Genomic DNA, 57671 nt, shown 5'->3' on the forward strand with positions numbered 1-57671 from the left:
CCGCATCGCTGGTGGGCGTGGTCTGGGACGGGCAGGCCGACCGACGCCGACGGCGAGGGGGAGGTGCCGGGGCCCCGAGCCCACCGAACCTGCACCGGCAGCTTGACAGTCCCCCTCTCATAGATGGGTTCGCTCCGTCGTCGGCACGACCGGGAACGCCGTGACGGCCGCGCCGCCGGAAGCGGCCTCCGATCGGATGCGGTGCGCCGTCCGTCACTCCCCCTCGCGTTCAGGCGGGATCGCCATGACCGATTGGTATTGAATGGGTTATGTCGATCGTCCGAGTCCATCGCGTCGCTCCCCTTGGCTTCGCTCCGTCGTGCTCGTCCCCGGGAAGAGACGTCCAGGCGATTCCCGCTGACCGTCGGAATGCAAGCGTGCATTTGATCGTGCCGCGTGCGTCGGAGTGGGTCGCAAGCCAAGCATGCGTGATTCCAAGGAGCAGTCGGGGCGGAACCGGGAAGGAGGGGAACCGGCCCCTCGGCGATATCATCGGGGGGTGGGGGGCCGGGAGTCAGGGAAGGGAATGCGGCCTGGGGGAAGCTCGATCCTTCGGCGAGGCCGGAGCTGAGGGGGAGGAGTCGCCGACGGGGGAGATGCGGATGCGGACCTCGAGGGGCTGGCAGAGGGCTCGGATGGGGGCCATGAGGTGGTCGTCATCGCCGGGAGGGGGAGGGGAGTCGGCGGGGGCTTCGCCCCGGATGCTGGCGCGCCAGGCCTGGGCCTGGGCGGAGCGAAGCGAAGCGAGGAGGCGAAGGACGTCTCGGGAAGCGGCCACGGTGGGGAAGTCGGGGAGGGAGGTGAGGTCGAGTCCGGCGGAGAGCTCCTCGGCCGAGCAGGTGGCGACGGGCTTCGGGGTGGGATCGACCGTCTCGGAGGCGAGGAGGGTATAGGTGCCGGGAGGGAGACCCGAGACGGTGAGGCGGTAGCGGTTGAGACGGTCGGCAATTTGAGCGACGCGGATGAATTCGGGATCCCAGGAGGGGTCGAGGGGAAGGGGGAGGGGGGAGGTCCAGGTCATTTCCAGCGAGCCGTCGCGCAGGGAAAGGTCGTCGAGGGTGCCCTCCTCGGCCCGGACGGTGCCGGAGTCGGGGTCGACGATGACCCGGGCTTCGGCGACCTCGGCGGGGGCTCCCCAGGCGGTCAGGAGGGCCTGGGCGATGAGCCAGTGACCGGCGGGGTCGGGGTGGACGCCGTCGGGGGAGAGGGAGACGCTCACCCGGTCTTCTCGGCGGAGGCGGAGGTGTTCGGAGATTTCGCCGTGGGGGTCGGCCACGAGCAGGCGGTCGTCGGCGAGGGAGCGGAGCCAATCGCCGAAGCGGGAGAGGACGTCGTCGTAGTCGACCGCGGGGAAGCGGTAGCCGTAGTGCTTGGCATTCGGGTCGCCGACCTGGCGGCGGTAGGGATCGTAGGGGGGAGGGGTCATCAGGTCGATCCGGGCGCCGGCCTCGAGGCGGGCCCGCTCGATGAGGCGGTTGATGCCGGCCTGGTACCGGGCGAAGCGATCGGGCGAGAAGGGGTGATAGATGCCGTCGTTCATGCCGTAGCAGGCGACGACCCGGTCGGGGTGCCAGGCGGTGACGTCTCGCTCGAAGCGGTCGTGGATCCAGGGGCGGGGGAAGGGGTGGTCGGGCTCGCTGGTGCCGGCGGCGGTCTCGCTGCTGAGCCCGTGGTTGATGACGGTGATGGTGCGGTCGGGGAATCGGGTGAGCAGGTAGGCCTCGACGTAGACGACGTAGTGGCCCGCCTGGGTGATGCTGTCGCCGATAAAGAGGACGCGCTCGCCATCCCTGGGCAGGGCGTCGGCGGCCGACGGCGGCGGGGTCGGGAGCAGGAGCAGGGCGGAGAGGGCAAGGGTCGCGATCACGAGGGTTCTCCTGGGCAAGGACGCACCGGATCGGGCCCGCCGATCGGGGCTCGGTTCGGATTGACCGACCCCATTGTTCTCGGTATGCCTCAGCGGATCGACCTCGGAGTGCCGCTCGGGTCGCCGCTCGAATCGCCCGATCGACCCGTCGAAGGGAGTTGACGGTCATGCCCGATCGACCCGAACCGCGCAGGATCCCGGGGAACGCCGATCGGAGGCCGGCGAACCCGGTCCGCGACGCCCCTGGCGCCGGGGAGGCAGAGGGGCCGGTGCTGCTCCAGGCGGCGGAGGCGATCGAGCACACCGTGGAGGATCGGGGGCGTCGGATCCGGGCGCTGGAGGCCCGGCTGGCCGAGCGGGATCGGCTGGGGATGGCCCTTCGGGAGCGGATCACCGAGCGGGCCCTGTACGCGACCTGGCTCGAATCGGAAGTCGCGAGGCGGGAGGACCGGCTCGGCGAGCTGGCCCGGGAGCTGGAAGGCCGCTCCGCCGAACTGGCGAGGTTCCGGGCCGACGTGGCGGCGATGCAGGCATCCCGGACCTGGAAGGCCGTGGCGACCGTCGGCCGGCTGGTCGACCGAGCGCGATCGGCGGCAAGAGCGATGCGGGGGCTGCCCGCCCGGGTCGTGCGAGGGAAGGCGAGGCCGATCGGGGGAACACCGGGAATCGGGGGCGAGCCGAGAGGCGATCGGCTCCCGGAGGCTCCGCTCCGGGACGATCGGCCCCCGGAGGAGGGCCCCCGGCGATCGGCCGTCGAGCCCTCCCGTCCGCGGCGCGATCGCAACGCGATCCTGACGCTCATCCCGCCGAGGGTCGAGCCATATGACGAGTGGTTGCGCAACAATGCGTGGAACGCGGCGAGACGAACCGAGGCGGAGCGCGACCTCGGACGGCTGACGAGCAAGCCGGTGATCTCGGTGGTGGTGGCGGCGGCCGGCGAGACGGTGGCCGAACTGAGGGAGACGCTGGCGTCCATCCGGGAGCAGGTCTACCCGGAGCGGGACGTGATCCTCGTCGGCGGCTCGACGTCGGCGCCGGCCTCGATGGCGGGCAGGGCCCGGGCGAGGGGAGCGGCCGACGGGGATGGATTCGAGGCGCTGAGGGCGGCGGCGAGCGAGGCGACGGGGGAGTACCTCGTCGTGCTCGACGGGAGGACGAGGCTGGCTCCCGACGCCCTGCTGGAGATCGCGAGGGCGGCCACCGTCGGGGACGAGCCGGCGATGCTCGTCTTTGGGGACGAGGACCGGGTCGACGCGGAGGGGAGGCGGTTCGGCCCGAGGTTCCGGCCGGGATGGTCGCCGGAACTGCTGCTGGCGACGCCGGCGATCGGCCGGGTGTTCGCGGTGAGACGGTCGGATTACGAGGCGGTTGGCGGCCTGAGGCCGGAGTTCGGCGAGGCCTGGCCGTATGACCTCGCCCTGAGACTGGCCGAGCGGCCGGGGAGGGTGGCCCGCGTTCCCCGGGTGCTCTGGCACGTGTCGGCCGATCGCGAGGGGCCGGATCCGGTCGAGGCGGCCTCGGCTCGGACGATCGGCCTGGCGGCCCGGGCGGTGTCGGAGGCCCTGGGCCGGCGAGGGATCGAGGCCCGAGTCTGCCAGCCCGGGTGGGCCTCCCGACAGCGGTTCCCGGCCTTCGAGCTGGAGTTCCCCGACCGAGGGCCAAGGGCGGCGGTCCTGATCCCCTCGAAGGATCGGGTGGACCTGCTCCGGCGGTGTGTCGCGTCCGTCCGGGAGCGGACAACCTACCGGGACTTCGAGATCGTCATCCTCGACAACGGAAGCGTCGAGCCGGAGACCCTCGAGTACCTGGACGGGCTCGGGGAGGGTTGCCGGGTGCTCCGGATCGAGAACGAGGGCGGGCGGTTCAACTACGCGAGGCTCCACAACAAGGCAATCACCCTCCTGGGAGACGAATTCGAATTCGTCGTCCTGTTGAACAACGACACGGAGGTGCGGCGGGGCGAGTGGCTCTCGCAGCTGGTCGGCTACGGCGGGATGGAGGGGGTCGGCGCGGTGGGGGCCCGCCTGCTGTACGGGGACGGCCGGATCCAGCACGCGGGGATGCTGACGGACCTGCACGACGGCCTTCCCGGCCACGCCTTCAAGTCGTCGCCGTGGTGGGACGCGGGGGACCAGCGCCTGGCCCGGCTGCCCCGGAACCTGAGCGCGGTGACGGCCGCCTGCATGCTGGTGCGGCGGTCGACCTTCCTGGAGCTCGGCGGGTTCGACGAGCGGCGGTTCGCCGTCGGGTACAACGACGTGGATTTCTGTCTGAGGCTCCTCGAGCGGGGCCTGCGGTGCGTGTACGCGCCGAAGGCGGAGCTGCTGCACTTCGAGGGAGCGACTCGGGGGACGGAGGACGACCCGACGGAGGCCTCCGCGTTCCGGACGGCCTGGGGGCACCGATCGGATCCGTATCACCACCCGGCGCTCAGCCGGGGAGACGAACGGCTGGGGATCAGCACTCGGAGGGCCGGACCGATCGCATGGCCGGGGGGCCGGCCGGCCCGAGTGCTGATCGCGCTGGACCAGCTCGACGCGACCGGGGCCGGGCAGCTCGCCCGGGGGCTAGCCGAGGGGGTCCGGGGCCGGGGGCTGGTGGAGGTCGAGGTGCTGGCCCGGGGGGTCGGGCCGATCGCCGACCGCTTGCGGGACGAGGGGGTGCGGGTGACGATCGCCCGGGACCGCGAGGAGGACCTGCTCGATCGACTCTCTCGGGGGGATCTGGACCTGCTGCACGTCGTCGGCCTGGGAGAGGCCGACGCGATCGAGGCGGCGCGGTCGATCGGGCTGCCGACCATCTGGACAATCCGGGAGGCGGTCGACTTCCGGGACGCCTTCTCGGGGCTGGGAGCGCACGAGGCCAGGGGGGCGATTGGGGCCTTCTCGGCGGCGTACCGGGTGGTGTTTCCGGCCTGGGGAGTCCGGCGGCCATTCCACCCGGTCGAGTCGCGCTGGAACTTCGAGGTCGTGCGCGAGGCGCCGAGACCGATCGCCGACCCGCCGACCCGGTTGGAGGCGAGGCGTCGGCTCGGCCTGGCGGCCGGCTCGGCCGTCGTGGCCTGCGTGCACGAATCGGACGACCGGGGGGCGGAGGACTTCGTGGTCGCGGCCTCGGAACTGATCCGGTCGGGGAGGGAACTCTCGGCGGTCGTGCTGGCGCCGGAGGGGATGCTGCGGTCGCTGGCGAGGGAGGAGGCGGTGCGGTCGATGCCGGACCGGTTCCGCCTGATCTCCGGGGCCGATGACCCGGGAGCGGCGCTGGCGGCCAGCGACCTGCTGGTGATCGCCCAGCGGCGGGATCCGGCCCCGGCGGCGATCGCGCTGGGCCGGGCCTTCGGCGCGCCGATGGCCGTCGCCGAGGTCCCCGGAGTGGAGGAGTTCGTGCGTCCCGGGCGATCGGCCTTGCTGTTCGGGGCGGGGGACGTGGGAGGGATCCGGGGAACCGTCGCGACGCTGCTGGACGACGAGGGGCTCCGGGCCCGCATCTCCCAGGCGAGCCGAGTCCGATCCGGGGAACCCGACGGCTTCGAGGCGATGGTCCGGTCGTACGAGCGGCTGTATCTCGAGGCGGTCGCCGTGGGGACGGGCCGAGGGATGCCCGGCTTCGGCTGGGAGCGCGAGGCGGCCTGAGGAGCGAACCCCCGATCGCCGGGCAGGGCTCAGTCGGTGCGGAGGGCGACGGAGTCCTTGACGCCAAGGTTCTCGTAAATCTGTCGGGTCGCGTCGCTCTTGTTCAGGGTATAGAAGTGGATGCCGCGCACGTGGTTGTCGAGCAGGTCGCGGCATTGCTCGGTGGCCCAGTGGATGCCGACCTTGGCCACCAGCTCGGGCGAATACTCGGGGGCGCAGCGCTCGATGGCGCGGAGCAGCCGGGCGGGGAATCGAGCGCCAAGGGCGAGGTCGGCCATGCGGACCATGCCGGGCTTGCTGGTCACGGGCATGATGCCAGCGATGATGGGCACGGTGATCCCGGCCAGCTCACAGCGCTCGCGGAAGTCGTAGAAGTCCCGGTTGTCGAAGAAGAGCTGAGTGCAGATGTAGTGCGCGCCGGCGTCGACCTTGCGCTTCAGGTAGTCGAGCTCCTGGAGGCGGTTCGGGGTGACGGGGTGTCCCTCCGGGAACCCGGCGACGCCGATGCCGAAGCCCCGGGGATCGGGGCGGTTGGGGTGCTCGGCGATGAAGCGGACGAGCTGCTCGGCGTACTGGAAGGCGTCGTTGGCGCGGTCGTAGCCGGCCGAGTTGCGGGGGGGATCGCCCCGGAGGGCGAGGATGTTCTCGATGCCGGAGGAGGCGTAGCGGTCGAGGATCGCGGAGAGCTCCTCCCGGGAGTGGCAGACGGAGGTCAGGTGCGAGACGGCGGTGAGATTGGTCTCGGTCTGGATCCGGACGATCAGCTCGTGGGTCCGGTCCCGGGTGGTGCCGCCGGCGCCATAGGTGACGGAGACGAACGAGGGCTGCAACTCCTGGAGCTGGCTGATGGTGGCGAACAGGTCTTCGGAGGCCTGGGCCGTCTTGGGAGGGAAGAACTCGAAGCTAAAGGTCGTCTTGTGCTGGGCCAGGATGTCGAGAATGTGCATGGCGGTCGATTCAAGGTTGAAGGAGGGCCGCCCCCCGGCCCGGTTCCCGAGGCGTCCGGCCGTTAGGTTACTCGCTTGGGATCGGCGGGCCAAGGGCGATTGAGCCTGGCGAGGAACCCGGGACGCTCTCCCCCGGAGTCGAAGCGATCGGGGAGGCGGAGGGGGTCGAGTTCCCCGGGCGGTCCTGCCGATCTTGTTCGCACCATACAACCTCCGGCCGATCGGGGGGCGAGGAGCCGGGCCCGGGGAACGCGAGGGAGGTCCAGGAGGAGACCATGATTCGATTCACGGTCCGGTCGCTGTCGATGAATCGGGTCTCGAGGATGCCCGAGGACCGGGTGGCCGCCCTCCAGCGGCGTCGGCTCCGGGCCCTGGTGGGGCATGCAATCCAGCACTCGGCGTTCTACCGGGAGCGGTACCGAGGGATCGACCCGGATCGGTTCGAGCTGGAGGACCTGGCCCCGACGTCGAAGGGGGAGCTGATGGCCCACTTCGACCGGGTGGTGACCGACCCGGAGATCCGCCGGGCCGACCTGGAGCGGTTCCTGGACGACCCGAACAACGAGGGGACGCTGTTCCGGGGCAAGTACATCGCCAGCCACACCTCCGGAAGCCAGGGGCAGCCGATGCTGATCGTGCAGGACCGGGGCCTCTCGGAGCTGATGTTCGGGCTCCAGATGACGAGGGGGAACGCGAGGAAGCCGACGCCGCTCGAGGCGGCCCGCCGGCTCTGCTCCCCGGCGAGGCTGGCGGTCGTGACGCTGAAGCGCGGGTTTTACCCGTCGGCCACGGTCTTCCAGGCGATCCCGGCGGCGGCCCGGCCGTTCCTGAGGCTGCTCTGGCTCTCGCAGACCGATCCCGACGTGATCGACCGGCTGAACGCCTTTCGGCCGACGGCGCTGACCGGCTACGCCGGGGTGCTGGAGGAGCTCGCCCTGGAGGCCGAGTCGGGCCGGTTGCGGCTGTCCCCCGAGTTGCAGCAGGTGGTCAGCAACAGCGAGGTGCTCACCGATCGCGCCCGGGCCCGAATCCAGGCCGCCTTCGGCCTGCACGTGATGAACAACTACGCCACGGGAGAGTGCACCTTCTTGAGCAACGGCTGCCGAACCGACCCGGGAGCGCACGTGAACGCCGACTGGGCGATCCTGGAGGTCGTCGACGCCGACAACCGGCCCGTCCCCGTCGGGACCCCGGGGGCGAAGGTGCTGATCACCAACCTGGCGAACCGGACCTTGCCGTTCATCCGGTACGAGGTCGGGGACGTGGTGACGATGGCGACCTCGCCGTGCCGCTGCGGAAGCCGCCTGCCGAGGATCGAGCGGATCGACGGCCGGACCGCGGACACGTTCTGGATCGAGGAGGGCGGGCGATATCGTCAGCTGATCTCCAGCGTCTTCAAGAACGCGTTCGATTACGCCCGGGAGGTCCGGGAGTGGCAGGCGGTGCAGGTGGAGCGGAACCGGTTCTCGGTGCGGGTCGAGGTGCTCCCCGGGCAGGAGCTCGACCGGGAGCACCTGCGCCGGGCCCTGGATCGGCAACTGGAGCTGTACCGCTTCCAGGGGCTGGTGTCGGTGGAGGTCGAGCGGGTGGATCGCCTGGGTCCGGACCCGGAGACGGGGAAGTTCCGGAGAATCGTCAGCCCGATCGGGCCGCCGAAGGACCTGGAGCAGCGGCTCCGGGTCGACCCGGCGCACCCGGGGCCGATCCCGTCGGGAGTCACCAGCCGAGGACCTCGCCGAGCCGGCTCACCAGGACGGTGATGGTGATCGCGGCGGAGGTCATCGAGGCGAACAGCAGGCCGCCCGCGGCGATCTCCCGGGCGGTCTTCGCCAGCGGGTCGGCCGGGTCGGCGACGGCGTCGAGGGCGGCACAGAGAGCGCAGCGGAAGGTCTCGGCGACGAGCACCAGGGCGGCCGAGACGATCAGGAGGCACCAGCCGCCGGCGGAGAGGCCCAGGAGGGCCGCCGAGATGGCGATCAGCAGCCCTCGGTAGGCGTGGGCGAAATAGCTCGACTCGGCCCGGATGGCGAGCTTGATGCCTCGGGCCCCCTCCGCCAGCTTCGATCGCGTCGTGGCGCCGCGACGGCTCGGGGCCGTCGGCTCCTGCAAGACCGGAGGGACCGGCAGTGCGACGAGCTCGGCGTCGCTCGGCGGGTCGACCTCCGCGCCGTCGGGGGGAGCGGCGGGGAGGTCGGGCCGGGGCTCCGAGCCGGGGCCTCCTCGGCCCCGGCTCGGATGCGAGAAGAAGTGCGGGGCGCTCATTGGATCGGGGCGAACCGGAGGTCGGGGCGGAACGGCACGGCGGCGGCGGCCCCCAGTCGGGTCCGGGGGCTGAAGCGGGGGACCAGCTCGAAGACGAAGGACCAGTTCTCCTGCAAGGGGGTGTAGCTGATGCCGACGGTCGTGAGGAAGTCGGCGCCGATGCGGGTGAAGGAGAAGGCGGTGCTCAGGAGCATTCCCTCGCCGAAGTCGTAGAGCCCGCCGAAGGTGGTGTACCACTTCGGGCTGAGCCAGTAGCCGTAGCTGGCGTTGAGGGCCGAGGTGTTGATCGGGCCGGTGTCGATGATCGAGTAGGCCAGGTACATCGACCCCCGAGGCGGCCGGCTGATGTTCACGCCGGCGGTGATGATGCTGATCCCGTCGTTCTTGCCGGCCTGGTTGCGGGGATCGCCGACGATGTCAAAATAGTCGAACCAGCCGGAGGAGACGAAGCTGGTGCGGTCGCCCAGGTACCATTCGTACTGGTACTGGGTCTGGCCGAAGGGGACGCCGAAGTTGTCCCGGCTGGCCTCGGGGTAGTAGAAGCTCCAGACGTCGAGGGCCATGAAGTCGATGATCCGGCGGTCGTCGATCGGGCCGCGCTTGGTCTGCAGCCGCTGGCTGGTGCCGATGCGGAGCGTCTCGATGGTGTCCTGCACGTCGGTCGTGCCGGTGATCGGAGAGGAGGCGCGGCGGAGGGTCAGCAGCAGGGGGTTGTACTGCGCCGGCAGGACGCCGCTGCCGTAGTCGTTCAGGGCGAAGTAGCGGCGGACGAACTCGTAGGTGTTGTCGTCGAGGCCGTCCTGCACGCCCAGCCGGTTGAGGGAGAGGGTGGAGTAGGCGTCTCGGTAGTCGGCGTAGAGGACCGACTTGTGCATCAGGCCGTGGACGTTGAATAGCTCGCTCTCAACACCTGGGAAGGGGCGGTAGAAGGCGATATCGGCCCGGACGCCGTAGGCCCCCCAGGCCCGGCCGATCCGGGAGCCCTGGGGGCCCCGGATGTAGTCCTGGGAGATCAGCCCGGGGACGTAGCCGAGGGACGGGAGCGGCTGGGTGTACTGGTTGTCCCAGCCCATGAGCTGCCCCTGGACGTAGGGGACCACCCGAAGGGCCCGGAGCTTCAGGGGGAGATCCAGCTCGTGGTTGGTGTACAAGCGGCCGGTGCGGAATGGGCCGCTGGTCAGCGAGGTGGGGTCGTAGGGCAGGAACCCGAAGAAGATGCCGGGGTCGTTCACCTCGACGGCGGTGTGGGTGTTGGCGTAGCTGACACCGGTGTGGTGGTAATAGGAGAAGAACCGGCCGAGGCCCAGTGGGGCGTCGCCGAGGCGATAATAGTCGAGCTTCGGGAACCACTGGGACTGGGTGTACCAGTCCATGGGCGTTACCTCGGCGGTGGCGGTGAAGGCGCGGTCGCCCCACTGCCGGATGGCGTAGATGCGGGTGCGCTGATCGAGGCCGGAGTCGTTGAGCCGCTTGAAGTACTGCTCCAGGAAGTGGCGGTCGGAGATGTAAGCGGCCTCGAGCTGGAGGCGGAAGTCGTCCAGGGGATCGGCGTCGTCGGGCAGGAATGACTGCATGTGCCGGTACAGGAGCCGGCCGCGGAAGTCCTGAAAGGGAGGGACGGAATTGCGGAAGGCGACGGTCAGCGGGGGGCCGTTGGTGATGATGGCTGGGCCGCCGCCGAGGTTGTCGAAGCCGTGGTCGTTGATCCCCCAGAGGTCGAAGTAGCCGAAGTAGTTCGAGGTGACGCCGGGCAGAAGGTCGCGGCCGAACAGCTCGCTGGAGAGGTCGTCACCGAAGTACCCGAACTCGCTGCCGGCGGCGAAGCCACGGTCGCTCAGGTAGTCGATGTCGATGTTCCAGTTGTCGACCCACTTCGGCTTCCGCAGGCCGAGCAGCTTGAAGCCGTCCCAGTCGGTGAGGATCATCTGGCCGAACAGGTTGTTGGTGCGGAAGGAGATCTGGCTAAGCGGGGGGTTGATGTCCTCGGTCGTGGTCAGGAATCGGGGCCAGTAGAAGAAGGGAACCGGCCCGAGGAAGAAGGTGTTGTTGCGGGCGTCGACGAAGTAGACGTCCTCCGACGACGGGCCGCCGACCGGGTTGAGCAGGCGACGGCGGAGGCCTCCCCGCCGCTCGCCGGGGGCGAGCTTGAACAGGTCGACCACGCTGGAATTCATCCGGTAGCCGGGGCTGGCGAACGGGCTGCCAGTGGTCATGGAGTTGCGCGCCCGGATCGTCGGCAGGCCGAGCACCGGCACGCCGTCGGGGCCGGGCACCACCTCTCGGTACTGGGCGATCGAGTCGGCCAGGGTGCGCAGCGGTGCGAGCAGGCCGGGGGCGTACTGCTCCAGCTCGGCGTCGAGGGCGTAGAACCGCTCGGTCTTCAGGTCGGCGTAGAACCGAGCGGCGGTGTAGTGGATCTGATCCTCCACGCCAGCCAGCTCGCGCTTGTCCTGGCGAAGCTCGACGTCCCCTTCCAGGTAGACCTCCAGCGGGTCGTCGGTCGACTGGGTCGAGGAGCCGACGGCGAGCCCCGCTCCCAGGGAGCTTCGGGTCCAGATCACCGCGTCCCGGGCGGTGAGGTCGATCGTCCCCCGATCGGGGTCGTCGACAACGATCTGGATGCCGCCGGTGGCGATGTACGTCTCGGTCCCGTCGTCGAGCGGGGCGAGCCGGCGGAACTTGGTGAGCGAGGGATTGAGCGGATAGATGTTCACGACCCGCTGCGTCCCCGGGCGGAAGGGCATGACCGGGCGGACGTCCTCCCCGTCCTCCTCGGGAGCGGGCGGGAGCACCACCGGAGGAAGGCCGAGGTCAGGAGCGTCCGGGTCGTCGTCCGGCAGGGGTTCGATCTCCGGGAGCAGGGGGATCTCGGGCAGGGTCGGCTCGGGGAATTCGGGGACAGTCGGCGCGTCCTCAGGCCGGAACTGCGTTTCGGCCGGGTCGGCGAAGGGGGAGTCGACCCGGGGTCCCGGCGGGGGAGGAGGCACCTCGATGACCGAGGGAACCCGCCTCGGAGCCGGGGCCTGCCCCTCGACGTCGCCGTCCGGCCCGACCTGGAAGAGGTTGACGGGCCGGACGTCGGCGTCTGACGGCGAGTTCGGCTTGGGGGCGGAACCCGAGATCGAGGACGGCTCGGGAACCGGTGGGATCGCGGCCGGGATCTCCTGGCCGACGGAGTTGGCGGCCGTCGAGGCCCCCTTGAATTCGAGGAGAGCCCGGTCGACGACGGGATCTCCCGCCGGGGGCCGGTCGATCGAATCGACGCCGAGGCTGGAGAACGGCGGCCGGATCTGGACCTCGTCCGTCGCCGCGACGCTCCAGCGGCGAGCGGGCTGGGGGGCTTCTCCCGGGGCGTCGAGGAGGGCGTCTCCCTCGGCGTAGACGTCGACCTGGTAGGTCGGGCGCCCGGTGGCCGGCGACAACGGCTGGATCCGAACCAGGGCCTCCCGGGATCGGACGCCGCTGACCCCCTGGAAGACAGCCGCCCTGCCGGAAAGGCGGACCCAGCGGACGCGGCCCTCGTCCCAGGTCGTGATCTGGTCGGCCGCGAGCAGGACCGGGCTCCGGTCGGGGATGCGGGGGCCAATGGGGGCCTCCTGGGCCGGGGCGCGGTCGCTGGCGATCAGGGCCAGGGGCACGATCACGGCCCAGAGCCCGACCCCTCCGCGACCGCAGCTCTGGTGGCGACCCTGCACGGCGACGCTCCTCTCTACCCCGACACCTCGGCCCGATCGCCTCCCGACGGGCCCTCGCCAGCGGCGGCGGGTCACCTCGGGGGAGATCGGCCGGGAGTCCCGGCCCGGCAATGGCTCGCTCGATCCCCTCCAGGGTCGCTCGGCCGAGATCGTCGAGAGGAGGCGGGTCGAAGGTGGTTCGGACGGGCGACGGGAGGCGAGGGGATGCGAGACGGGAAGGTCGGCCGGACGATACTGGCCCCTCCCCCGGGCGTCAAGGCGAACGACGGGAGGGGCGGCCCGAGGGCGGGGTCATCCCAGCGCGAAGCGGCGGTCTCGGGGCTCTCGGAGCGTGCGAAGGTCGCTGGGAAGCAGGCCGTAAGACATCGCCAGCAGCGTGATGGGGTGGACCGATCGCTTGCGGGAGCCCTGCTCCATCTGAAGGCGGCAGGAGGAGCACTCGGAGCAGGACAGGTCCAGGTCGGGATCCCTGAGGCGGTGCCGGAGGGTTCGGCCGGCCCGGAGAGAGTCCCGGAAGTGGGCTCGAGACATGCCGTAGGTCCCCGCCATGCCGGAGCATCCCCGATCGACGTGCTCCACCTCCAGCTCGGGGATCTGGCGGATCAGCTCGAACGCGGGCATGCCCACCGCCAGGGCCTTCAGGTGACACGGCAAGTGGTAGCCGACCCGGGCGTGGATCGGCACCTCGGGGCGGGGGAGCAGCCCCCGGGACCGGAGCCCCTGGAGGTAGTGGCCGACTTCCATCGTGTTGGCCGCGACGAGCTCGGCGTCGAGGTCGTCGGTGAGCCGGAGGTAGTCGTTGCGGATCATCAGGGCGGCGGTCGGCTCGGAGCAGACGACAGTGTGCCCCTCCCTCACGGCGGCGCCGAGGATCCGGAGGTTCGTCAGGGCGGCTTCCCGGGCGGCGTCGAGGTCGCCCGCGACCAGCGCCGGCATACCGCAGCCGCGCTGGCGGCGGGGGACGTAGACGTGGACGCCGCAATGGCGGAGGACGGCAACCACCCCTTCGGCGATCGACTGATCGTAGTAGTTGGCCACCAGGTCGAGAAAGTAGACCACTCGGGGGCCGGGACGGTCGCCGGCCGGCTCGGAGAGGCCGACCCGCTCGGCGCGCCGGACGAACGACAGGGGGCGGGCCCGGGGCAGGTTGCGGTCCTTCGACAGGCCGACCAGCCGCTCGATCGCCCATCGGGCCGTCCGGGAGCCGATCACTCGGTTATACAGCCCCGGGAATCGGGAGGAGAGCCGGGCCCACAACTCGATCCGGGAGAGGAACCACTCCGAGGGGCTCAGGCCGTGGACCTCGGCGTAAGCCGACTTCACCTCGAGCATCATCCCCGAGACGTCGACCCCGGAAGGGCACTCTCGCTCGCAGAGCCGGCAATGGACGCAGTGGTCGGCGAGCCGACGGGCCTCCTCGCTTCCCCAGTGAGAGCGATCGAGCCGGCCGCTGGCGATGTCCCGGACAAGCCCGGCCAGGGCGCGGGGGGTCTGGTCCTCGCTTCGGGAGGCCCGGAAGCTGGGACAGATGCGCACCAGAGGGTCGAACGAGCGGCAGCCGCCGCAGCCGTTGCAGTCCATGGCGGCGTCGATCGGCCCGCGCTCCCCCCAGCGCAGGCGGGGCTCGATCACCGGCAGCGGGGCGGGCAGGGCGTTCGGCACCCTCGCCGGGGCCGATCGGATCGCCAGGGGTTCCCCAGCGCCGGTGCCGGCGTCGAGGACCCCCGGGTTGAGGGCCCCGATCGGGTCGAACAGGAACTTCAGCGAACGGGCCGCCCCGCCGGGTCCGGGCCCTGAGGCGAGGGACCGGAACGAGCGAATCCGAGGACCGACCTCGGGATACGGGCCGCCGCCCACCGACAAGGCGGCCTCGATGATCGCGTCGGCCAGGGGGCCGAGCCGGTCTCGGTCGACGGGATGGCCAAGGTCGAGGAACGGGCGCACGAGGATCGTCCCCGACCCGACGCAGCCGTGCAGGGTCCAGCTCACGTCGAACGCCTTGAAGGCGTTCTGGAGCCGGAGGATCAGGGGCCCCCAGGACTCGGGGGGGGCCACCAGCGCCGGGACCAGGGCGGTCGGCCGGGCTCTTCCCTTCATCGACATCAGGCGGGGCTCGACGCGGCGGCGAAGATCGAGCGCCCGGTCACAGTCGGACCCGCGGGCCATCTCGACCACCGGATTGAGCCGAGAGGGCAGCCGGGCCATCCGCTGGACCAGGGCCCGGGCCCGACTGGCGACCGCCGTCGGTTCGTCGCCGAGGAACTCCACGATCAGGGCGGCCTCGGCCGTCGGAGGCACGATCTTCCCCCAGTACGGGTCCTCCTCCCGGGCGAGCCGGAGCGTCCGCCAGTCGATCAGCTCGCAGCGCGCGGGGCCCTCCAGCAGGCAGGAGGGGATGGCCGAGGCGGCCTCCGAGAGCCGGGAAAAGGGAAGGATCACCACACGCTGACCGGTCGGAATCGGGGCGGTCCGGAGCGTCACCTCGGTCATCAAGGCGAGGGCGCCGAAGGAGCCGTCCAACGCCCGGTGCGGAAGAAATCGCCCGTTGCCCCGGATTGATCGGAACGGGTCGGGCGTCTCGGGACGGCCGCCGAGGCGGTCGTCCCGGGGGGCGTGCCAGTTGACCAGGGTGGCCATCCGGCGCAACAGGTTCCGCTCGAAGGGCTCGTCGCCCGAAGACGATCCCTCGGAGGAGGAGGGGGGACGGACGGGGAAGAGCGCCCCCTCCTCGCCGTTGGAGAAGACGACGCGGACCCCCTCGAGCGCGTCGGACAGCGGCCCGAAGCGGAGCGAGCGAGGCCCCCGGGCGCCGACGGCGATCATGCCTCCGATCGTCCGGCTCCAGGAGCCGGAGGGGTCGGGCCAGATCCGGCGGCCGACCGGAGCGAGCCGGGCATTCACCTCCTCCAGAACGGCCCCCGGCTGGACCGTGACGCGATCCTCCTCGATCCGGAGGATCCGACGCAGGTGGACACTGAAGTCAACGACCAGGCCCCGGCCGATCGCCGAGCCGAACGGGTTGGTCCCGGCCCCTCGGGCGTGGATCGGGATCCCTTCTCCCGAGGCGTACCGGACGACCGAGGCCAGTTCCTCGTGCGTCCTCGGAGCAACGACGCCGAGGGGGTCGGCCTCGAAGAGGCTTCCGTCCCGGCTGTACGGTGAGCGCCGGATCGGCTCGAAGGAGAGGGCCCCCCCGACCAGCCCCCGCAGATCGTCGTAGACCCGGGCTCTCGTCTCGTCCAGCCTGGCCACAGGTGGTGCACGACTCCAATCGGACGCCGAGGCCCGCCCGGTCGCCCCGGAACGGCCCGGGAGCGAGCGGCGAGCACCGTTTCGATCTTGACCGCCCCGGCCTCCCGACGCCAGTCCGAGGGGAGGGAGGGGCGTCTCGGACGGGCCGGATCAGACCGATCGGCTCGCCCCGTGGATGAGGGAGAGGACTTCCATGCGAGTCGCCACGTTCTCCCGGAACGAGCCGCGCATGGCGCTGGTGATGTAGGTGCTTCCCGGCTTCTGCACCCCCCGGACGGTCATGCAGCTGTGGACGCCTTCCATCACGACGGCCACGCCGAGGGCGTCGAGCTGCTCCATGAGCAGGTCGGCGATCTGCTCGGTGAGCCGCTCCTGGACCTGGGGCCGCCGGGAGAGGACGTCGATCACCCGGGGGATCTTGGAGAGACCGACGACCTTGCCGGAAGGCAGATACGCGACGTGGGCCTTGCCGGAGAAGGGGAGCAAGTGGTGCTCGCAGAAGCTGGAGAAGGTGATGTCTCGGATGGTCACCATCTCGTCGTACTTCTGCGTGAAGCGCTTGGCCAGATGCGTGCTGGGGTCCTGGTGGAGGCCGCGGAAGACCTCGGCGTACATGCGGGCGACGCGGTCGGGGGTTTCCAGCAGCCCTTCGCGGTCGGGATCCTCGCCGACGGCCAGCAAGATCTCGCGGACGGCCCGGCGAATGCGGTCGAGGTCGACCGGGTGGGAGCCGTCGGTGGCGCCGGGCCCGGCGCGGTCGTCGGCTGGCTCGCCCAGGGTGTGGGGGTGGCAGGAGAGGGACTCGCTCATCGGTTCGACTCTTCGGGTTCTCCCGACCTCCCCTCGCGCGACGGCATGAACCCCCGAGCCGGGGGGAGCGGCGTCCGCGTTTCGAGGGCCGGGGATCGGCGGTGGTGTGGAGGGAATCGGTGGGGATCAGTTCCTGCTGAAGGGAGGAGGGAAGCCGATTCCCCCGTCCTCGGAGGGGCGGCCGAGGGCCTGAAGGTGCTCCCGTAAGAGCCGGATGAGGCTCCTGGCCCGCCGCTCCACCCGGTACTCGGCGAGGAAGTTCCGCTTCAGCGCCGGAGATAGCTCGAGATAGTGCCCGAGCAAGTCGGTTAACACCCCCGTGGGGACGGGAGCCTCGAGCAGCCGGGCGATCTCGGGTTCGACCCGCCCTTCCCGGTGGCAGGTCTGCCGGAAGAGGGAGATCAGCTCGTCCCGGAGCTCCTCGATCGGCTCGTCGGGATAGACGTCCTCGAGCGGCTCGACGCGGGCCTTGCGGTAAAGACGGTCCGTCTCCAGCTCGCAGATCAGGCGGACGCGCTTCAAGCCGACCAGCAGGAGGTTGTAGCGGCCGTCCTCCAGTCGATGATGATCGAAGATCCTGCCGAGGCATGCAACCGAGTCGATCGGGGGGTCGGCCGTCGCGTTCCCGTCGGCGCCGTCTCGGATCTGGACCATGGCGATCAGGCGGTCGGACGCGAGGGCGTCCTCGGTCATCTGGCGGTATCTCGGCTCGAAGATGTGCAGGGGCAGGACACAGTGGGGGAAGAGGACAACGTCGGGCAGGGGGAAGAGCCGGCAGTCCCCCTCGAACCCCCTCAACTCCAGGTCCAGATCCATTCGGGTCCCTCCTCAGCGGGCGGAGATCGGCCGCTCGGCCGCCGACGGGCGCGAAGGACCGGACCGGGGCCGGGTCGAGCGCCCCGAGATCGGGAGGAAGGGCTTGGGCTTGGACATCGGTCGCACTCGGGCCTCGATCGGAGATCGCCGTTGGAGGTTCTCGCGAGCGAACAGGAGTGATCCGTGGAACGGATTGTATTCCCAGAGGTTATCGCGACAAGGACCCCTCGGCCGATTCTTCCCTGGGCCGGGAGGGATCGGCCCCTCGGGTTGAGCGCTCCGGCCGTCTCGGAGGACGAGAGGTCGAGCCGGGAGGACTCGGCCGGAACTCCGCCCTCGGAGGAGTGTTCGGGAGCGGGTCGCCGGCCCTCGCGCTCCAGGGGAGGGCTCGAGGACGGTCGGGGGGAGGGGCTCAGGAAGGACCGGACGGAGTGCGTCGGATCGCGGTGAACCGCTCGACCTGGGCTCGCAGGGCCCGTTCGGTCGGCAGGCGCTCCATCGAGCTAGCGCCGTAGAAGCCGTCGACGGCCGGGACACGCTCCAGGATCGTTTGGGCGTCGTCGGGGGAGGCGATCGGGCCGCCGTGGCAGAGAACGATTACATCGGGGCGGGCGGATCGGGCGGCCTCGGCGATGGCGGCGACCCGAGGAACGCAGTCCTCCAGGGTCAGGGCCGACTCGGCTCCGATCGTGCCGCCGGTGGTTAGGCCCATGTGCGCGACGACAAGGTCGGCGCCAGCCTCGGCCATCAACCGGCCCTGCTCGGGGTCGAAGGCGTAGGGGGTGGTCAGCATCCCGAGTTCGTGGGCGGCGGCGATGCACTCGATCTCCAGGCCGAAGCCCATGCCGGTCTCCTCCAGGTTCGCACGGAAGGTGCCGTCGATCAGGCCGACGGTGGGGAAGTTCTGGATGCCGGCGAAGCCCAGGTCCTTCAGTTCCCGGAGGAAGCGGTCCCGGATCAGGAACGGGTCGGTGGCGCAGACTCCGGCCAGGACGGGCGTGTGCCGGACGGCGGTGAGGACCTCGAAGGCCATCTCCCGGACGATCTGGTTGGCGTTCCCGTAGGGCATCAGACCGGCCAGGGAGCCTCGGCCGGCCATGCGGAAACGGCCCGAGTTGTAGATGACGATCAGGTCGATGCCACCGGCCTCCTCGCACTTGGCGCTGATGCCCGTGCCGGCCCCTCCCCCGATGATCGGCCGGCCAGCGGCGATCTTCGCCCGGAACCGCTCCAGGATGACGTCTCGAGACTCGGCCACGACTGCTCCCCCTCCGACGCGATGCCTACCCCAATAACCGCGAATTCGGTGCCCGATGCCCCGGACCGTCGGCCCGTCGGGACGCTCCTGGATTGTCACCGGGGGGCGGTCCGTTGTCCAATGGGAGGGACCTGGAGCCGATCGTGCGAGGGGCCTCGGGGTCGGTTCGAGGCCCGGCCCGACAACTCGACGGCGAGGGAGGACCGCGGTTCCACCCGGGCCGCGCCAATCGGCGCGCCCTTGGCCGGATCGAGGCGACGCTCCCAGTCTTCTCACTCCCGTCCGCCCGATCGACGGAGATGATCCGAGATGATCCGACGCCTGCTCCTCGCGATGGCCTTCGGCCTGATGCCCAAGGTGCCGCTCCTCGCCGTCGCGCCGCCGCCAGCGGCCCCATTGAAGGTGCTCTTCCTGGGAGACCGGGGGCATCATCGGCCCTCCGAGCGAGCCGCCCAGCTCATCCCGGTCCTGGCCGGGCGGGGGATCGATGTGACGTACTCGGAGGACGTGGCCGGCTCGCTGACTCCGGAGACGCTGTCGACCTATGACGCCCTGCTCCTCTACGCGAACATCGAGCGGATCGAGCCGGCCCAGGAGCGGGCCCTGCTCGACTACGTGGCCGGCGGCGGGGGCTTCGTGCCCGTCCATTGCGCCTCGTACTGCTTCCTGAACTCGCCGAACTACGTCGAGCTGGTCGGGGCGCAGTTCCTCCGCCACGGCCAGGGGGAGTTCGAAACCGAGGTCGTCGACCCGAACCACCCGATCATGGCCGGGTTCGAGCCGTTCCGGACCTGGGACGAAACCTATGTGCACACCCGGCACAATGAGGACCGGCACCTGCTCCAGGTCCGGGCCGACGGCGAGGGACGGGAGCCGTGGACCTGGGTGCGGTCGGTCGGCCAGGGGAGGGTCTTCTACACCGCCTACGGGCACGACCACCGCACCTGGACCGAGCCCGGATTCCAGGACCTGATCGAGCGCGGCATCCGATGGGCCGCCGGCAAGGGAGCGGTCTTCGACAGCCGCCCCCGAGTGACCGAGGGGCTCCCTCCGTTCCGGTACGCCAGGGCCGGGGCCCCCATCCCCAACTACCTGCCCGGCGAGCGCTGGGGAACGCAGGGCGAGCCGATCACCACGATGCAAGAGCCGCTGGAGCCGTCGGAGTCGATCAAGCACCTCGTCGTGCCCCGTGGCTTCCACCCCGAGCTGTTCGCCGCCGAGCCAGAGATCGCCAAGCCGATCTGCATGAACTGGGACCACCAGGGGCGGCTCTGGATCGTCGAGAGCGTCGACTACCCGAACCTCAAGAACGAGGACAACACCGGCCAGGACCGCATCACCATCTGCGAGGACACCGACGGCGACGGCCGGGCCGATCGGTTCACGGTCTTCGCCGAGGGGCTGAACATCCCGACGAGCCTGACCTTCGCCAACGGCGGCGTCGTAGTTGTGCAGGCCCCCGACACGCTGTTCCTCAAGGACACCGACGGCGACGACAAGGCCGACGTGCGCGAGGTCCTCTTCACCGGCTGGGGAACCGACGACACCCACGCCGGGCCGAGCAACCTGCGGTACGGCCTGGACGGCTGGATCTACGGCATCGTCGGCTACTCGGCCTTCCGGGGCACCGTCGGCGGCGAGCAGCACCGCTTCGGCCAGGGGTTCTTCCGGTTCCGACCGGACGGCTCGGCGCTGGAGTTCCTGCGGTCGACGAACAACAACTCCTGGGGCGTCGGCTTCAGCGAGGAGGGGTTCCTCTTCGGCTCGACGGCCAACGGCTGCCCGAGCGTGTATCTGCCGATCCCGAACCGCTACTACGAGGCGGTGCGCGGCTGGGCGCCGACCGTGCTGCAGAACATCGCCGATTCCAACCGGTTCTTCCCGATCACCGACCGGGTCCGTCAGGTCGACTGGCATGGCGGCTTCACCGCCGCGGCCGGCCACGCGCTTTACACCGCCCGGACCTACCCCGCCCACTACTGGAACAGCACCGCCTTCGTCGCCGAGCCGACCGGCCACCTGGTCGCCACCTTCACGCTGGAGCGTCGGGGAACGGACTTCGCGTCGCACTACGGCTGGAACCTGGCCGCCAGCGACGACGAGTGGACCGCTCCGATCATGGCCGAAGTCGGTCCGGATGGGCACGTCTGGGTGATCGACTGGTATAACTACATCGTCCAGCACAACCCGACGCCCCAGGGCTTCGAGACCGGCCGGGGGAACGCCTACGAGACTCCGCTGCGAGACAAGACCCGAGGGCGGATCTATCGCATCGTCTCCGACGGCGCGCCTCCGATCGAGCCGAGGACGCTCGACCCCGACGACCCGGACCGCCTGGTGGCGGCGCTGACCGACAACACGATGTTCTGGCGGCTGCACGCCCAGCGGCTGATCGTCGAGCGGGGCCGTCGTGACGTGGTGCCGGCACTGGTCGGCCTGGTGGCCGACCGGTCGGTCGACCAGATCGGCCTGAACCCGGGGGCGATTCACGCCTTGTGGGCGCTGAAGGGGCTGGGAGCGCTGGACGGCTCGGCCCCGGAGGCGACAGCGGCGGCGGTCGCCGCCCTGGGGCACCCGTCGGCCGGCGTGCGATTGAACGCCGCCAAGGTGCTGCCGGCCGACGACGACGAGGCGACCCGGGCGATCCTCGGGGCGAACCTGCTGGGAGACGAGGATCCCCAGGTGCGGCTCTCGGCGCTGCTCGCGCTGGCCGAGCGGCCGGAATCCGCCGAGGCGGCCGAGGCGATCGCCGAGGCGCTGGCCTCGGGAGCGTTCGATGGCGATGCCTGGCTCGGCCAGGCGGCCACCGCGGCGGCGGCCGGGCACGCCGGGCCGTTCCTGGAGGCGATCGCCTCCCGGCACTTCGAGCGGCCTCCGGGAGAACTTGTGGCCGAGGTGACCGGCCGGGTGGCCGAGCATTACGCCCGAGGAGGCCCGGCCGACTCGGTCGGGTCGCTGCTGGCGAAGCTCGACGGCGCGGCCCCGGAAGTCTCCCGGGCGATCGTCGCCGGCCTGAGCCAGGGATGGCCGGAGGGCCGGATCGCCAACGTCGGAGACGGGGCGGCCGCCGCGCTCGGCCGGTTGGTCGAGTCGCTGCCGCCGGAGTCCAAGGGGCAGCTCGTCAGCCTGGTGGAACGCTGGGGGGTGCCCGGCTTCGAGGCCTATGCCGCCGAGGTCGCCAGCGCCCTGCTGCAAGCCGCGGCCGACGAGGAGCGTTCCGAGGACGCCCGGCTCGATGCCGCCCGACAGTTCGTGATCTTCAAGGGAGACGACCCGGAAGCGGCCGCCGAGCTGCTCGCCTTGATCACGCCTCAGACCACCCCCTCGATGGCCGTCGGGCTCATTTCGGCGATCTCCCGGAGCGAGGCTCCCGAAGCGGGGGCCGAGCTGGTCGAGGCGTATGCATCACTGACCCCGGCCGTACGCGACGAGGTCCGTCGGGTGCTGCTCCAGCGGGCCGATTGGGCCAGGGCGCTGATGGACGGCATCGAGTCGGGGGAGATCCCGATTGGCCAGCTCGCGCTCGATCAGAAGCGGGCGCTGACCGACCACCCCAACGAGGAGATCGCCGAGCGGGCCCGGGCCCTGATGGCCGAGGGAGGAGGCCTCCCGAACCCCGACCGCCAGCGGGTCATCGACGAACTGGCGCCCGTCGTCCTGGCGGGAGGCGACCCGACCGCAGGCAAGGCCGTGTACCAACAGCTTTGCTCGAAGTGCCATATGCACTCGGGAGAGGGGGGTAAGGTCGGGCCAGACCTGACCGGCATGGCCGCCCACCCTCCCGAGGAGCTGCTGGTGCACATCCTCGACCCGAGCCGGAGCGTCGAGGGGAACTTCGTGCAGTACACCGTCGCCACGACCGACGGCCGCATCCTCAGCGGACTGCTGGCCTCGGAGACGAAGACTTCGCTGGAGCTGATCGACGTGGAGGGGAAGTCGCAGACGATCCTCCGCGAGGACGTCGAGGAATTCATCGCCTCGCAGAAGTCGCTCATGCCCGAGGGCTTCGAGGCCCAGGCGACTCCCCAGCAACTGGCCGATCTGATGGCCTTCCTCACCCGGCCGGGCAAGTACCTGCCCCTCGACCTCCGGAAGGCCGCCACGGTCGTCAGCACCCGGGGGATGTTCTACGACGAGGACTCCCGAGCCGAGCGGATCGTCTTCGACGACTGGTCGACGAAGACCGTCGAGGGCGTGCCCTTCCAGCTCGTCGACCCGCAGGGGGACCGCGTGCCCAACGCCGTCCTGCTCCACAGCCCGCAAGGCCGGAACCCTCCCCGGATGCCCCGGTCGGCCGAGCTGCCGGTCAACGCTCCCGCCGTCCGGATCCACCTGCTCGGCGGCGTCGGCGGCTGGGCGTATCCGTATAGCAGCGAGGAATCGGTCTCCATGATCGTCCGCATTCATTACCAGGACGGCACCACCGAGGACCACGAGCTGCGCAACGGCGTCCACATCGCCGACTACATCCGACGGGTCGACGTGCCCGGCTCGATCCTCGCCTTCGAGCCCCGGGGACGCCAGCTGCGCTACCTCGCCATCCAGCCCGAGCGGCCCGACGATCGGATCGATCGGATCGAACTGGTGAAGGGGGAGGACCAAACGGCGCCGCTGGTGATGGCCGTCACCGTCGAGATCGCCGGAGCCCCATGACCGGCCCCCCCGGCCCGGGACCCTTGGCGTTCCCGGGCCGGGTCGTTTCGGCCGCTGGACGGAGCGGAAGACGGTCACGAGGATTGGGGTGTCCCAATTGTTGAGCGATTGTCAAACCCGTCCGGAATGGGCGAGGAAACCCGCGTGTCCGGTTCGAGTTGGTGACGGCACCGGGGAGGAGGCGAGGGCGTGCGAACCCGAACGCTGTTCCGGGGCGGTGCGGCGATCCTGGGAGGGCTCCTGGCCCTCTCGGGGGGGCCGGTCGGTGGGATGCAGGACGATCGATCGGCGTTCGAGGAAATCGCGGAGGACTTCGAGCGGCTTGCTCGACCCGTGCTCCGGGACTACTGCCTGGAGTGCCACGAGACGGAGATCGCCGAGGGGGAGGTCGACCTCGAGGCGATTGAAGGAATCGACGGGATCAGGGCGGAGATCCGCACCTGGCAGCGCGTGGGAAACGTGCTGGACCTCGGAGAGATGCCCCCCGAGGGGTCGGTCCCGCTTCCCGACGAGGAGCGGGCCCGGCTGTCGGGCTGGATTGACCGCCTGCTGCGGCTCGAGGCCCAGGCCCACGCCGGGGATCCGGGCCCGGTCGTCCTGCGGCGGCTCACCAACGCCCAGTTCGAGCACACGATCCTCGACCTCACCGGTCTGAGCCTCGACCTGACCCGGGAGTTCCCGACCGACGGCGCCGCGGGAGAGGGATTCACCAACTCGGGCAACGCCCTGGTGATGTCCCCCTCGCTGCTGGAGAAGTTCTTCGAGGCCGCCAAGAAGGTGGCCGACCACGCCGTCTTGCTGCCCGACGGGTTCCGCTTCTCCCCCGGGAGCTCGCGACGCGACTGGACGGACGAGGCGGTCGACCGCATCCGATCGTTCTACAGCCGCTTCACCGAGGAGGGAGACGGCACTCAGGTCAACCTGCAAGGGATCGTCTTCGAGACCAACGGCGGCGGCCGGCTTCCTCTGGAACGTTCCCTCGCCGCGCTGCTCGAGGGACGAGACGCGATCCGGGACGGCACCCTCTCGCCGGAACAGCAGGCCGAGGCCCGGGGCCTGAGCCCGAGGTACCTCCGGCTGCTCTGGGAGGCGCTAGAGGGGAATCCGCGGCCTTCGATCGTGATGACCCCCCTCCAGGCCTCCTGGCAAGCCGCTGGAGAGGACGGGGCGGAGGAGATCGCCGATCGCATCCGCCCGTGGCAGGAGACGCTCTGGCGGTTCAACAGCGTGGGCCACATCGGCAAGGTCGGCGGCCCGACTCGCTGGATGGAGCCGATGTCTCCGCTGGTGGAGCGGCAGGAGGTGCGCGTCTCGCTCCCGGAGGATCGGACCGCTCCGGAGGAAGAGGTCCGACTCTTCCTCTCGGTGACGGATGCCGGAGACGGGGCCGAACACGATGTCGCCGTCTGGGAGCGGCCCCGCCTGGTGACGCCGGGTCGTCCGGATCTGCCGCTGAGAAACCTCCGCGCGGTGGCCCGCCACCTCGACGCTCGGAGAGCGGAGGCGTTGGAGCTGGCGGTCGCTTGCCTCGACGCCGCGTCCGAGTCGTTGCGGTCTCCCGGGCCGGTCGACATTGCGGCGACCGCCGATCGGCTGGGGATCCCGGCCGACGTGCTCGGGGCCTGGTTCGGCTATCTCGGGATCGGCGGAGGGGCACCGACCATCCCCCCCGAGGCGATCCTCTCGGCTCCCATCCAATCGGTCGGCGGATACGACTTCGTGGGCGGCTGGGGGTCGCCCGATACCCCGAACGTGATCGCCAATCGCTCGGATGAGCAGGTCCGCGTTCCGGGAACGATGCTTCCGCACTCGGTGGCGATGCATCCGTCTCCGGGGCTCCGGGTCGCGGCCGGGTGGCGGAGCCCGGTCGACGGGACGATTCGGGTTGGCGCCCGGGTCCAGCATGCCCACCCGGAATGCGGGAACGGCGTGACCTGGCTCGTGGAACTCCGGACGGCCGGGACGAGGAGGAGGCTGGCCTCCGGCGGGGTCGGGGAGATCACTCCGGTCGATGTCGGGCCGATCGAGGGCCTGGCGGTGCGCCGAGGGGACCTCGTCGTCCTGAGCATCGGGCCCCGCGACGGCAATCACGCCTGCGACCTGACGACGGTGAACCTGACCCTGTCGGACGGCCGACACTCCTGGGACCTGGCGGGGGACGTCTCGCCCGACATCGCCTCCGGGAACCCTCATGCCGACCGCCTCGGGAACGAGGCGGTCTGGGCCTTCTTCACCGAGCCGGACGACGAGACCTCGACGGACGCGCTCATCCCCTCCGGCTCGTTGCTGGGCCGCTGGCAGGACGCGAGCGACCCCGACGCTCGGCATCGGCTCGCTCGGCAGATCGGCGCCCTGCTGGCCTCCGACCCGCCCTCGGACGAGGAGAGCCCGAATGCGATCCTGCGCCGGCAGCTCTCCGCGCTGCGAGGGCCGCTGCTGTCCCGGCTCGCCTCCTCCGACCGGGCGGACCTCGACTCGGGAGCCAGGGGCCCGGGAGCGGTCGGACTGGATCCGGGGCTCTTCGGTCTCGATCCGGACGGGCGCTCCATCGACCCGCTCGACCTTTGCGTCCGGCCCGGCACGGTTCTCGAGGTCCGCATCCCGGCCGAGCTGGCGGCCGGGTCCAGCTTCGAGGCGACGGGCAGGCTCCTGTCCGGGCCAGGGGAGGAGGGGAGCGTCCAGTTCCTGGCGACGACCTCGCCACCGGACCCCGGAGCCTCCCCGGTCGCCGGGACCCCGATCGTGGTCAACGACGGCAGCCGAGCCCGGTGCCGGATCGCGGCGGACTTCGATGCCTTCCGGAACCTGTTCCCCCCGGCCCTCTGCTACGAGACGATCGTCCCCGTCGACGAGGTGATCACGCTCACGCTGCACTACCGAGAAGACGACCATCTCCGCCGCCTGATGCTCGACGACCGGCAGGCCGAGGAGCTGGACCGGCTCTGGGAGGAGCTGGAGTTCGTGAGCCAGGATGCCCTGACGATGGTCGATGCGTTCCAGCAACTCCTGGAATATGCGTCGCAGGACGCCGACCCGAGCGTCTTCGAGCCGCTCCGGGGGCCGATCGAGGCCGGCGCCGAGGCCTACCGGAGCGCCCTCGAGGCCGCCCAGCCCCGGCAACTCGACGCCGTGATCGACTTCGCATCCCTGGCGTATCGGCGCCCCCTCGAAGCGGGCGAGGAGGAGGAACTGCGCTCCCTTTATCGAGCGCTCCGGGAAGAGCTGGGCAGCCACAACGATGCGATCCGGCTGACCCTCTCCCGGGTCCTGGTCTCTCCCGCGTTCCTCTATCGGGTCGAGCGGCCGGGCCCGGGAACGGAGCCCGTTCCCGTCTCGTCCTGGGAGCTGGCCAGCCGGTTGAGCTACTTCCTGTGGTCGTCGATTCCCGACGAGACCCTCCGAGACCGGGCCGAGTCGGGGGAGCTGCTCGACCCCGACGTGCTGGCGGAGGAGGCCAGGCGGATGTGCTCGGACGACCGGGTCCGTCGGCTGGCCGAGGAATTCGCCTGCCAGTGGCTCCAGGTGTACGACTTCCCGACGCTCGACGAGAAGAGCGAGCGCCACTTCCCCTCGTTCGCCGACCTCCGCCCGGCGATGTACGAGGAGACGATCCGCTTCTTCACCGCCCTGTTCCGGGAGGACCAGCGGATCGAGGCGATCCTCGACGCCGATTACACGTTCTTGAATGAAGACCTGGCCCGCCATTACGGCATCGACGGGATCGCCGGGCCGGAGTGGCGCCGGGTCGACGGAGTGGGACAGTACGGGAGAGGGGGGATCCTTGGCCTGGCGACGACCCTGTCGAAGCAGTCGGGGGCCTCGCGCACGAGCCCGATCCTGCGGGGGAACTGGGTGTCCGAGGTCCTGCTCGGCGAGCGGCTCCCCCGCCCCCCGAAGGACGTGCCGCGGCTCCCGGAGGACGAGGCCGAAACCGACGGCCTGACGGTTCGGGAGCTGGTCGAACGCCACACGCAGGACCCTCGCTGCGCGCGCTGCCATCGCCGGATCGACCCGTTCGGTTTCGCCCTGGAGCGATACGACGCGATCGGCCGGTTCCGCGAGGTCGACCTGGGCAACCGGCCGATCGACACGCTCACCCGGTTGCCCGACGGCGCCGAGATCGACGGCATCGAGGGACTTCGCCGCTACCTGCTCTCGGCCCGTCGCGACGAGTTCACCCGGCAGTTCTGCCGCAAACTGCTCGGCTACGCGCTGGGCCGGGGCGTTCAACTCTCCGACGAACCGCTGCTGGACGAGATGATGCGCCAGCTCGACGAACGGGACGGGCGCGTCTCCGCCGCGATCGAGGCGATCGTCCGGAGCTCGCAGTTCCGCGAGATCCGGGGGCGAGACTTCGCCTCGGCCGGCGTGCCCTGACGTCCGGGAGCCTCCTGCCCACCGGGCTCCCTTCCTCCAGAGTCTCGATCGGAGTCGAATGATGAGCCAGCCGCTCCATTCCCGCCGCACGTTCCTCCGAGGGGTCGGGGTCAGCATGGCGTTGCCCTGGATGGAGTCGGTGCCGTTCTGGGCCGACGATGTGCCTCAGGCGATCGCGTCGGAGGGGCCGCCGACTCGGCTGGCCGTGCTCTTCTCGGGCAATGGCTTTCACAGCCGGGAGTGGTGGGCCCGGGGAGAGGGGGAGTCTCTGGAGCTGGGCGGAGTGCTCCGCCCGCTGGAAGACCTGAAGGGGAAGCTCACCTTTGTCCGAGGCCTCTACAACGAGGAGGCGCTGAAGGGGAACATCCACAGCTCCCAGACCGGCAACCTGCTCTCGGGCGCCCCCCTGGCCTCCGGCGGCGAGATCCGATCGGGGACCAGCGTCGACCAGGTCGTCGCCCGGCACCTGGGCGATCGGACCAAGGTGCCCAGCCTCGTGCTCGGGTGCGAGAAGTCGAACCCGTCAGTTCACAAGAACTATTCGATGCTGTACAGCTCGCACATCTCGTGGAGCTCCCCCACCACGCCGACCCCGCTGGAGCTGTACCCCGCGCTGGCGTTCGACCGCCTGTTCAAGGACGAGCCAAGGGCCGGGGACCGCCGCGTGCTCGACGCGGTCCTGGACGACGCGAAGGATCTGCGGCGATCGATCGGCGCCTCCGACCGTCAGAAGCTCGACGAGTACCTCGACTCGGTGCGCGAGGTTGAGGCCCGGATCACCCAGGCCGGCCGCCGAGGGGAGCTCCAAGGCTGGCGGCCCACCCTCGACGCGCCGGACATCCCCCGGCCCCCCGACGGCATCCCCCAGGACATCGGCGAGCACATGCGGCTGATGGCCGACATCCTCGTCCTCGCCTTCCAGACCGACACGACCCGAGTCTGCTCCCTGAAGCTGAACAACGACCACAGCTCGCTGCGGTTCCCAAACCTGGGTGTGGACTCCATGATCCACCACCTGCTCTCGCACACCGACAGCGAGGACTGGCTGAAGGTCAACCGCTTCTTCCTCGAACAGGTGGCCTACATCGCCCAGCGGCTCGACGCGATCCAGGAGGGCGAGCGCACGCTGCTCGACAACTCGGTTCTCATGTTCTGCTCGAGCATGCTCACCGGCAATCACGATGCGACCCAGTTGCCGGTCATCCTCCTCGGCTCGGGAGGCGGACAGCTCCCGGGAAGGCGAGTCCTGGACTACCTCAACGCCCCGAATCGGAAGATGTGCAGCATGTACCTCAGCATGCTCGACCTCTTCGGCGTGCATCTGCCCGCCTTCGGCGACTCGACCGAGCGCCTGCCGGGGCTCCTCGAGCCCGCGTGATCCCCCCCGTCATCGCTCTCGGAGAGCCAGCCGCGAATGAACGATTCGGCGCTCATCCCAGGGCGATCGGTTCGTCTCCCCTCGTCAGCTCAACCTGACCTGACCTGACCTGGCGGCTCGAATTCCCCCTCACCACTGGCCCTCACGTACTCGGGAGGGTCAGCCTCCCTCGGTACTCAGGACCGTCGAACCGATCGGCTCCGGCTCTCCCCACCACAACTCCCGGAACGGAGGTCGAGAGGCCGCAACGGTCCCATCCCTCGGGGCTCCGAGCCCCCGAGGGCGCGGCGGCCGAGATTTTGAAATTGAGGGGAGAGAAGACTCGCCGAGCGGATCGTCTCCTGGTACAATTCGCTCGATCGCGGGATTGGTTCAATGGTAGAACGACAGCTTCCCAAGCTGTAGACACGGGTTCGATTCCCGTATCCCGCTTCGGTTCCACCCTCCCTGAAGCCCTCGGGATCTTCCCCCGATTCGATCCCCTCGGCTGGGGTCCCCCGGCTCACAACCGACCGTCGGTCGCGGACGGCCTGGCGCCCCCCCCCCGATGGACGCCGGATTCGAGAATCTCGTCCAGGACATCCATCAGGGTTCCGGCCAGCACTCCCTACCCCGATCGACTCTGACTCCTCCTCGCAATTCCCCTTGAAGCGCCGTCTTCTCAATGGTAGAATTGCCTCTCTTCTGGATCGCAACGCGACGATTGCCCTCCTAGCTCAATTGGCAGAGCAGCTGACTCTTAATCAGCGGGTTCCAGGTTCGAGTCCTGGGGGGGGCACTTCCAACATCGACCGGCTCAAACCGACCCGAGGCGACTCAACTCGCCTCGGGTTTCTCTTTGCGCTCGGCGGTCGGGCCTTCCATCGCGGAAGCGATCCCACCCGTATTCGACCATCCACCCGGGAATTCTCCGGGAGACAGCGGCGTTCCCCATCATTGGCCTGCGGCTGCGTTCCTCTTCGAGCGCACCACGCAGTCGGTCGTCCCGAGGAGACGACGCGCGGGGTTTCGGCTGGGAAGGGAGGAGCAGCGTGCGCCGCGGGACGATCCCGGCCAGGGGGTCGGAGACGCGGCCATCGTCTCCGCAACGGTCGTCGAGGACCGGCTCACGGGGGAGCAGGCGCAACTCCGGGATCTCCTGTCGGAGTCGCTCGCTGGCCGTCATGCCGGGCAGGCCAGGCTTCCGGGATGAGAAGCAATGCCACGAGCGACAGGAGCAGGCGTCCGTGTCGGGGACGTCGATCGGCGGGTCGATTCCGAGTGGAGCGCTCCCTCCTGGAGGATGCATCCGCTTCGATCCGATCGGCTTCGGAGACCGCCAGCAGGTTCTTCACCCTCAGCGCGAATTCCGCTCCAGGAGCCGACCTCGCGACCAACCCAGTCGGTCGGCTCCCCTTCGATTCGGAGAAGACAACGACGATGGGGCGGAACGAAAAAGGGCTCACGGCGGTTCGCCGTGAGCCCTTTCGAGGCATGTGCCGGAGACAGGACTTGAACCTGCACGAGCATGGTTAGCTCACTAGCCCCTCAAGCTAGCGCGTCTGCCAATTCCGCCACTCCGGCGAGCAGGTGGAGTTCCAAGATACTCGGCGAGTGGGGGGGAGTCAAGGATGTGGTGGTGGGGCGATCGCGGTCGGCCCTCGAGCGCTCGAATCGAGCGCGTCGGGAGGGCGGGAGGAGGGGTTGGTCGGAGGCTGAGGGGAGGTGATCGCCCAGGAAACGGAACGGAGTCCGAGCGGCCCCCGGGCGGAGAGGCGGAAGACGAGGGGGGCGTTCCGGGAGGATCGGGTGGGCACGGTGAAGGGCTCGGAGACGAGGTCGGAGCCGGCGGGGAGGACCGGTTCCGGGAAGAGGGATCGGACGTCGTCTCCCTCGAGCTGACCGGGGTGCATCTCGACTCGGGAGCGATCGTTCGGGGGGAGGAGCGGCTCCCAGGAGAGGCGATCGATCCGGGTGGGGAGGCCGGCTCGCTCTCGAATCCGGACGACGAAGCGGGTCGAGTCGGCGCAGGCCTCGACGGCACTCACATCGAGCGAGACTCGGGGGAATCGGTCGCGCAGGAGAATGGCCGAAACCCGGGGGGATGAGGACGGGTCGCACTGGAGGTCGACCCGGGTCGGGACGCCGGGCGCGGTCAAGACGCGGAGGAATCGCGTGCCGGTCCCCTCGATCGAGCCGGAGAGGACTGGGGAGGTCGGGTCGATCTCGTCGAACCGGACGCCGCCGAGGGGCCAGTCGCCGAGGCGGTCGAGCAGGTCGGGCCCGCGGTCGAGGAGAGCGATCGGCCCGAGGCTGGCGAGCGCCAGGGCCAGGGTCCAGCGACGGTGGAGCTCGTCGAACGGAAGGCCGGTGGCCTGCTCCAGGTTGGTCCGTCCGGTAGATCGGCCCAGGGCGAGGACCGGCGGCAGGTCCGTTCCGCTCGCGTCGGAGCACCAGCGGAGGAAGAGGTAAGAGGCTCCGCGATCACCGTGGCTGCGGAACCGATCGGGGCGGTGTTCGTCGTCGACCAGCAGGCGGTATCGGGACGGGTCGGAGAGGAAGGCGCTGACCCGATAGTCGACGTTGGCGGTCGATCGCGCGGCGCGGTCCTCGCAGAGGTGGGCCATCGCCTCGTCGAGCCAGGCCTCCTCGGAGACCGGGCCGAGCCGCTCCCGTCTCCTCGAGCAGAGCACGGCGTGCGCGTACTCGTGGGCGAGGATGGTTTCCAGATAGGGTCCCGGGCTCAACTCGGGGCTCAGGTAGATCAGGTCGGCTCGGTTGCTCAGCGGGCGGGGGAGGGCCGGGTCCAGATCGGTCCCTCGAAAGTAGCCGTCCACCCGGCAGCGGCCGGCGTAGGGCAGCGCGATCTTTCCGCTGATGAGCACGGTGAACCGGCCGTCGCCATCGACGTCGATCGGCTCACCGATCCAGCCCGAGAAGGCCGGCTCGATGTGGCGCTCGAACGCCGAGACGATGCCTCGCAGCATGTCATCCCCCACCAGGCGGCCGTCATCCTCATCGACGAACACCTGGATGCGATCGCCGAGGGCCCGGAGCCGGGCATCCACCGTGTCGTATCGGCTCGGGGAGGACGGATCTCCCGGCCGGACCAGGACCGAGAAGCTCCTTCTCAGGGGAGGGGGGCCGAGCGGGGGGCCGCGATCCGGAGCCGGGTCGGGGCCGGGACCGAAGGTCTGGATGATCGGCCGGGCCATCCGCCGGGGAAGGAACTCGCCGAGTTCCCGGCCGAGCGAGCGAACGGCCGGAACGGTGCCGTCGCCGGGAGCCATCGCGCAATCGAATCGGTAGGGACCCGATCGGGCCGCCGCGGTGACAATCAGCAGCAGTTCGCCTCCGGCGTCCTCGGCGGAGACCTCGACGCTCACCCGGCCCTCCGAGACGGGCAAGGCGAAGCAGGTCGCACTCGGCCCGGGAGGAGGCATCGCCTCGACGCCCCGGTCCGAGACAATCACGCCGAGGGCCGGGATCAGCAGCAGGATCGGGATGATGGCTCGGGCCCCCCGGGGGATCGGCCCGAAGGCCGGGACGTCATCCGTCAACGACGACGGGAGCACACCAAGACGGCGGGATGCCTGAGGCATCGACCGGGAGGCTCGGGGGACTTCAATGCTTCTTCCGGGTCGCGACGGTCGTCGCGACGGGGGGATCGCTCCGAGGGCCGGCCCTGGAAATGGGCCGTTCGGGGGAGTATGGTACGATCCGGATCGGGCCTCGGGGCGCCGGGACGCCTCGCGGAGGGCGAGGCCGTCGTCCGGCGCCGGATCGGTCGGCCGGGGCGCCGTTCCCGGCACCATCTCGGGGCCCCTCGGAGACCGGACCGGCCGGAGACGGCCGGAGCGAGGGAGGCTCGACGATGATTCGACCGATCACCCGGATCGCTCTCGCGCTGCTGCTCGGCGCGGCGGCGTTCCCCTCGACCGCCATCGCCTCACAGCAGGGCCAGCGGCCGAACATCGTCTTCATCTTCTCCGACGACCACGCCTACCAGGCCATCTCCTCCTACGGCTCGACCATCAACCGCACCCCGAACATCGACCGCCTGGCCGACGGCGGCATGCTCTTCCGGAACTGCCTGGTCACCAACTCGATCTGCGGCCCGAGCCGGGCGACGATCCTCACCGGCAAGTACAGCCACCTCAACGGCTTCTACCAGAACGGCGACCGCTTCGACGGCGCGCAGACCACCTTCCCGAAGCTGCTCCAGCAGGCCGGCTACCAGACGGCCCTCTTCGGCAAGTGGCACCTGGAAACCGCCCCCACCGGCTTCGACTCCTGGCAGATCCTGCCGGGGCAGGGGGCCTACTACAACCCTCCGATGCTCACCGAGGGCGGCCGAGTCCAGCTCGAAGGGTACACCACCGACCTCATCACCGACCTGACCCTCGACTGGCTCAAAGACGGCCGGGACCCCGACCAGCCCTTCCTCGTCATGTGCCAGCACAAAGCCCCCCACCGCGACTGGCAGCCGGGTCCGAAGTACCTGGACAAGTACAAGGACGGCCCGATCGCCGAGCCCGCCACGCTCTTCGACGACTACCAGGGCCGGGGCACCGCCGCGAAGTCTCAGGAGATGACCATCCGAGACACTTTGACCCCCCAGGACCTGAAGTTCACCACCCCCCGCAACCTCTCCCCCGAGCAGCTCGAGCGGTGGCAGGCCGCCTACGGCCCCGAGAACGAGGAGTTCGCCGAGCTGGGGCTCTCCGGCGACGACCTCGTCCGCTGGAAGTACCAGCGTTACATCAAGGATTACCTGCGCTGCATCGACTCGGTCGACGAGTCCGTCGGCCGCATCCTCGACTACCTCGACGAGGCCGGACTGGCCGACAACACGATCGTCGTCTACTCGTCCGACCAGGGGTTCTACCTCGGCGAGCACGGCTGGTTCGACAAGCGGTGGATGTACGAGGAGTCGCTGCGGACCCCCTTGCTCGTCCGCTGGCCGGGCGTTGTCGAGCCGGGCTCGGAGTCCTCCCGCATGGTCTCCAACCTCGACTTCGCCGAAACCTTCCTCGACGCCGCTGGCGTCCCCATCCCCAACGACATGCAGGGCCGCAGCCTCGTCCCCCTGCTGCGGGGAGAGGAGCCGATCGACTGGCGCTCACGTTTTTATTATCATTATTATGAATATCCGGGCCCTCATTCCGTCCACCGGCATTATGGCGTGCGAACGGATCGCTATAAGCTGATTCGGTTCTACAACCTCGACGAGTGGGAACTGTACGACCTCGCCCGGGACCCGAATGAGCTGCGCAGCTGCTACGACGACCCCCAGTACGCCGACGTCCGAGCGGAGCTGACCGCCGAGCTCTCCCGGCTCCGAGCCGACCTCGCCGTGCCCGAGGACACGCGCCCCATCGACGTCCGGCGCCCGATCAACGGCCAGAACTGACGGCCCTCCCCCAAAGCATCAATACTCATCGAATCGTTCCGAAACGACGCAGGAGCCATCTGGGATGACCATCGGGAATCGCATCGTCGGGCTCGTCGCCTCGCTGGCGGCGGCCGGGGTCCTCGCCTCGGCGGCCGGAGCGAGGGCGCAAGAGGGGGAAGCCGGCGTGCTCCGGGCCGGGCTGATCGGCCTGGACACCTCGCACGTGGTCGCCTTCACCCGGGTCCTGAACGCCGAAGGGAAGGTCGGGCCGCTCGCCCGGGTCAAGGTCGTGGCCGGGTTCCCCGGCGGGAGCCCCGACATCCCCTCCAGCCGAGATCGCGTCGCGGGCTTCACCCAACAGCTCCGCGACGAGTACGGCGTGGAGATCGTCGACTCGATCGACGAGCTGCTGGAGAAGGTCGACGTCGTCTTCCTGGAGAGCGTCGATGGCCGCCCGCACCTGGAGCAAGCCCGGCCGGTGATCGCCGCGGGCAAGCCGCTGTTCGTCGACAAGCCGATGGCCGGCTCGCTCGCCGACGCCATCGAGATTTTCGCCCTGGCCGAGGAAGCCGGCGTCCCCTGCTTCTCCTCCTCGTCCTTGCGGTTCCAGCCCGAGATCGTCGCGGCCCGGCAGCAGTCGATCGTCGGCGCCGCCACCTTCGGCCCCTGCTCCCTGGAGGAGCACCACCCCGACCTCTTCTGGTACGGCGTCCACGGCGTCGAGCTGCTCTACGCCCTGATGGGCCCCGGCTGCGAGTCCGTCAGCCGGGTCCACTCCGAGGGAACCGACGTCGTCACCGGCTCCTGGGCTGACGGCCGGATCGGCACCTACCGAGGCATCCGCGCGGGCAAGTCCGGCTTTGGCGCCGTCGTCTTCGGCGAGAGCCGGATCGACTCCTACACCGTCGGCGGCGGCTACAATGACCTGCTCGTCGAGATCTGCGCGTTCTTCCTCGACGGCGAGCCCCCGGTCTCCCCCAAGGAGACGATCGAGCTGTTCGCCTTCATGGAGGCCGCCGACGAGAGCAAGCGCCTTGGCGGCGCTCCGGTGTCGATCCGGGAGGTCCTCGACCGGGCCCTCGCCGAGGTCGAGGCCCGGCGGTCGGCGGCCGGGACCGGCCGCTGATCAGCCGACGAACCTAGGCCCCCCGGCAGATCCGTTCAACTTGACGACGCCGGGGGGCCGATTGCACTGGTCAGGATGATCGGGGACGTTATGCTGGTTGCCCGATCGGGCCGACCGAGGTGCGCGCCCCGGGACCTTCCGCGGGTCGCCGGGGCGAGTGCGATCGCCAGGAGGGCTCATGGACGGGTCTCGAGGCGCCGTCGGCGTGCGGAGGCGGCAATTCATCGGGGTCGCCCCGGCGATCCTCGGGGCGCTGCTGCTCAGCGGCCGGTCCCGGGCGGCCGAGGGAGAGGACTGGGTCGAGGCCGTCTTCCCCGACCGCAGCCACGACTTCGGCACCGTGGCCCGCGGCTCGATCCTCCGCCACCGGTTCCGAATCACCAACCGGACCAACCGCGAGGTGAACATCACCGGGTACAAGCCCAAGTGCGGCTGCACCGACATTACGGTCGGGGCCCAGACGATCCCCCCCGGCGCCCAGACCACCGTCGAGGCGATCTTCGACACGACCCGGTATCACGGCTTCAAGTCCTCGGGGCTGACCCTCACCATCGACCGGCCCGCGCTGCGGTCCATCGACTACCAGCTCACCGCCTACATTCAGGATGAGCTGGTCGTCGAGCCTGGCGTGATCGACTTCGGCGAGGTCCGCCGAGGCGAGCCGGCGGAACGGGTCGTCACGCTTCGCTACCTCGGCGGCCGGCGAGACTGGCGAGTGACCGACATGAGGCATGAGAACTCCGCCCTCTCGGCCGAGCTGTACGAGGCCTCCCGCACCGACGCCGAGGTCCGCTACCGCCTGGTCGCCGCGCTCGACCCCGATCGTCTGGAGAATGGCCACTACCGCGACGAGATCACCCTGAAGACCAGCGACCCGGAGCGGCCCTCGTTGCCGATCTCCGTGGCCGCCAAGGTCGTCTCCGACATCACCGTCTCCCCCTCGGTGCTCAACCTCGGCACGCTGAAACCCGGACAATCGGCCGAGCGGATCGTCCTGATCAAGGGCTCCCAGCCGTTCCGAATCACCGGCACCCGGGCGGTCGAGGGGAGCATCGCGCCGGCCGGCGCCCCCTCCGATGCCAGCAAGCGGATCCATCAGGTGAAGGTCGCCATCCAGGCGCCGTCCTCGGCCCGGGGCGGGTATCATGCGATCCTCGAGATCACGACGGACCGCCCCGACGAGCCCCCCGCCCGGCTGACGGCGTTCGCGACCGTCGTGCCCTGAGTACCGGCCCCGACCGGCCGGTCCCCCGATCGGGCCGGGGGTGTCCGGGTCGATCGCGGAGCGATCACGGAGGATGCATCAATGACCCTGGTCCGATCGCCCCGGCCGGTCGCCGCGACGCCAACGGAGGGGAGCCGGCTGTCGCTGGTCGTGGCCGACGCGAACTGGTACTCCACCGAGAACCTCTTCCGGGAGCTCGATCGGCCGGGCGTTCACACCCTGCTGCTGCACTGCAGCGACTTCGCCAACGCCTACCACGCCGGAGGGCCGATCGGCCGCTGGTGGGACCGACGGCCCCGCCGGGACGGCCCCGGCCTCTGGAGCCGTCGCCTCGTCCTCCCCCCCGGCTGGATGAAGCGTTATCCTCGCCTCGGCATGCGTCCCATCCGCCGGGCGATCGACCGCTGGCGCCTCCGCTTGGGAGACGACGCTCCGCTCGCCCTCGTGATGACCTACCCCTACTACCGACACCTCCGGGACCTGCTCCGCCCGGATGTCTCCATCTACCTGAACCTCGACGACTACACCCACTACTGGCCCTCCCGAGCGGCCGAGGTCGAGCGTCTGGAGCGTCGGCTCGTCGCCGAGGCCGACCTGACCGCCTGCGTGGCGAAGGTCCGCGCCGACCAGCTCCGGGAGCAGGTCCCGGAGGCGTCGGCTCGCATCCGGCACCTGCCGCACGGCACTCCGGCGGTCTTCCTCGCCGACTCGCCCTCGGGGGAGCCGGCCCCCGCCCCTGCGGACCTCGCCCACTTGCCCCGGCCGCTGCTGGGCTATGTCGGCGGGCTGGAGGGGAGGCTCGACTGGCCCTTGCTCAACCGAGTCGCGGAGCAGTTCCCCGACGCCTCGCTCGTGCTCGTCGGCCGGCTGCCGCGGTCGGGCCGGGGCCGGTGGCTCGACGACGCCCGACGCTGCCTGGCCCGGCCCAACGTGCACGCCGTCGGGTTCCGGCCTCAGGAGCGCCTGGGCTGCTATATCCGGTCGTTCGACGCCTGCCTGATCCCCTACGACGTCACCCACCCCTTCAACCGCTGCTGCTGCCCGACCAAGATCATGGACTACATGGGCAGCGGCCGCCCGATCGTCTCCACCGACCTGCCCGAGTGCCGGCTCTACGACGGCCTGATCGACGTGGCCGCCGACCTCGACGACTTCCTCGGCACCCTCGCCTCCCTCCGCTTCGCCCGCTTCGACGACGGCCGGGGACGCGACCGGCTGGCCCTGGCCCGAGCCAACTCCTGCCGGGCCGTCTCGGATCGGCTCCTCGACGCCGTCGCCCCCGCCCTGGCCGCCCCCGACGCCGATCCCCCCGCGTGAGCCTCCCCCGGGCCGGCCTTCCCGACCCGATCGTCTGGACCGCGAGCGGGGGCCGCCCTGGGCCCTTGACACGGCGGGCGCCGGGCCGGAACTTTGGAGGCCTCCGGTCCGTTCCTCGGCCCGAGACCGCTCACCCCGATCGCTCGCAAATCGGAACGCATTCATGGGATACGACAGCTTCCTGCTCCTTGCCCAGCAGGCCGACGCCGCCGCCGGCCTCTCGCTGAGCAACTTCATCCCCTTCTCGATCCTCCATTTCCTGGAGTTCGCGATCTGGGGGGCCTGGTATGTGGTCCTGGGCAACTATCTCAACGCCCTCGGCTTCAGCCGGCCCTCGATCGGCCGGATTTATGGCACGATGGCCATCGGCGCGATCATCTCGCCGATGATCCTGGGGACGGTGGCCGACAAGTACCTCAACACCGAGGTGGTGATCGGGCTGTCGCACCTGACCGGCGGGATCCTGCTGATCGTCATGTCCCAGATGCGCAAGCCGGGAGCGTTCTTCGCGGCGGCGCTGGCCTACGCGCTGGTCTATTCGCCGACGCTGACCCTGGTCAACTCGATCTACTTCGAGCACGCCAACGCCGACTACTTCCCCTACGTCCGGGTCTTCGGCACCATCGGCTGGATCCTCGCCGGGCTCTCGCTGAAGCTGCTCCTGAAGCCCGATCGGCCGGTCGACAACACGCCGCTGCTGCTGGCGGCGACCCTGTCGTTCATCCTCGGGGTGTTCGCCTTCCTGCTGCCCGACACGCCCCCGAAGGCCACCGAGGCCGGGGCTCTGCCGTTCCTCCAGGCCATCGGCATGCTCGCCGAGCCCAGCTCGGCGGTCTTCTTCGGGGTCACGCTCGTCATCGCCATGGCCATGGGCATCTACTTCGCCTTCGCCGCCCTGTTCATCGAACAACGGGCGGGGGTGAAGTCGCAGAACGTCGGCCCGATCATGACCATCGGCCAGGCGGTTGAGATCTTCTTCATGCTCTCGCTCCCCTGGTTCATCCGCGAAGTGGGCATGCCCGTCGTCCTGACCGTCGGCGTCACGGCCTGGGCGTTGCGGTTCGCCTTCTTCACCGCGGCGTCGACCGGCAAGTACTTCCCGCTGGTCCTCGCCGGAGTGGCCCTGCACGGCCTCTGCTTCGACTTCTACTTCGCCGCCGGCTTCATCCACGTCGAGAAGCTCTCCGACCCCTCCATCCGGGCCAGCGCCCAGGCCCTCTTCGGCGTTGTCGTCTACGGCCTCGGCATGTACCTCGGCACCGAGGGAGGCGGCTGGCTGAACCAGTACTTCACCCGGGAGAAGCCGGCCAGTGTGGAGGACGTGGTGGGTGCGGCCCTGGTCGACGACCCGTCGGTCACCCGCACGACCGACTGGCGATCCTTCTGGCTCATCCCCTGCATCGCCGTGTCGATCTCCCTCGCGGCCTTCCTCGCCTCCCTCGTCCTGATCCCCCAACCCGGCCCGGACGAGGCCGCCCCGGCCGTCGCTGGCGACGACGGCGGAGCGACGGTCGAAGAGGACCCCGCCCCCGCCGCCGACGTTCCCGCCGAATCGCCCTGAGTCGCCATGTCGCTTCTCCTCTCCTCGCTTCTCCCCGTCCCGTCGCCCCCCCTTGGGACGGGCAGAGCGGCCCGCGATCAATATCCCGGCGCCCGGATCGAAGACCTCTCAGAGACGCCGATCAGCCCCGTCCCCGGGGCGTCGGCCTGCCGAGACGAACGTGACGCGATCACCGGACGACGGGAGGGCCGAGGCGATGTGCCGCACGCGGCGATGCAGCACGGACGGGATTCGATTCTTGGATGAGATGCCGGCCGCCCCTCCGTCCGGGCCGAAGCCGGCGTCTCCCTCCCCGGCCCCCAGGCCGTCCCGGCCGAAGCGGGAGAAGCCGGTCGGCGTGATCGCCTTCCTCGCCGTGCTCGGCATCGGGATCGCGCTGAAGTCGGGCGGCACGGCCGACTCGGTCGAGGTCCGCGAGGTCTTCGAGGATCGTGTCGAGGTCGGCGCATCCCCCCGCGTCGCGGTCGAGTCCGTCGACGGCTCCATCGAGATCGGAAGGGGTGCTCCGGGAGAGGTTTCCTACCGCGTCGAGGCCTCGGCCGACGGCCCCTCCGAGGAGGAGGCCCGCCGCTCCCTCCGCCTGATCCGCCCGGTCGTCGATCGCCTCGGCGATGCCGTCCGCGTCCGGGTCGACCGCCACGCCGCCCCCGAGGGCTGGTCCGGCCGCGCCACGATCCGGCTGAAGGTCCCCGCCGACGCCCAGGTCCGGATCCTCGCCGGCAACGGTCGCGTTCGGATCAAAGACGTCGTCGGTTCGATCGCCGCGAAGACCACCAACGGCCGGATCGAGGTCGAGGACGCCGCCGGGCCCATCGTCCTCCAGTCAACCAACGGCTCGATCCGCTGCGAGGCGACCGACGCCCTCGTCTCCGCCGAGACGTCCAACGGCGCGATCGTGTTCGAGGGCTCCCTCGCCCCCGGCTCCTCCCGCCTCATCTCCCGCAACGGTTCGGTCACCCTTCGCCTCCCCGTGGGGTCCGACGTCCGCATCGACGCCGACTCCCGCAACGGTCAGGTCGACTCCGACTTCCCCCTGGTCCGCCGCGAAGACGACGTGGCCGCCGCCCTGGTTTCCCATTCCACCGAGCCCTCCCGCCGCGTCGCGCTGCGCACCGCCAACGGCGCGATCCGAGTGGAGGCCGACTGACCTCGGCGACGGTCGAACCGCCAGCCCCATCGCTCCCGTCCCTGCCTCGGTCGGTTCGGCATGATCCCTCCCCTCCCCGAACGCCCGCCGACCGGCGTCAGCCAGCCGCCGATGGCTCCCCCTCCCGCCTTCCCTCCCGCCCCCTCCTCGAATACAGTAGAGGCGAAGGATCTCCGGACCCGAGCGAGGTACGCGCCGCGATGAAGATCGTCCTGGCCAACCCCCGAGGCTTCTGCGCGGGCGTGAACATGGCCATCGAGAGCCTGGAGCGGGCCCTGAATCTGTTTGGCCCCCCGCTTTACGTCTACCACGAGATCGTGCACAACAAGCACGTCGTCGAGCGGTTCCGAGACCGCGGCGTGGTCTTCGTGGAGGCGCTGACCGAAGTTCCCCAGGGCTCCCCGGTCCTCTACAGCGCCCATGGCGTCTCCCCTCAAATCCGAGCCGAGGCGAAAGCGCGCGGGCTCCGGGCGATCGACGCCACCTGTCCCCTGGTCACGAAGGTGCATCTGGAGGCGGTCAAGTATGCCCGGCTCGGCTACACCATCATCCTCATCGGCCACGAGGGGCACGACGAGGTGATCGGCACCATGGGGGAGGCCCCCGAGCAGATGATCCTCGTCGAGTCGGTCGAGGACGTCGAACGGCTGGAGATCAACCCCGAGAAGATCGCCTATCTCACGCAAACGACCCTGAGCGTCGACGACGCCAACGTCATCATCGCCGCCCTGCGCAAGAAGTTCCCCCAGATCGCCAATCCTCCCAAGGATGACATCTGCTACGCGACACAGAATCGCCAGGATGCCGTCCGCAAGCTGGCCACGAAGGCGGATCTCGTCCTCGTTCTGGGGAGCCAGAACAGCTCGAACAGCCGGAGGCTGGCCGAGCTGGCCCTCGACCTCGGCCGCCCGGCCCATTTGATCGACAGCGCCGCCGAGATCCGGGACGAGTGGTTCGACGGGGTCGATCGCGTGCTCATCACCGCCGGCGCCAGCGCCCCGGAGGATGTCGTGCAGGAGTGCATCACCCTGCTCCAGGATCGATTCGGCGCCTCGATGTGCGAGGAGACGGTCCGAGAGGAAGACGTGACCTTCCCCCTGCCCAAGTCCCTCCGAGAGCTGTTGCCCGCCTCCGCGCTGAAGGCCCCCTCCCGCTGAGGACCCGGTCGGGGGGGCTCGATCCCGTCCGGTCGATCCGTCCCGGTCACTCTGAACCCGGCCACGGGGAGACCTCCAGCAATCGGCCGCTCTCCACGTCGTGGAACGTCACCGCCATTGCCTTCAGGTCGAGCATCGCGAAGCTGCGCGAGCTTTCCACCACCGGGACCGAGACGATCGACCCCGGGTTGACCACCAGCCCTCCCGAGGCCGACCGGTACCACATCGGCCGGTGGGTGTGGCCGTGCACCAGCACGTCGGCCCCCAGGGTGGCCAGCAGCGCATCGAGGATCCGGGGAGGGTGGCTCCTGGGGGTGATGAATTCCATGTCCCCCCGGGGAGAGCCGTGGACCACGACCACGACCTTCCCCTCTCGCTCCAGCACCAGGCTCGGCTCCAGCGCCCGGAGGTCTTCCAGCGTTTCCGGAGCCGGGGTCCCTCCCCCGAACTCGTCCGGCTCGCCGGGGCCTCGCTCCAGCGCCCATCGATCGTGGTTCCCCCGAATCGAGGGGATCCGGCGATCCGTCACGAACGCCAGCACCCGGTCGGGGAAGGGGCCGTAACCCACCAGGTCCCCGGCGCAGACGATGAGGTCGGCCCCCATCACCATCAGATGGGACCAGGCCAGCTCCAGGCCGACCGGGTCGCCGTGCACATCCGAGATCAGTCCGAGTCGCGTCATGGCGGGAGGGGGAGCCTGCTGGGGAGAGCCGTCGAGGTCGGTCACCGGCCCTCGTCGATCGGCACCTCATGGTACTCCAGCGCCCACTCCCTCATGAAGCGAACCCGTTCGGGACGGACCCGGTAGACGATCAGGCTCGGGTTGTCGATCGAGCCGAGATACCTCCGCAGCAGCGGATTGGCGTCCCAGATCTCCTGCAACAGGGCCCGGTCCTCGAGCACCTCCGCCGTGCCGGCGATCCTCACCTGATCGTGACGATCGTCCATGTAGCACAGTTCAACATGCGGGTTGGCGGCGATCTCTCCGGTCTTGTGGTAGTCTTTCAGATTGGCGATGTCGACCGTGAAGCCGTCCGTCCGGACGGGGGAGACCGGACGCACCCGGGGCCGGTCGCCGTCGATCGTGGCGAGCATCGGGAACCTCGCGGACCGCATCACGGCCCTGGCCAGCTCGGGCAGGAGGCCCGGTTCGATCGGCTCGGGGGTGGGTCGGCTCATGGGATCGACTCCGGCATCGGGGCCGATCGCGCCGGGATCCGGTCCTCCCCGGCATCGACCGCCCGGCTCGGCGCGTCCGACAGCCCGAACGCCGGGCCTCGGAGCCTCCGCGCGACGACCGGCGCGACTATCCGGCCGGCGTCCGGTCGTGTCAAGGACCCGGGCCGCTGGGTCCGGCCGATCGTCTCGTCGCGCCCTTGATCGTCGCGTCCCCGGTGGGCACGGTAGAGGGTATCCGGGGCGCCGGCCTCGGCGATGATCGTCAGGCGAGGCCCCCCGGCGGCCCCCGGCCTTCCGGGGCCGATCTCAATGTCGCTGTCGTTTCCACTCCGAGGACCCTCACCATGAGCCGACGCGTCGTGCCCGCCCTGGCGCCGCTGGCGCTCGCGACCACTCTCGGCCTCTCGACCGCCCTCGCCGCCCCCCCCGCCTCGGCCGAGGGGCCGTTCCCCGATGCGAAGCTCGAGGCCGCCGTCCGCAAGGCCCTGAAGCGAGCCCCGGACGCCGCCCTCGACGACGAGGCGCTCCGCGACCTCTACTTCCTCGAGGCCCCGGCGCAGGACATCCGCGACCTGACCGGCCTGGAACGCTGCCCGAACCTCGCCCTGATCGACCTGAAGCGGAACGCCATCGCCGACCTCTCCCCGCTCAAGGGCCTGAAGAACCTTCAGTCGCTCGATCTCTCCGGCAACCGGATCGAGGACATCGCCCCTCTCGCCAACCTGGAGAAGCTCCAATACCTGGAGCTGAGCGGCAACGCCGTCGAGTCGATCGCCCCGCTGGCGAACCTGGTCAACCTGCGGTCGCTCTACCTCTCCGGCAACCGGATCGAGGACATTAGCCCCCTCTCGGGCCTGACGCATCTCTCCTCGCTCTACCTGGACGGGAACGCGATCGCCGACCTCTCTCCTCTGAGGGAGGTGGCTCGGATCTCGACCCTTGACCTGCGCGACAACCGGATCGAGGATCTCTCGCCGCTCGCCTCCCAGACCGACCTGAGGATGCTCTTCCTCCAGGGGAACCCGGTCGATGACCTCTCGCCGCTCATCTCCTGGGCGGCCGAGGACGCCGCCGGCCCGAAGCGGTTCGCCCCGTATCTGGAGCTGTACCTCGGGTCGCTGAAGGTTCCCGAGGAGCAGCTGGCGAAGCTGGAAGAAGCCGGCGTTCGCATCCATCGCGGTTGATGAGGTTCCGGCGGTCCCCCCGCCCCCGGCGGCGGCTCCAACGCCGCCGGGGAGGGCCGGGGGACCGGGGAGGATCGGCACCAGGACCGGGGGCTCGGCATCATGACCCGGAGGACGACCGCCGACGATCAGACCCCGTCGCGATGGCGGGGGCTGGGCCGGGCGATCGCCCGACTCGTCCTGGCCGCACTGCCTCTGGTCGCCGCGGGGTGGGGCTGGCAGGAATGGCGGTTCCGCACCGGGCTGGCCGCCGCCCGAGCGGAGTACTCGGCCGGCGCGATCGACTCGGCCCGAGACCGGCTCTCCCGGCTGGCGGACCACCGCCCCCGCCACGGAGAGACGCTCTATCTGCTCGGCCTCTGCGAGCAGGCGATGGGCCGGCCCGCCGCCGCCCGGGACGCCTGGGCCCGAGTCCCCGAGCATTCCCCTTCCTTCGGCGAGGCGGCCACGCGCCAGGCCTCGATCGCGATCGCCGCCGGCCGCTACCAAGAGGCCGAGGATCGCGCCCTCGCCGCGCTCCGAGTCCCCGGCCCTCACGAGGAGATGGCCCGGACGGTCTTCGCCCTGCTCCTCTACCTCGAAGGACGGCTCGACGAGTACCGCGACTGGCTCCTCGACGGCCTGGACGCCGAACCCGACCCGACCCGGAACCTGGTCGAGCTCTGGCAGCTCGACGCCGCCCCCTATCCCCTGGAGACAACCCGGGCCGCGCTGGTGAAGGCGTCCCGAGCCTCCCCCAACGATCCCCGAGTGCTGCTGGCGCGAGCCAACCTCGCCATCCGATCGGGAGCGCACGACGAGGCCGCCCGACTGCTCGACGCCTGCGACCGCCTCCTCCCCGACGATCCCGCCACCGCCCGCTCCCGGCTCTCGCTGGCGATCGCCACCGACGACCTCGACGGCGCCCGGGCGGCCCTGCGCCGGCTCGGGCCCGGGGGACTCTCCCGGTCTCGGGCCCTGGCCGTCCGTGCCTGGTTCGCCTCGAAGCGAGGCGATCCCGACGCCGAGCGGGCGGTCCTCGAACGCTGGATCGAGCTCGAGCCGAGCAACCAGTCCGCCCTGGAGCGGCTGATCGGCCTGGCCGTCGCGACGGGCCAGCTCGACCGCGCGGCCGAGCTTCGCCGGCGCAAGTCTGAACTCGACCTCGCCTTCGAGACATACCGCGGGCTGATCGGCCGGGGGACCAGCCCCGGCCGAGCCGCCGAGCTGGCCCGGACCGCCGAGGCCCTCGGCCGTCGTCAAGAGGCCGCCGCGTGGTGGCGCCTGCACCAATCGTACGCCCCCGACGACCCCGAGCCGGCCCGGGCCCTCGCCCGGCTCGGGGCCGAGATCGCGGCGGTCGAAACCGAGACAGCGGCCTTCGACCTCTCCGACCTGGCTCCGGGAGCCGCTCCCCTTGCCCCCGAGACCTCCCTCCCCTCCTTCCTCCCCTCGTTCGCCGACGAGGCCGGGCGAGCCGGCCTCCGGTTCTCGTACGACAGCGGCAAGTCGCCAAACCGCCAGATGCCCGAGACGATGGGGGGCGGCGTCGGCCTGCTCGACTGCGACGGCGATGGCCTGCTTGATGTCTACCTCGTCCAGGGCGGTCCCTTCCCCCCCGACTCCGCTCGGCCGAACGATGGCGACCGCCTCTTCCGCAACCTCGGAGACGCCTCGTTCGAGGACGTGACCGGCCCCAGCGGCCTCGCCGGGCTCTCCCGGGGTTATGGCCACGGCGTCGCCGTCGGCGACATCGACAATGACGGCGACCCCGATCTGTTCCTCACCCGATGGCGCTCCTACGCCCTCTTCCTCAATGACGGCGACGGCACCTTCTCCGACGCCACCGACGCATTCGGGCTCGGCGGCGACCGAGGCTGGCCGACCTCGGCCGCCTTCGCCGACCTGGACCTCGACGGCGACCTCGACCTCTACGTCTGCCACTACGTCGCCTGGGATCCGGAGCGGCCAAGGCCCTGCGCCCACCCCGAGACGTTCGAGCCCGTCTACTGCGCCCCGCTGGTCGTCCCCGCCGAAGCGGATCGCCTCTATCGCAACGACGGAGACCGATTCGTGGACGTGACCGAGGAGGCCGGGATCGTCGACCGAGACGGCCGAGGGCTGGGCGTGGTGGCGGCCGACGTGGACGGCGACACCCTGGTCGATCTCTACGTCGCCAACGACGCGACCGCCAATTTCCTCTTCCGAAACCTCGGCGGCCTGCGGTTCGAGGAGGTCGGGATGCCCGCCGGCCTGGCGGCCAACGCCTCGGGAGGGTTCGAGGGGAGCATGGGGATCGCCTTCGGCGACCTCGACGGCGACGCCCTCCCCGAGCTGGCCGTCACGAACCTTTACGGCGAGAGCACGACCCTCTACCGCAACCTCGGCCGAGGGATCTTCGTCGACCAGACCGAGCCCAGCGGCCTGGGGATCGCCAGCCGCTTCCTGCTCGGCTTCGGGATGGGCTTCCTCGACTTCGACAACGATGGATTCCTCGATCTGGCCGTCGCCAACGGCCACGTCAACGACTATCGCCCCGACTTCCCCTACGCCATGCCCGCCCAGCTCCTCGCTGGCGATGGCCGCCGCCTTGTCGACGTCACCGAGCAGGCCGGCCCCTCCTTCACGACCCCCCGAGTCGGCCGGGCGCTGGCCCTGGGCGACCTCGACAACGACGGCCGAGTCGACGGCGTGCTCGTCCCCCTGGATTCCCCCGTCGCGCTGCTCCGGAATCGCACCGCGGGGGGCCGTTTCGTCACCTTCCGGCTGGAGGGGACCGAGTCGAACCGGGACGGCGTTGGCGCCCGGGTCACGCTCGAGGCCGGCGGGAGACGGCAGGTCTCCTGGCGGCAAGGGGGAGGAAGTTACCAGTCGGCCCACGACGGCCGCCTGCACTTCGGCCTGGGAACGGCCGACCGCATCGACTCGGTCGAGATCCGATGGCCCTCCGGCCGGGTCGATCGTCTGGAAGACCTCGACGCCGACACCGGCTACCTGATCCGAGAGGGAGCCCCCGCTCCCTCCCCGCTCCCCGGATTCCCCGGGCCTCCTTGAGCCGATCAGCGCGACTGCTCGACCCCGACCCGCTCGCACATCGGCCGCAGCGGGCAGGTCGAGCAGCGCGGCCGGGAGGCGGTGCAGAGGAACTTGCCGAAGGGGACGAGCCGCTCGTTGATCTCGATCCAGTAGCGTTCCGGCAGCACCCGGGCCAGCGCCTCGGCCGTCTTCTCCGGCGAGCAGGTGCGGACGTACCCCCAGCGGTTCACGATGCGGTGGACGTGCACGTCCACGGCGATCGCCGGCCGACCGAAGCCGATGGCGAGCGTCAGGGCCGCGATCTTCGGCCCGACCCCCCGGAAGGCCATGAGCCCCGCCATCGAGTCGGGCACCCGGCCCCCGTGCTCGGCGACCAGCCGCCGGGCGATCTCCCGCAAGGCTCCCGCCTTCACCTCCGGGAAGCCGACCCCCCGCAGCAGCTCCACCAACCGGCCCGGCTCCAGCTCCGCGAGCTGCTCGGGAGTCCGGGCCTCGGCGAAGAGGCGGAGGCAGGCGGCCATCGTCGCCTCGTCCCGGGTCCGGGCCGAGATCAGGGCGCCGACGAGCTGCTCGAACGGGGAGTCGTACCCCTGGTCGCGCAGGTCGAACATCGCCGCCCGGGGCAGGTCGGCCACCGCGGCCCGCAGGCGCTGGAAGACCTCGTCGATCCGGAAGGGTTCGGACCTGGGCTCGGACATGGGGGCTCCCATCGGGATCTCGGCCATCCGGGGGGAGTCCGGCCGGCCGGCCTCCCCCGCCGGGCCCGATTGTTCGGGTGAAACCGGGACCGTTATGATAGGGGGGATCCCCCGATCGGGGGACCGTCCGCCGGTGAACCGACCGAGACGAAGCCTCATGCGACTGCCCGCCCTCGTGCCCCTGCTGGCCGCGGCCCTCTCCCCCCGGCCCGACGCCCCGGCCGACCGGCCGGCCTCCCCGCTCGCCTGGCCCGCCGGGCCCCTGGAGGTCCGGATCGCCTACGACGCCCCCCTCGTCGAGGGAGACGCCGTCGCGGCCATCGGCCGAGCGATCCCCTTCCGCCTGGAGGACCAGACCGGGGCCGGCGCCTTGGAACCGGCCGGATCGCTGATGATCGCCGGCGTCTCGCTCCGCGATGGCGGCCGGACGCTCGTTCTGCTGACCGATCCCCACCCGACCGAGGCGACCTACTCCCCCGAGCTGCCCGGAGCGCTCGGCCGGCCGTCCTACGACCTTTCGGGCGTCGAGGTTTCCTGGACGCCCGAGGGCTCGGACGACCCGGAGTGGGTCGGCTGGCTCCCGGAGCTCGACCCGGAGGCGTCCCAGAGCGCGACCCTCTCCTCGGCTGAGCACCGCGAGGCCTTCAACCGGATGCGACATCCCGGCACGCTGACCCTCCGCACCCTGCTCGACCTGCCCGAGGGGGAGGTGCCGCTCTCGATCGCCGCCGACCGGCCCATCGAGGCCGAGCTGGCCTTTCTCCCCCTCGAATTCGACGACCAGCACCGGGCCGAAACCCTCGTCGAGTCCTTCGGCGAGCCTTCGGAGCTGTACATCACCCTGCCCACCGGCCCCGAGGCCGGCGCCAGCCCGCCGTCGCTCCGCGTCTCGGTCGGGGAACCGGGAGGGCCGGGCCGTCCCCTCGACCGCGCTCAACTGATCCTCCCCTGGGCCCCGGCGGCGATCGAGCCCCCCGCCGTGCCGCCCCCCCTCCCCGAGGGGATGCTCGGCGGCGACCCCGATCGGGGGGAAGCGGTCTTCTTCGGCGAGACCGGCAAGTGTGCCACCTGCCACCGGATCGGAGGGAAGGGCGGCGAGGTCGGCCCCGACCTGTCGGCGATCGGCGGCCGTCTCGACCTGGCGGCCCTTTACCACGCGATCGAGGCCCCCAGCGCGGCGATCTCCCCGGAGTACCTCCCGTATACCGTGGCGATGGCCGACGGCCGGGTCTTCTCCGGCATCGTCCGGGCCGAGGGGCCGGAGACGATCCGGGTGGTCGGGGCCGACGCCCAGGCGACCTCGATTCCCCGGGCCGAGGTGGCGGAGATCCGCCCGGTGAGCACGTCGATCATGCCGGTCGGGCTCGCCGGCGCCCTCGGGGAGCGGGACCTGCGCGACCTGCTCTCCTATCTCGCCGGCCGTCGCGACGAGTGAACCGGCCCTCGATCCCGGCCCCCGGCCGGTCCCCCGCGGATCGCCCCGCCCTTCTGTGGAGATCCCAGGAGCCTTCCCGTGCGGAACGCCGTCGTGACCCTCCTTGTCCTCGTCGTCCTGGGGACCCTCTTCCTCCTCTTCCCGAGGAGGAAGGCCGATCCGTCCCCAACCCTCGATCAGGGCGGCGACACCAGGCCGGAACGGCTCGATGAGCGGGCGGAGCGGCACTTCCTCCGGGGGGAATACGCGAAGGCGGCGGAGGCCTATCGCCTGCTCCTCGACGAGAATCCGGAGGACCCCCTGGCCTGGATCCGGCTCGCCTACGCGACCCACGAGCTCGGCGACTTCGAGGCCTCGGTCGACCTTCACCGCCGGGCCGCGGAGTTCGAGCAGAACCGGATCGGCAGCCACTACCGGATCGGCTGCGCCCTGGCCCGGCTCGGGAGGCCGTCCGAGGCGATCGACGCCCTGGAAGACGCGGTCGAGGCCGGCTATTACGACCGAACCCGGGCCGAGAACGACCCGGACCTCGCCTCGCTCCGGGGAAACGAACGGTTCGAGCTGCTGCTCGACCGCATGGCCCCGCCTCCCCCCGGGCGCGGCCCGCTGGATTTCTGGGTGGGCAACTGGGCCTCCTGGGACGCGGAGGGGGATGACCTGATCGGGCACGTCTCCGTCCGAAGGGAAGAGAATAGCCGCCTCTTCGTCGAGAGTTGGAACGACTATCGGGGCACCTCCGGCCGGGGGATGGCCTACCGAGATCCCTCCGACGGCCGCTGGCACCTGCTCCGGGTCGATTCCCGGGGCGAGGTCCACCGCCTTGCCGGCGAGTTCCGGGACCAGGCCCTCGAGCTCTCGGGAGAGCGGATCAGCCAGGCCGGCCGCGTCTTCCCGATGCGAGCGGTCCTCCGGCCCCAGGGACGGGGTTGGGTCATCCTGACGCTCGAATCGACGGAAGACGGCGGCGAGACCTGGGTGACCCTGGCCGATCGACTCCTCCGACCGGAGGAGCCGACCTTCTTCATGGGCCCGGGACGACGCTGACCCGATCGGACCGCCCTCGATCCTCCCCCGCCAGCCGAGAAGCCCCCCGGCCCTCGAACTCCGGCGAAGCGACGCAAGTCGCCGAGCCGATCGGGTCGATGGTCTGGGTAACGGGCATCCGACCCGGCGATCCCGACTCGCGTTGACGGAGCAGGGGCGATGGGCTATGGTTCCGTTCCCGATCCGACGGGGCGGTTGCGGCCTGACCCGGTCGAGATCGGACCGGGCGGAGGAAACACGGTCCCCGCCCCGGCCTATCGGCGTGCAAGGAGGCACCGGATGGCCACCGTCACCGCCGAGACCCCGATCGGCTCGGAGGCCGAGGCGCTGGCCTTCGCCCGGGGGGTGCTCCGCATCGAGGCCGAGGCCATCGGCCGCGTCGTCGACCGCCTCGACGGCGCGCTGGTCCGGGCGGCGGAGTGGATCCACCAGTGCCCGGGGAGCGTGGTCGTGACCGGCATGGGCAAGGCCGGGTTGGTCGGCCAGAAGCTGGCCGCGACTTTGGCCTCGACCGGCACGCTCTCCTTCCCGCTCCACCCGGCCGACGCGGTGCACGGGGACCTCGGCCGGATTCGGGAGGGGGACCTCGTGCTGGCCCTCTCCCAGAGCGGCGAGACCGAGGAGGTCACCCGGCTGATCCCGGCGATCCGTCGCCTGGAGGCCGGCTTGATCGCCCTCACGAGCCGGCCGACCAGCACCCTCGGCCGCCAGGCCGACCTGTGCATCGCGCTGGGTCCAATCGAGGAGGCCTGCCCGCTGGGCCTCGCCCCCTCGGCCAGCACGACCGTGATGATGGCCGTCGGCGACGCCCTCGCCCTGCTCGTGAGCCGAATGCGCGGCTTCCGCCCGGAGGACTTCCTCCGCTATCACCCTGGCGGCAGTCTCGGCCGCAAGCTGACCCGGGTCGAGGAGGTGATGCGGACCGGCCCCCACGTCCGGACGGCCCCGCCCGACGAGACGGTGCGCGAGGTCTTCGTCCGGCTCGGCGGCGCCCGGAGGCGGAGCGGGGCCGTGCTCGTCGTCGGCGAGGAAGGCCGCTTGCTCGGAATCTTCACCGACAGCGACCTGGCCCGCCTGTTCGAGCAGCGCCGCGAGGCGATGCTCGACCGGCCGATCGCCGAGGCGATGACGAGCGACCCCATCGTCGTCGCCTCGGGGGCCTCGATCGCCGAGGCGGTGGAGCTGCTCCGGTCTCGGAAGCTGAGCGAGCTGCCGGTGGTCGACCCCGGCCATCGGCTGGCGGGGCTGGTGGACATCACGGACCTGATCGGCCTGGAGGCCGACGCCCTCGAGCGGTGAGGACGGCGGCATGCCCCATCCGATCGCCATCCCCGAGATCCTGGCGGCCCGCTGCCGGGAGGTCGAGTTGCTGGTGCTCGACGTCGACGGGGTCCTCACCGACGGGATCATCGCGATCGACGACCGAGGGGTCGAGACGAAGCGGTTCTTCGTCCGGGACGGCTCGGCCCTGGCGCTCTGGCGGAAGGCCGGGCACCGGGCGGCGATCCTCTCCGGCCGCTGGTCGCCGGCCGTCGAGCGCAGGGCCGCCGAATTGGGGCTCTCCCCGGTGATCCAGGCAGCGCGGGACAAGGGGGCCCGGCTCCGGGAGCTGGTCGCCCGGCTCGGGCTGGAGTTTCGACAGGTGTGCGTCATGGGAGACGACCTGCCCGACCTCCCGGCCCTTCGGCTCGCGGGGCTCTCGGCCTGCCCGGGAGATGCCGTTCCCGAGGTCCGAGCGGTCTGCGACCTGGTGAGCAACCGTCCCGGCGGCCGGGGGGCCGTCCGGGGCATCGTCGAGGCGATCCTCCGGGCGCAGGGACGCTGGGATAACCTAGTGCGCTCGGATCTCGACGATCCCGGATCGTCCCCGCCGGAGGGACGCGGTCGCGAGGATCCCTCTCCTCCCGGCTGAGGCACCCCGGCCCATCGCCAGGGGCCTGGCGATCGGGCCAGGAGGCTGGCGGGGACGGGATCGAACGGCTCTCCGGGGCGGCCAGACAACCCCGAGAATCGGAATCTTCTCACATCCGGGCCGGGCGCCCCGCCGTTTGCTGAGGGGGCCCGGCGGGCCGCCCCGGCCGGGAGGACGGCGGGGCCGAGGGCCGAGGCGATGCTCGAGACCGGATGCGGATCGACGTCATGACCCGAATCGTCCGAACCGTGGCCACCTTCGCGCTGCTCCTGGCCGGCTTCTTCGGCTATGAGCGGGGCTTCGCCATCCTCGCCTCCCGGGTCGCGCCCCCGACTCCGGTCCGGGCCGGCACGTTCGATCTCCGCCCCTCGGACTCGATCGGCGCCCAGAAGGCGACCGAGCTCGCTCGTCGGGTCCTCGGCGAGCACCACTGGACGTCGGGGGCCGTCAGCGATGTGACCAAGTATTACAACAATGAACGCGGCTACTGGATGTACTGGAGCTCGTTTGAGTTCCCCGACGAGCACGACCGCAAGCGGATCATCCTGGCCCCGTTCGCCGTCATCTGGGGGTCGAACAAGGACGGCAGCGTCAAGGTAATGTCGGGCGACCGGGCGATCATCGACTTCGACCAGCCGTTCAGCTTCCTCGCCCCCGGGCCGAAGCCGAGCGTCGTGCACGCCAAGATCGAGGGGATCGACGAGCATGTCCTGATCCTCGACGACAAGGCCACCCCCGACCCGGCCGACGACCTGGTCGTCACGCTGCCCTACGCGGAGTACTTCGAGAAACAGATGCAGATCCGCTGCGAGGAGCAGGTGCAGCTGATCGAAGGGGGCTACACCGTCTCCGGAAGGGGGCTGGTCATCGCGCTCCGGCCGCCGGAGGCCAGCGGCGGCTTCCCCGGCGCCGAGGTGGTGACCCTCAACGAGCGGGTGGAGATCACCGCCGAGGACGTGGGCCGCTCGGGCCTGCTCCCCGGCAACGCGCTGCCCGACCAGCAGGTCGTCGCGGCCGAGGGAGGCGAGGGCCCGGCCGATCAGGTCAAGACCCCCGGCCGCCTGACCTGCGACGGGCCCATGCGGCTCCAGCTCCCCCGGCCTCGCCTGCCGGCCCGAGTCGGCCCGCCGGCGCCGGGGCAGCCGACGATCGCCGAGTTCTCCCGCAACGTGGTCATCGAGCGCGGCGCCGAGCGGCCCGACCGGATCACTGGCGACCACCTGTACGCCGTGCTCGTCCCCCGAGACCTGCGGCCGCCGGCCTCCCCGGTCGAGACGACCGAGGCCGAGGCCGCCTCGGCGACCGCGACCGCGACCGCGTCCGGGGCCGAGGCCGGCTCGGGGGACGGGCTCCGGCTGCTGGAGGCTCGCGTGGACGGCCATGTGGTCTGGCTGGAGTCGCTCGCCGAGCGGGTCCGATGCCGGGGCAACGAGCTGATCTACCGCAAGCCCGAGGAGGACACGCCCGAGGTCTCCTACTTCCGGGCCGACCCGGGGCAGCAGATCCAGTTCGAGCGGGCCGAGCCCAACGGCCAGATCGTCACGATCCTCTCCGCGGACGCCACCCTGCACGGCGACCCCGAGCGCAAGGGAAGGTCCACCGTCATCGCCCGAGGACCCGGCCTGCTGGAGATGCGGGCGGGCCGCGACGCCCCGGTCGACCGCTCGGCGACCTGGCGGGATGAGATGGTGGTCGAGACGAACCTCACCCCCTCCCAGCCGGACGACCAGGGCTCCCGGACCTTCATCACCCTCCAGGGCTGGCCGATCCTGCACGACCCGAAGCAGCTGACCCTCGCCGCTCGTGAGAAGGTGGTCGTCAGCCTGATGCCTCGGCCGGCCTCGGCGGCGGCGGTCGCCTCCCCCTTGGAACCGGATGCCGAGGACGGGGGCACGTCGTACCGGATCGAGTGGGTCTCGGCCCTCGGGGACGTCCACCTCGTCACCCCCGACAACGCCAACGCCCCGGCGGTCGCCGAAGGCGGGGAGGCCGGCCGCTCCGAGTCTCGTCGCGAGCTGAACGCCCGGGAGAAGCTGGATGTGGTGTTCACGTACCTCGACGACTCCCCCGCCACCCCGGCGCCGAGCGGCGTGATCGCCCAGGGGCCGGGACAGCCAGGCGCCCGGACGGTCATGGCCGCGCAATCAGGGACCGCCGGCATCCAGGCAGCCGGAGAGCGCTCGGAGCCCTCCCCCTCGGGGCCGGCCTCCGGGACGGCGGGGGACGCCCAGGCGTCGGTCGGCACCGAGGCGAAGGCGCCCGAGCCGGGCCGGCCGTTCTCGGCCGAGGCGGATCTCGTCTGGGCCCGGATCGAGGTGGTCGGCGACGCCTCGGGACTCGACCTGGCCGGCTCGAACGGGGGGACCCGAGAGGTCCGCGAGGCCAGGCTCCGCAAGAACGTGGTGATCCACCAGGATCCGGCCCCGGGTAAGGAGGTCGGCTTCCACGTGGACGCGGACAGCGGTGTGGATGTCGAGAACATCGGGCCGGGCCGCCTCCGGATCTACGCCCACGGCGAATCGAGGCCGGTGACGGTGGCCTCGGACGATCTGTACATCCAGGGGTTCCCCGAGGCCTCGGCCGACCGCCGGGTGGTGCTCGGCGTCGACCAGGCCTACGACTTCGCCTTCGTCCAGGGGCCGGGCCGGCTCTGGAACCTGACGAACAAGGCGGCCATGGGACGCATCGATCAGGTCTCCACCAAGCGAGACGAGGCCCCCGACGAGAACCGCGAACCCTTGATCGTGACCTGGGCCGATCGGATGACCTTCTACGGCCAGTTCGCCCTGCCCGATGGCCGTCCCGGACCCGCCCGGGCCCTGTTCCTGGGAGACGTCAAGTCGCGGCACGGTGACTCCGGCGTGGTGTGTCGGGAGATGGAAGCCATTTTCGACCGCCCCATCTCGTTCGATCGCGCGATCCCAGGAGGCGGCGGAGACTCTGCTCGAAGCCAGCCCGAGGACGAGGATCGGATCGAGATCGATTCGGTCATCTGTAATGGTCGTGTCTCCCTGTGGTCCCTAGTCAGGGAAAAGGAGAATCCGGCCGCCTTCCGAGAGCTGAGGGAGGCGGAGGGAGAATCAGTGACCTTCGACCGGCCGGCCGACCGCTTCTGGATCGACGGCGCCGGGACCGTGAGCGTGGCCACCCTGGACAACAGCGAGAACGGCGACTCGGCCCGGGTCTTGCCGACGGCCGATCGAGGAAGACGGCCCGCCTCCCGCCTGCCGCTGACCAAGCTTCGGGTCGACTTCAACGACGGCCTGGAGGGGCAGCTCGGAACCGCCAACGGCGGCTACCGGGTGGCCGAGTTCCGAGGCGACGCGAGGGCCATCCGGGCTCGGGTGGCCCAGTTCCGGGAGGAGCTGGACTACGACCGGCCCCCTTCCGACGCCGTCCTGCTGGACGGGGAGACCATCTATGTCGTGCACAACCCGGCCGTGCCGGGGATCCCGGAACGGACCTTCCTGAAGGCCTTCGGCTCGGCCCAGGGGAGGTCCGACGGGAAGACCCTGCTGGGGGATACGATCACCTATGACTCGAACACCGGCCGGTTCTTCGTGCAGGGGACGCCGGCCGCCCCAGTGACGATCTTCTCCCAGGAGACGGTCGGCCAGCCGGGGACGAGGACCTCCGCCAGGGCGCTCTGGTACAACACGAAGACCGAGGAGAGCGAGGTCATCGAGCCGGGCTCGGCCATCTTCGTCCGGCCGCAGACGGCCGGGCGGCTGGGACGGGTCTCGCCCAGGGAAGAGAAGCCGGAGAAGGAGAAGGAGCGGCCCGAGCCCCGCTTGCCGTCCCGAGGAGACATGGAACGGCAAGGGTTCACCGGCAACTGACCCTCGCCGATCGGGGGGGAGGGGCCTCGGCCGGAGTCGAGGACCCTCCCTGGGATCGAGCGGGGCCGGAGTCGGAACGGGTCAGTAGACCTCTCCCGCCCGGACGGCGTGGCCCGAGGCGCCGCCCGCCGACTCGGCGTGCGGGGCGTAGCGGAAGTGCCAGCCCTCGGCGGCCCGGATCTGGAGGAAGTCCTCCTGGGTCAGACCGTACTTGGCGAACCAGGGGGCACCGTTCTCCTTGACGATCGCGTCGGCCTCCTCGACCCGACGGGCGCCAACCTCCGCCGCGAACTTCGAGCGGGCCTCGGGACTCTCTTCCTGGAAGTACTCCTTCCAGAAGGCCCGGCCGCCCAGGATGCCCGAGGCGCCACACTCCATCGCCATGCGGACCTGGACCAGGTAGTCGGCGTAGTCGACGCCGGCCGAGAGCAGCACCCAGGGGGTCTGGCTGCACTCGGAGAGGGCCAGCAGGTTATCCCGCAACTGCTCCTCGGACTCATGACCGAGGGTGCCCGGGAACTCCGCCTTGTACACGTCGCACCAACGCGAGAGCTGGCGGGCCGACTCGATCACCGTCTCGGCCTTCCGGTTCAGGAAGCTCGGGTCGGTCTTCTTCTCGCCGTCCAGCGGGAAGGCGACCGGCTCCAACAGCATGAGAATGTCGAACTTGCGGCAATCCTCGTAGATCTTCTGGATGAAGTCGAACTGGTGCTGGGCACTGTCCAGCTCGGTCGGCTCGAAGGGGGCCAGCAGCTTGACGACGTCGACCCCCATCAGCTTGATCTTCTCGACCGATAGCCCGGGCTCGATCGAACCGAGCGGCCCCCCCCGCTTGTTCTTCGGCCCGCCGGACTTCTCCACCCGGACGATCAGCCCCTTGTCGGGGGGAACCGCGCCGGTGGCGATGGCGGGCCATGCGCCATAATAAGCATCAATCAGGATGCCGCTGGCCTTGGGGGCCATGTGGCGAACCAGGTCGAGCTTGGCCTCGACGATCTCCTCGAAGGTGGGGTCGCGATCCTCTCCCTTGGCCTTCAGGCCTTTCTTGGCCAGGTCGATCATCGAGCTGTTCTGGTCGAAGGCGACCATGGTCAGCGTGCCGTTGGGGTTGCTGATGCGCTGCAACCCGCGGAGCTTGCCGGGGGTGAGGCCGCGGCCGAGCAGGACGGTGGCGCCGAGCTTGGTGGGCGAACTGGCGGCGACGGACATGGCGGACGTTCTCCTGAGGAGCAGGACGTTCGGTCAATCGAGATGGGTCCAATCGGGGCGGACTCGGGTCGGGGCCCGGCTTTGGCGCGCAACCATCCCGCGAAGGCCCGAGGGCCGATTCGGTCGCGAGTCTAGCATCCGACGCCCCCGACGTTCAAGGACCCTCGACGCGGACCGAGCCCCGCTCCTCCCCCCCGGACGCCGTGCGATCGGGCCCCCGGCCGTTCGCCGAGGACGGCGGCGGCGCGGGAGAGGTGCGCGGATCTCGGCCATCGAGCCCGGCCGGCGGTTGATTCCGCAAC

The 57671-nt window shown here is 70.6% G+C and carries 32 protein-coding genes and 3 tRNA genes; 21 read left to right on the forward strand and 14 right to left on the reverse strand.

Features of this window, described 5'->3' with window-relative positions:
* Window positions 1-514 precede the first annotated feature (514 nt).
* The gene (locus tag TsocGM_RS19590; protein ID WP_126727160.1) at window positions 515-1867 is read right to left on the reverse strand and encodes an SGNH/GDSL hydrolase family protein; all 1353 of its coding nucleotides are present in this window, start codon (window positions 1865-1867) and stop codon (window positions 515-517) included.
* 167 nt (window positions 1868-2034) lie between these two features.
* Here TsocGM_RS19590 and TsocGM_RS19595 point away from each other — a divergent pair, with 167 nt between their 5' ends.
* Window positions 2035-5499 (forward strand): glycosyltransferase, encoded by a 3465-nt coding sequence (locus TsocGM_RS19595; RefSeq protein ID WP_126727161.1) that lies wholly within the window; start codon window positions 2035-2037, stop codon window positions 5497-5499.
* Between the two features lie 29 nt (window positions 5500-5528).
* On the opposite strand, the gene metF is transcribed toward TsocGM_RS19595, so the two are convergent.
* Window positions 5529-6446, reverse strand: a complete 918-nt coding sequence (gene metF, locus TsocGM_RS19600) for a methylenetetrahydrofolate reductase [NAD(P)H] (protein WP_126727162.1) — start codon at window positions 6444-6446, stop codon at window positions 5529-5531.
* 275 nt (window positions 6447-6721) lie between these two features.
* Between metF and TsocGM_RS19605 the strand changes: the two genes are divergently transcribed.
* Window positions 6722-8206: a phenylacetate--CoA ligase family protein gene (locus TsocGM_RS19605; protein ID WP_126727163.1), complete on the forward strand. Its 1485-nt coding sequence runs from the start codon at window positions 6722-6724 to the stop codon at window positions 8204-8206.
* Here the strand turns inward: TsocGM_RS19605 and TsocGM_RS19610 are convergent.
* The 6 genes from TsocGM_RS19610 to TsocGM_RS19635 form a co-directional block, all read right to left on the reverse strand.
* On the reverse strand, window positions 8163-8708 hold the full coding sequence (locus TsocGM_RS19610) for a diacylglycerol kinase family protein (RefSeq protein ID WP_126727164.1): 546 nt from the start codon (window positions 8706-8708) through the stop codon (window positions 8163-8165). The two genes, TsocGM_RS19605 and TsocGM_RS19610, sit on opposite strands and share 44 nt — an antisense overlap.
* Window positions 8705-12403, reverse strand: coding sequence for a hypothetical protein (locus TsocGM_RS19615; RefSeq protein ID WP_126727165.1), 3699 nt, complete (start codon window positions 12401-12403; stop codon window positions 8705-8707). The genes TsocGM_RS19610 and TsocGM_RS19615 overlap by 4 nt, the downstream gene beginning before the upstream one ends.
* A 291-nt stretch (window positions 12404-12694) precedes the next feature.
* The gene (locus tag TsocGM_RS19620) at window positions 12695-15655 is read right to left on the reverse strand and encodes an FAD-binding and (Fe-S)-binding domain-containing protein (protein WP_233579044.1); all 2961 of its coding nucleotides are present in this window, start codon (window positions 15653-15655) and stop codon (window positions 12695-12697) included.
* 150 nt (window positions 15656-15805) lie between these two features.
* On the reverse strand, window positions 15806-16465 hold the full coding sequence (gene folE, locus TsocGM_RS19625; RefSeq protein ID WP_126727166.1) for a GTP cyclohydrolase I FolE: 660 nt from the start codon (window positions 16463-16465) through the stop codon (window positions 15806-15808).
* Between the two features lie 126 nt (window positions 16466-16591).
* Window positions 16592-17281 carry an LON peptidase substrate-binding domain-containing protein gene (locus TsocGM_RS19630; protein WP_126727167.1) on the reverse strand — a complete coding sequence of 230 codons (690 nt, stop codon included), beginning with the start codon at window positions 17279-17281 and terminating at the stop codon, window positions 16592-16594.
* A 412-nt stretch (window positions 17282-17693) separates the two neighbouring features.
* The gene (locus TsocGM_RS19635) at window positions 17694-18539 is read right to left on the reverse strand and encodes a phosphoenolpyruvate hydrolase family protein (protein ID WP_233579045.1); all 846 of its coding nucleotides are present in this window, start codon (window positions 18537-18539) and stop codon (window positions 17694-17696) included.
* 333 nt (window positions 18540-18872) lie between these two features.
* Here TsocGM_RS19635 and TsocGM_RS19640 point away from each other — a divergent pair, with 333 nt between their 5' ends.
* The 5 genes from TsocGM_RS19640 (at window position 18873) to TsocGM_RS19660 (ending at window position 29725) form a co-directional block, all read left to right on the forward strand.
* Window positions 18873-23192: a PVC-type heme-binding CxxCH protein gene (locus TsocGM_RS19640; protein ID WP_449342998.1), complete on the forward strand. Its 4320-nt coding sequence runs from the start codon at window positions 18873-18875 to the stop codon at window positions 23190-23192.
* Window positions 23193-23381: 189 nt separating this feature from the next.
* Entirely contained in the window at window positions 23382-27569 is a 4188-nt protein-coding gene (locus tag TsocGM_RS19645) for a DUF1592 domain-containing protein (RefSeq protein ID WP_126727169.1), read from the forward strand.
* A gap of 61 nt (window positions 27570-27630) precedes the next feature.
* Entirely contained in the window at window positions 27631-28947 is a 1317-nt protein-coding gene (locus tag TsocGM_RS19650) for a DUF1552 domain-containing protein (protein ID WP_126727170.1), read from the forward strand.
* A gap of 361 nt (window positions 28948-29308) precedes the next feature.
* A tRNA-Gly gene (locus TsocGM_RS19655) sits at window positions 29309-29379 on the forward strand.
* Window positions 29380-29652: 273 nt separating this feature from the next.
* Window positions 29653-29725 (forward strand) — tRNA-Lys (locus TsocGM_RS19660).
* A gap of 698 nt (window positions 29726-30423) precedes the next feature.
* Here the strand turns inward: TsocGM_RS19660 and TsocGM_RS19665 are convergent.
* A tRNA-Leu gene (locus TsocGM_RS19665) sits at window positions 30424-30510 on the reverse strand.
* A gap of 41 nt (window positions 30511-30551) precedes the next feature.
* Window positions 30552-32528 carry a hypothetical protein gene (locus TsocGM_RS19670; protein WP_126727171.1) on the reverse strand — a complete coding sequence of 659 codons (1977 nt, stop codon included), beginning with the start codon at window positions 32526-32528 and terminating at the stop codon, window positions 30552-30554.
* 272 nt (window positions 32529-32800) lie between these two features.
* Here TsocGM_RS19670 and TsocGM_RS19675 point away from each other — a divergent pair, with 272 nt between their 5' ends.
* The 7 genes from TsocGM_RS19675 (at window position 32801) to ispH (ending at window position 41854) form a co-directional block, all read left to right on the forward strand.
* Window positions 32801-34339 carry a sulfatase family protein gene (locus TsocGM_RS19675; protein WP_126727172.1) on the forward strand — a complete coding sequence of 513 codons (1539 nt, stop codon included), beginning with the start codon at window positions 32801-32803 and terminating at the stop codon, window positions 34337-34339.
* Window positions 34340-34403: 64 nt separating this feature from the next.
* Window positions 34404-35447 carry a Gfo/Idh/MocA family protein gene (locus tag TsocGM_RS19680; protein ID WP_126727173.1) on the forward strand — a complete coding sequence of 348 codons (1044 nt, stop codon included), beginning with the start codon at window positions 34404-34406 and terminating at the stop codon, window positions 35445-35447.
* Window positions 35448-35625: 178 nt separating this feature from the next.
* Complete coding sequence (locus TsocGM_RS19685; protein WP_126727174.1) at window positions 35626-36672, forward strand: DUF1573 domain-containing protein; 1047 nt, start codon at window positions 35626-35628, stop codon at window positions 36670-36672.
* 81 nt (window positions 36673-36753) lie between these two features.
* Window positions 36754-37989, forward strand: a complete 1236-nt coding sequence (locus TsocGM_RS19690; RefSeq protein WP_126727175.1) for a glycosyltransferase — start codon at window positions 36754-36756, stop codon at window positions 37987-37989.
* A 163-nt stretch (window positions 37990-38152) separates the two neighbouring features.
* Window positions 38153-39550, forward strand: a complete 1398-nt coding sequence (locus tag TsocGM_RS19695; protein WP_126727176.1) for an MFS transporter — start codon at window positions 38153-38155, stop codon at window positions 39548-39550.
* Between the two features lie 247 nt (window positions 39551-39797).
* Window positions 39798-40697: a DUF4097 family beta strand repeat-containing protein gene (locus tag TsocGM_RS19700; RefSeq protein WP_233579048.1), complete on the forward strand. Its 900-nt coding sequence runs from the start codon at window positions 39798-39800 to the stop codon at window positions 40695-40697.
* A gap of 200 nt (window positions 40698-40897) precedes the next feature.
* Window positions 40898-41854: a 4-hydroxy-3-methylbut-2-enyl diphosphate reductase gene (gene ispH, locus TsocGM_RS19705; protein WP_126727178.1), complete on the forward strand. Its 957-nt coding sequence runs from the start codon at window positions 40898-40900 to the stop codon at window positions 41852-41854.
* A gap of 46 nt (window positions 41855-41900) precedes the next feature.
* On the opposite strand, the gene TsocGM_RS19710 is transcribed toward ispH, so the two are convergent.
* Both TsocGM_RS19710 and TsocGM_RS19715 read right to left on the reverse strand, forming a co-directional pair.
* Complete coding sequence (locus tag TsocGM_RS19710; RefSeq protein ID WP_233579047.1) at window positions 41901-42581, reverse strand: metallophosphoesterase family protein; 681 nt, start codon at window positions 42579-42581, stop codon at window positions 41901-41903.
* Complete coding sequence (locus tag TsocGM_RS19715) at window positions 42578-43033, reverse strand: pyridoxamine 5'-phosphate oxidase family protein (protein WP_126727179.1); 456 nt, start codon at window positions 43031-43033, stop codon at window positions 42578-42580. Before TsocGM_RS19715 ends, TsocGM_RS19710 begins: the two co-directional genes overlap by 4 nt.
* 344 nt (window positions 43034-43377) lie before the next feature.
* Between TsocGM_RS19715 and TsocGM_RS19720 the strand changes: the two genes are divergently transcribed.
* Complete coding sequence (locus tag TsocGM_RS19720) at window positions 43378-44217, forward strand: leucine-rich repeat domain-containing protein (RefSeq protein ID WP_126727180.1); 840 nt, start codon at window positions 43378-43380, stop codon at window positions 44215-44217.
* 102 nt (window positions 44218-44319) lie between these two features.
* A complete protein-coding gene (locus TsocGM_RS19725) occupies window positions 44320-47250 on the forward strand; it encodes an FG-GAP-like repeat-containing protein (protein WP_126727181.1) in 2931 nt (976 codons plus the stop codon).
* Between the two features lie 5 nt (window positions 47251-47255).
* On the opposite strand, the gene TsocGM_RS19730 is transcribed toward TsocGM_RS19725, so the two are convergent.
* Window positions 47256-47930 carry an endonuclease III domain-containing protein gene (locus TsocGM_RS19730; RefSeq protein WP_126727182.1) on the reverse strand — a complete coding sequence of 225 codons (675 nt, stop codon included), beginning with the start codon at window positions 47928-47930 and terminating at the stop codon, window positions 47256-47258.
* 157 nt (window positions 47931-48087) lie between these two features.
* On the opposite strand from TsocGM_RS19730, the gene TsocGM_RS19735 reads away from it, so the two are divergent.
* The 5 genes from TsocGM_RS19735 to TsocGM_RS19755 all read left to right on the forward strand — a co-directional run bounded on the left by TsocGM_RS19735 (window position 48088) and on the right by TsocGM_RS19755 (window position 56160).
* Window positions 48088-49365 carry a c-type cytochrome gene (locus tag TsocGM_RS19735; protein ID WP_126727183.1) on the forward strand — a complete coding sequence of 426 codons (1278 nt, stop codon included), beginning with the start codon at window positions 48088-48090 and terminating at the stop codon, window positions 49363-49365.
* A 78-nt stretch (window positions 49366-49443) separates the two neighbouring features.
* On the forward strand, window positions 49444-50409 hold the full coding sequence (locus TsocGM_RS19740; RefSeq protein ID WP_158633641.1) for a TPR end-of-group domain-containing protein: 966 nt from the start codon (window positions 49444-49446) through the stop codon (window positions 50407-50409).
* A gap of 279 nt (window positions 50410-50688) precedes the next feature.
* Window positions 50689-51708, forward strand: a complete 1020-nt coding sequence (locus TsocGM_RS19745) for a KpsF/GutQ family sugar-phosphate isomerase (protein ID WP_126727185.1) — start codon at window positions 50689-50691, stop codon at window positions 51706-51708.
* Between the two features lie 10 nt (window positions 51709-51718).
* A complete protein-coding gene (locus TsocGM_RS19750) occupies window positions 51719-52321 on the forward strand; it encodes a KdsC family phosphatase (RefSeq protein ID WP_126727186.1) in 603 nt (200 codons plus the stop codon).
* Between the two features lie 227 nt (window positions 52322-52548).
* Entirely contained in the window at window positions 52549-56160 is a 3612-nt protein-coding gene (locus tag TsocGM_RS19755; RefSeq protein WP_126727187.1) for a hypothetical protein, read from the forward strand.
* An 81-nt stretch (window positions 56161-56241) separates the two neighbouring features.
* On the opposite strand, the gene TsocGM_RS19760 is transcribed toward TsocGM_RS19755, so the two are convergent.
* Window positions 56242-57369 (reverse strand): tagatose 1,6-diphosphate aldolase, encoded by a 1128-nt coding sequence (locus TsocGM_RS19760; protein ID WP_126727188.1) that lies wholly within the window; start codon window positions 57367-57369, stop codon window positions 56242-56244.
* Between the last annotated feature and the right edge of the window lie 302 nt (window positions 57370-57671).

Source organism: Tautonia sociabilis, from assembly GCF_003977685.1.
Classification (GTDB): Bacteria; Planctomycetota; Planctomycetia; order Isosphaerales; family Isosphaeraceae; genus Tautonia; species Tautonia sociabilis.

Coding starts and splice junctions, on each gene's coding strand:
- TsocGM_RS19595 (WP_126727161.1), top strand. CDS start 2,035: ATGCCCGATCGACCCGAACCGCGCAGGATCCCGGGGAACGCCGATCGG.
- metF (WP_126727162.1), bottom strand. CDS start 6,446: ATGCACATTCTCGACATCCTGGCCCAGCACAAGACGACCTTTAGCTTC.
- TsocGM_RS19605 (WP_126727163.1), top strand. CDS start 6,722: ATGATTCGATTCACGGTCCGGTCGCTGTCGATGAATCGGGTCTCGAGG.
- TsocGM_RS19610 (WP_126727164.1), bottom strand. CDS start 8,708: ATGAGCGCCCCGCACTTCTTCTCGCATCCGAGCCGGGGCCGAGGAGGC.
- folE (WP_126727166.1), bottom strand. CDS start 16,465: ATGAGCGAGTCCCTCTCCTGCCACCCCCACACCCTGGGCGAGCCAGCC.
- TsocGM_RS19630 (WP_126727167.1), bottom strand. CDS start 17,281: ATGGATCTGGACCTGGAGTTGAGGGGGTTCGAGGGGGACTGCCGGCTC.
- TsocGM_RS19640 (WP_449342998.1), top strand. CDS start 18,873: ATGGCCTTCGGCCTGATGCCCAAGGTGCCGCTCCTCGCCGTCGCGCCG.
- TsocGM_RS19650 (WP_126727170.1), top strand. CDS start 27,631: ATGAGCCAGCCGCTCCATTCCCGCCGCACGTTCCTCCGAGGGGTCGGG.
- TsocGM_RS19670 (WP_126727171.1), bottom strand. CDS start 32,528: ATGCCTCAGGCATCCCGCCGTCTTGGTGTGCTCCCGTCGTCGTTGACG.
- TsocGM_RS19675 (WP_126727172.1), top strand. CDS start 32,801: ATGATTCGACCGATCACCCGGATCGCTCTCGCGCTGCTGCTCGGCGCG.
- TsocGM_RS19680 (WP_126727173.1), top strand. CDS start 34,404: ATGACCATCGGGAATCGCATCGTCGGGCTCGTCGCCTCGCTGGCGGCG.
- TsocGM_RS19685 (WP_126727174.1), top strand. CDS start 35,626: ATGGACGGGTCTCGAGGCGCCGTCGGCGTGCGGAGGCGGCAATTCATC.
- TsocGM_RS19690 (WP_126727175.1), top strand. CDS start 36,754: ATGACCCTGGTCCGATCGCCCCGGCCGGTCGCCGCGACGCCAACGGAG.
- TsocGM_RS19695 (WP_126727176.1), top strand. CDS start 38,153: ATGGGATACGACAGCTTCCTGCTCCTTGCCCAGCAGGCCGACGCCGCC.
- TsocGM_RS19700 (WP_233579048.1), top strand. CDS start 39,798: ATGCCGGCCGCCCCTCCGTCCGGGCCGAAGCCGGCGTCTCCCTCCCCG.
- ispH (WP_126727178.1), top strand. CDS start 40,898: ATGAAGATCGTCCTGGCCAACCCCCGAGGCTTCTGCGCGGGCGTGAAC.
- TsocGM_RS19715 (WP_126727179.1), bottom strand. CDS start 43,033: ATGAGCCGACCCACCCCCGAGCCGATCGAACCGGGCCTCCTGCCCGAG.
- TsocGM_RS19720 (WP_126727180.1), top strand. CDS start 43,378: ATGAGCCGACGCGTCGTGCCCGCCCTGGCGCCGCTGGCGCTCGCGACC.
- TsocGM_RS19725 (WP_126727181.1), top strand. CDS start 44,320: ATGACCCGGAGGACGACCGCCGACGATCAGACCCCGTCGCGATGGCGG.
- TsocGM_RS19730 (WP_126727182.1), bottom strand. CDS start 47,930: ATGTCCGAGCCCAGGTCCGAACCCTTCCGGATCGACGAGGTCTTCCAG.
- TsocGM_RS19735 (WP_126727183.1), top strand. CDS start 48,088: ATGCGACTGCCCGCCCTCGTGCCCCTGCTGGCCGCGGCCCTCTCCCCC.
- TsocGM_RS19745 (WP_126727185.1), top strand. CDS start 50,689: ATGGCCACCGTCACCGCCGAGACCCCGATCGGCTCGGAGGCCGAGGCG.
- TsocGM_RS19750 (WP_126727186.1), top strand. CDS start 51,719: ATGCCCCATCCGATCGCCATCCCCGAGATCCTGGCGGCCCGCTGCCGG.
- TsocGM_RS19755 (WP_126727187.1), top strand. CDS start 52,549: ATGACCCGAATCGTCCGAACCGTGGCCACCTTCGCGCTGCTCCTGGCC.
- TsocGM_RS19760 (WP_126727188.1), bottom strand. CDS start 57,369: ATGTCCGTCGCCGCCAGTTCGCCCACCAAGCTCGGCGCCACCGTCCTG.